The organism is Dyadobacter koreensis, assembly GCF_900108855.1.
Lineage (GTDB): Bacteria > Bacteroidota > Bacteroidia > Cytophagales > Spirosomataceae > Dyadobacter > Dyadobacter koreensis.
The window spans coordinates 382,403-440,073 of record NZ_FNXY01000005.1 but is presented as its reverse complement, the minus strand read 5'-3'; the positions used below and the strand labels follow the sequence as shown (position 1 = coordinate 440,073).

Genomic DNA, 57,671 nt, shown 5'->3' with positions numbered 1-57,671 from the left:
AAAAACGAGAAATCGCTAATCACTTTGGGCTTTCCGATTCTGTATTCGAAACTTGGTTACATAGCATTTTCTATCTAAGAAATATTTGTGCGCATCATACCAGACTATGGAATCGTTCATTGAGCATTCGACCGGAAATGCCACGATCTCCAAAGAAAACCTGGCTTGTCAACAAAAATATCCGGAACAGCAGAACCTATTTTATGTTGTCGATGGTAAGATTTTTATTGCAAACAGTAAATCCAACTTCACGATTTACCGAAAAATTAAAAGCGCTTTTAGACAAATATCCAAATGTCGATCCAAAGGCGATGGATTTCCCTATTGGTTGGGAGAATGAAAGTCTATGGGAAACACGAGAATAACAAAAGGTCTGCAAATCGATCGCAGACCTCAATAGTCCCAAATCAAACCTAACCTACTCCCTCAACAACCAAACATCCGAAATCTAAGAATTCTTCCGCCAGTTCAAATTAGATTCTTCCGGCCCATCGAAGGTTACAGAAATTTTGCCGTCTTGCATGACGGATAATGGGACGATCCATTCTTTGAAAACATTCGACTGCTCCCAAACTAAAAAAATTGCGTCACCCAAACCAACCGGCCAGGCAACGCAACCCTAATCAAATTCCCACAATAACTTCAACCCCAAACCCTCACTTAATCGCTGCAATCGCCGCAGTATAATCCGGCTCCGTCCCTATTTCCGGAACTTGTTGTTCGTATACGATTTTGCCTTCCGGATTTACCACGATTACGGCACGGCTTAGCAAACCTTTCATGGGTCCATCGGCGATTTGAACACCGTAGGATGTTCCAAAATCAGTCCTGAAATCAGAAAGCATCACGACGTTGTTAATTCCTTCGGCTCCGCAAAATGCCTTTTGTGCAAAGGGAAGATCTTTGGATATACAAAGCACGGTTGTGTTTTTCAGGCTGGCCGCATCTTCATTAAATTTCCTTACCGACTTCGAACATACGCCTGTGTTCACGCTCGGAAAAATATTCATGATCACGTATTTTCCTTTATAATCAGCCAGAGTTTTGTCTTTTAGATCAACGCCGGTTAGAGTGAAATTTTTTACTTCCGTTCCGACAGCAGGCAATTTCCCGACGGTGTGGACGGTATTACCTCCCAGCGTTATAGTCGTCTGAGCAAAAGAAGTAGTCGTAAAAAACAAGCTTGCAAGCCCCAGAATAAGGATTTTGAAAGCTGATGCCGATTTTTTAATGCTGGTCATTTGGGTTAATTTTAGATAAATGATGAATCTTCGAATGTACGAAGAAAACCGTAACGAAAATCAATTATGCAAATCGATATCAATCCAAAACTTCCCATGTTCGAAAAATCGGCTACGAGGAAATTTTGTTTGAACAAACCAGCCCCTCGGAAATTTGGCAACGCTGACTATAACGATATGTGATGGTGCAGAAAGACAATATCCTTTGCATTCAAAGCTCCTGATCAACTGGAAAATTATGGACAGGTTTACATCCGCACAGATGCTATTGAGGAATGGTACCAGCTGGCGCTGGATCAAAAAGCAGGGATACCACTGCTGACGAATTTGCAGAAAAACCCTGGAACAAAAGAATTTTCCATTCTTGACCCGGAGCACAATCTGCTGACTTTCGGGCAAAGTTTGTGAAGATCAGGAAGCTGGAGACTAGTAAAGTTATGAGTTACGATGTCAGACAGGGATTAACCGTCAGGGTATCCCCTATCTGGCATCGTATATATTACTTCTTCACGTAAATTTCAGCTAGAAAATCTGCCACGGTAGTTAATTTACGTCCTAATAAATCTTCCAGTTTTCCGTTTACAGCGTCAAATTCTCCATCGTTGATCGCCTGACTAAAACCAGCTGACATACCAACGATCTCAGCAGGAACGCCTGCACCGGTCAAAGCCGAAGTAAAGTCAACGACCGACGGGCTGATATATGAAATTGTCTCGCCAACATTTGAAGAAATGACAGTGGCAATATCGCTCCATGAAACTGTTTCAGAACCTGCCAGCTCAATCGTCTGATTATCAAATTTCCCTGCTTCATCCAGTAAAATAACGGCACCTCCCTCAGCCATATTTTCTCGTGTTGCAAAAGCCGTTTTTCCTTCTCCTGCAGGAAGAAAAATGGTTTTACTTTGAAGTAAATTTTCTCCAGCGAACATGGGGATAACTTCAGCATACAAACCGTGCTGTAAAATCGTGTAAGTTACACCCGACGCTTTCAGTACTTTCTCTGTATATAAATGTCCTTCCGCGATAAAAGCCAGCGCCGGGTGTCCGCCTTCTGTTTTATGCTGAAAGCTGGTGTAAATAATGTGCTTCACTCCCGCTTTTTTTGCCGTGTTAATTACATTTTCATGCTGGGCTCCACGATTAGCGTCCAATCCGGAAACCAGATATAATTTGTCGATACCAGTTAAAGCTTTCGTAAGCGCCTCTGTATTGTCGTAGTCACCGACTTCAACTTTCACACCTCTTTCCCCAAACTTTACTGCCTTGGCTGGATCACGAACCAGGATACTAATATTAGTAACGTCTGTTTTTTCAAGAAGGAAATTTGTTACTGCCGCGCCAAGATGGCCAGTAGCTCCGGTAACCAAAATCTTGCTCATATCTTGTCTTTTTAAAGTTTTTTGTCAATAGTTACTTTTGTATAGTTAAAGGTAAATAGTAACTTAGCATCACACAAGAACGCACGCCTAGATCAATTACTCACTTTCAAGTAACTATTGCTGACTATTAAAAGATTATGATAAAAGAAAATTTAAAAAAATTTGAGTTAATAGAAGATTGTCCTGTAAGAAGTGTACTCGATCGTGTTGGAGATAAATGGTCGATACTGGTGATCACGATTTTAGGTGAATGCGGAACTTTGCGTTTCAATGAACTCAACGCTGTCATTGGTACGATATCACAGAAAATGCTGACGGTAACCTTAAAAACGCTGGAAGCTGACGGATTGATTTCGCGAAAAATATATCCGCAGGTTCCGCCCCGCGTTGAATATTCTTTGACACCACTTGGCGAAAGTTTGCTGCCAGCCATGTCGCTGCTTGTAGACTGGGCGCTCAAAAATATGCCGGCGATCCAAGCTTCACGGAAGGAATATTCGCAGCGGAAAGTGCTGGTGTAAATGATGGTTTTTTATTTCAGCAAGCGGAAAGTTTTGATTTAGCGAAATCATCTGTTTCCTTTCATCCTCGCCTTGAAAAATCGCCATGGAGCAATCGCAAGAAGTACCAGGCCAAGCAAGATCAATCCTCCTTTCCAGTATCCCGAGATTCTTTTAAATTTGACGCTTCCATCCGGCAAAACTTCGTAAAAAAGCCCAAATCGCTGTGTTTCCACCATTTCTTCCCGAAATGGCTGGGCTTCGCTGAACCATTGCTTTGTGATAACTTTCCCACTTGTATCAATGTAGGCATATTTATTGTCCAGCTGTATCATCGCAACGCCATGCTTGAAATACGAAGCTGACTGATAGATAATTGGCGTTGTAACTCTTCCGGTTGTATCGATATGCCCAAACTTGCCGTTAAGTGAAACAGAAGCTCTGTTTTCATCCATAAATCGACCGGCATATTCATATAAAAATGGAATAACAGTCTCTCCTTTCTTATTGATACAACCCCACTTTCCACCTTTTTTCACCCAGTAACGTCCCAGCGACGGTTTTTGGGTATCTTCATAAATAAACGGAATTACGACTTCACCTGTTTTTGAGCTGATATAGCCGAACTTGTCGCCATACCTCACCCTGGCAAGACCTCTTCCCGAATGTTTATAAATCAGGTCGATATCGTCCAGCGCAACTGGAACCCGTAAGATCAGGTTTTTATCAACAACGCCATATTTCCCTTTGTAGTAAAAGCGGAACGGCTCTTTGGCTTTTTTGATATCAGCCTCAGTATATTTTCCAAATTTCCAGTTGAGTGTTGTCACATTGTCATTGACATACCAGATAAAATCTTCCTGGCAGTCGTGGTAAGCAACATATGCCGCTTTTGCTTTATTGATCAAAAAATCATTTGGAAATAACTCGACCGGGACTTTATAAATTTCCTTCCCCAGCGTGTCCAGATAGGAAAGTCCCATCTGTTTGCCTTTTGGATAAATCACATAGGTGATCCCATTCTGAAAATCACCTGCTCCGCGGTAAATTGGAGGAATGATGATCCTGCCGTTTTTATTCAGGTATCCGTGCATACCCAGCGCGCCCTTATGGTTTTCAAAGGTGACAAATTCTGCGAGACCGTTGGAGAATTTGCCAATGTCCCGATAAGCAGGCGTGAGTTTTTTGCCATTTTTATCCACCAGAAAACTGCTGTAAGTGCCGTTAGTATTGTTGATCTTTTTAACAACGTAAATGTCTTTGTAAGCCTGATGTTCATTGTATTCTTCAAGCCAGGCAGGCCTCTGAGCCATCGCCAGATTTAATCCTGAAAAAATTGAAAGAATAGTTAAAAATGTTTTGAATGATTTATTATCAAAAATCATAACGTGCGTTTTTGTGAGATGTATAGATCATTTTTTGATAGCAAAGAGCTCTCATTTTTCTTTCAGCCACTTTATCAGATCATTGATTTCCTGTTCATTGATAGAATGCGGCATACCCTGGTAAGTATGTAAAACGGCTGGTATTTGCTTTTCTTTTAAAATTGAAACAGCTTCGGTGGCATAATGATAAAGCACTTTTTCGTCGGTTGTTCCGTGACCAATGAATATTTTAAAATTTTTGAAAGCACTTGATGGTTTTATATTCGGCCTCAGCGACTCAAAAATTCGTCCGCTTAAAGGCGCAATTCCTCTTAACAGTTCAGGCGATGTCAGCCCTACTTCGAAACTCATCATTGCTCCCTGACTGAAACCGATCAGATAAACCTGCGAAGGATCGGCCTTATATTTTTTCACAGCGCCTTTTATGAAAGCCTTGATCAGATCAGAATTTGTTTCAAGATCCTTTAAATTTCCACCTTTCACACCTTTTATCGTTTCGCTTCTAAACCATTGATAAGCATTCGGAGCAAGCGCCGTCGGAGCCCTGACCGACATAATGAAAAAATCGGACGGCAGCATTTCTCTCAATGAAAACAAATCTGCTTCATTACTTCCATATCCGTGAAGCAAAATAAGCAAACCCGGTTTGGAAGTTTTTGTCTTAGGCTGACTGACCAGATAAGACAGTGGCAGATCTTTTTGTAAAGGGAATTGGGCAAATATAGGGAGTGATAATAGCCAGAGAAAAACGGTAAGAAATAATTTATTCATTATACAAAAGCGAGAATAAGTTTGGGTTTGGCGTGGTGCAAGCATCATGTAAATATAACAGACCCGACTTAAATCAACCCGAACGTTTCCAATTGATTTCGTATCGGCTTTTTATAATTATACTTATCAACCAATAAATATCAGTTTAAGAATATCCTTTAAAAGTTTTAGATACCAGATTTAACAGGAGACGAAAAGTTGATTACATTTAATAAAATAATTTAAAATGTTTCCTAGACCAAATTTTATATATGAAACTTAAACTTTGCCTGGCTGCTTTATTTTCTTTGCTTTTATCGCAGACTTTTGCGCAGAAGGCTTTACCCCGCGTGGGAATTACCGGATTAGCTATTGAGTCAAGTACGTTTTCTCCTGCCAGAACCCATGAAGAAGCTTTTCATGCTAAGTATGGTGCGGAAATTTTCACTTCTTATCCATTCTTTTCGCCTGATTCAACCATTCCGAAACGTGCAAACTGGCTTCCGGCAATGGTTGGTCGTTCGCTTCCGGGCGGAACGGTAACCAAAGAAGCTTACGAGTCGATGGTCAAACAGGCTTTAGATTTATTGAAGAAGAATTTGCCTTACGATGGCTTGTTTTATGATATCCATGGTGCCATGAGTGTGGTTGGTATGGATGACCCTGAGGGAGATTTTCTGATTCGTATTCGGGAAGTAGTAGGCAAGAAAACGCTTATTTCTACCTCCATGGATTTGCATGGAAATGTCTCTTGGCGACTGGCGAAAAATACCGATATAATCACTTGTTATCGTATGGCGCCGCACGAAGATGCGATGGCAACGAAAAGACGCGCGGTAAATAATTTACTGACCCGTCTTGAAAATGGTAAAGGAAAACCGGCCTACAAAGCCTGGATACCTGTTCCGATCTTATTGCCGGGAGAAAAAACGAGTACGAGAATTGAGCCCGGAAAAACGTTATACTCGGCAGTATCTCCTGCTTCTCTGCAAAAGGGAATAGTTGATGCGGCAATTTGGATCGGGTATGCCTGGGCCGACGAGCCGCGAAACCACGCTGTTGTGATGGTGACGGGTGATGATAAAGAACTGGTTACGAAAACAGCCGAAGATTTGGCTGATAAATTCTGGAAAGTACGGAAAGAATTCGAGTTTGTGGCGCCAACCGCTTCGTTAAAAGAAGCATTAGATAAAGCAGTTAAAAGTCAGAAACATCCATTTTTCATCAGCGATTCGGGCGATAACCCGACGGCGGGTGGAGCTGGTGATGTCACGTGGACATTAACTGAAATTCTGGCTCGCCCTGAATTCAAATCTGAAAATGGCCCTTCTTTAATTTATGCCTCTATCCCAGGTCCTGAATTCGTAAAAGCTGCTATCGCCGCTGGTGTTGGTGGAAAAGTAGATGCATTGGCCGGTGCTGCCGTCGATGCTCGTTTTGCGCCTCCGGTTCGTCTGGCCGGAACTGTGGAATCGATTGAATATGGAGATAGAAATGCAGAAACCGAGGTTGTCGTAAAAGTCGGCAGCGTGCATGTAATCGTTACACAAAAACGCAAACCATATCATAAAGAAGCTGATTTTACCAGACTTGGTCTTAACCCAAGGAAATCTGATATTGTGGTTGTAAAAATCGGTTACCTGGAACCTGAACTTTACAATATGCGCGCGGATTGGCTGTTGGCTTTAACGCCAGGCGGTGTTGATCAGGATTTGGAAAGACTTGGTTATAAAAGAATTAAACATCCGATGTTCCCATTGGATAAGGACATGAAAGACCCGGATTTGAAAGCACAGCTTGTGCCTTTATCTGATAAATAAAAAATCGTCTCAGATTTTTATTCTTTTATAATTCCTGATGCAGAAAAGATAGATGTAAAAACACATCTATCTTTTCTGCATTTTTTATATTATGATAGTAAATTTGAACCGTCCTAAACCTGCGCGCACCACTGGCTTAACTGAGAAATTATACTTTTCTCATATTTCCAATCTAATTTTTTAACTGAAATACCGTTAGTGGTATAGTATTTTTGCAAAAAACGACGTAAACCAAGATCTGTGTTTATTGTTTTATAAAAACCAGATTCACTTCCGAAGCATGCATATTTTAATAACAAGAGTAGACGCGATCGGCGATGTTGTCTTAACCCTTCCCTTATGCGGTTATTTGAAACAAATCAGGCCGGACACACATATCACTATTTTAGCAAGAAGTTATACAAAAGCAGTAGTAGACGCAAGTGATTCCGTTGATAGCTTTATCGATTATGACCAGATTTTTGCTTTACCGGAAAAGGAACAAATAGCACAAATCAAACAACACAAATTTGATGCAATTCTCCATTTAATTACACAAAAAGACATTAGTACGCTTGCTCGTCAGGCCGGCATTCCTGTCCGGGTGGGCACGATTAGCCGCCCGTACCACTGGCGCGACTGCAACCGACTGATCTGGTTACGCCGGAAAGTTTCTGACGAACATGAGGCTGTCCTTCATTTTCGTTTATTGAAACCGTTGGGAATAAACGATGTTCCGGAGAATTTATGGCATTATTATCAGATGAATAAACTTGCAACATTGCCTGTTGAATATTCTAATCTCCTCAACACGGATAAATTCACGATCATTCTGCACCCAAAATCTAATAAAAATGCCTTAGAGTGGGATCTCGAAAGATTTTCGCAGCTGATTAATTTACTGGATAAGGATCAGTATCAGATTTTTATAACTGGTTCAAAAAAAGAACAGGAGGAGCTGAAACCATGGATTGATACCTTGCCAGCGCATGTAATTGATCTTACAGGAAAACTTCCGCTGGATCAGCTTATAACCTTTATCAAACATACGGATGGTTTACTGGCAGCCAGTACTGGCCCGCTACATCTTGCTGCGGCATTAGGAATAAATGCTCTGGGATTATACCCGAATTTCAGGCCAAAACACGGCGGGAGATGGGGACCAATCGGAGCAAAAGCTGATTATATTGAAACGCAGACAGAAACTCTGGACAGTATTTCCGCAAAAGAGGTTTTTGATAAAATTAAAATCTGGAAAAAAAACTAGGGTTTTCAGATCAAGAAAAAAGCATGTCTCGGAACATGCTTTTTTCTTGATCTTTTATTAGCCTCATTGAGATACCAGAATCTTCTGATTGACGATTTTGTTTTCGCTCTGTAATCGGACGATATACATTCCTGATGCTGTTGTTTCCATCGGAATTGTGAAATTTCCGGTTTGACTGGATATGTCTTTTTTAAATAATATGCTGCCGTTCGTACTTACAAGTTCCAGGGAATGAAATGGTTCTTCCAGTAACACATTCAGCGTTTTGTTATCAATAAACGATGGCCTGATGAAATTGGCTGTTAATTCTTCTGTATTTTGCCCCAGGCTTATAATTTTGGAATATTTAAAAGTATTATCATCATCCACCATCTTCAACCGGTAGTATTTTGGCCCTTCCGAAGTTATTATATGAGAAAATTGATAGCTCGACCCAGTCGAATTTTTGCGTGATTCCACAGTTCCTATTTTATTAAAAACCTTAGCGTTGGAGCTATATTCTATGTCAAATTGCCGAAAATCTGTTTCTAAGGTAGTTTCCCAGGTCAGACGTACGGCCTCATAACTTTGGGTACCTGTAAAATTCATGAGCGTAACTGGCAAAGGCTCCGAATCTGACAATGCATATATAGTCCCTGTCGACAGCTGTACAGCAAACATTTCTCCGTTTTCTGATTCGCCAAAATCCGAGATAGAAGTATATGTCGACGAAAGAACGGAAGTTGTTGCCACGTCTTCCGGATCATTAAACGGGCCGATAATATGTAAATCTCCTGAATAGAAATCTGTACCGATGTAATATCCTCGTAGAAGTGGACTTTGGACACCTCTGTAGACAATCCCTCCAACGACCGATTGTCCGGCCGCTGACCCTGTTGGATAGGTATGTATCGGAAAATGAAATTGAGATTCATCAGCACATCCTCCCGTAATATGCGCTCCGTTCCCCTCGTAACACCTCCAGCCATAATTGGCTCCCAGTGTAGTCAACGCCGTACGGCGATTTATTTCTTCTTCTGCTCCCTGGCCGACATCTCCAATCCACATGTCATTCGTCTGTCTGTCAAAACTCCAGCGAAATGGATTGCGAAGGCCTACGGCGAAAACTTCATTTTTCTCACCATCTGTTCCGTTGAAGGGATTATCCGCGGGATTGGAATAATAGGGTGCAGTTAAAGAAGTGTTGACATTAATTCGCAGGATTTTCCCCAACAGAACGTTTGTATTTTGAGCATTATTATTGGGGTCGTCGCCGCCGCCGCCATCGCCAGTTGAAATATATAAATACCCATCGAGTCCGAAATGCATTTCACCTCCATTATGATTAGCCTGCCCTGGATGAGGTATTGTCAAAACAACAACTCCTGAAGACGGATCTGCAACATTCATATCGCTGCTGACCTTGAACCTTTTTACAACCAGATCTCCGGCAGTATTGGTATAATAAATGAAGAAAAAACCATTTGTCGCGTAATTTGGGTGAAAAGCCATGCTCAGCAATCCCTGTTCTCCAGACGACACCAAATCCGTTATCGTGAGGAATGTGCCTTTACTAATATACTGATCGTCATAAACTTCAATACTGCCGCCTTTTTGAACTATAAAAAGACGATCTGTACCATCACCTGCATGAACAATTTGCATTGGAGAACTCAAACCTGTAATAACAGGATCAAATTTCACCGTCGGTTGCGCTTTCGAAAAAATTGCAGAAAAGCTTAAACAAAAAAATAGCAGAGAAGTAAGATAAACCATTGTGCTTGTTGAGTCAATTTTTTTCATAGATCCTGAATTTTAGCGTTGAGAAGTAACAGAATTATAATAAAAGTTACATTTAAAATATTCATGCCAAAACTCACTCTCAAACACTCATATTCAAGTAATTACAGAACAACATTCCTTTAAAAGCTTTTTACTGGCAGGTATCCAGCAAAAGCAGGTGGCCGGTATGAATCAAAAAAATTTGATTCATACCGGCCACCTGCTTTATGAGTTCTTTTTTCTACGCAACAGTTGTGATACTATTCATACAAAAAAGTACCGGCCTCGCTTGAAATGGTAAGTTTTTTCACGGGTGAAGCTTCCACACGACCGATAATTTGCGCCTCTATGCCAAATGACTGTGACAATTCGATTACACGTGCTGCATGTTCCTCGGCTAAATAAATTTCCAGGCGATGGCCCATGTTAAAAACCTTATACATTTCCTGCCATGAAGTACCGCTTTCTTCCTGGATCAATTTGAATAGAGGAGGAACCGGCAGCAGATTATCTTTGATGATATGTAGGTTGTCAATAAAATGTAAAATCTTGGTCTGCGCTCCGCCGCTGCAATGAACCATTCCATGAATATGCGGACGAAGTTCGTCAAGTAATGCCTTGGCAACTGGCGCGTAGGTACGTGTTGGCGAAAGTATCAACTGGCCAACATTCAACGGCGTTCCTGCAACCGGATCCGTTAATTTTTTCGAGCCGCTGTAAATCAGATCACTGCTTACCTCCGGGTCAAAACTCTCACCATATTTCTCAGCAAGATATTTACCCAGAACATCATGACGGGCAGATGTCAATCCGTTGCTTCCCATTCCGCCGTTATATGAAGTTTCATACGTTGACTGTCCGTAAGATGCAAGTCCGACAATTACGTCACCTGCTTTAATATTGGCGTTATCGACAACTTCAGATCTTTTCATTCTGGCGATGACCGTGCTGTTAACCGTTACAGTTCTTACCAGATCACCCACGTCGGCCGTTTCGCCGCCCGTGCTATATATTTCCACGCCATAACTGCGCAGCATATCCAGGATTTCCTCCGCGCCGTTGATCACTTCCGCAATCACCTCACCCGGAATCCTGTTTTTATTTCTGTCGATCGTCGATGAATATAACATCGGACCGGTTGCGCCTACGCATAACAAATCGTCGGTATTCATCACAATCGCATCTTGAGCGATACCTTTCCAGACCGAAATATCTCCGGTTTCTTTCCAGTATAAATACGCCAGCGAAGTTTTTGTACCAGCGCCATCCGCGTGCATTATTGTACAATACTCAGGATCACCGGCCAGCGTATCAGGCACAATTTTGCAAAATGCTTTGGGATATAATCCTTTGTCAATTTTTTCAATTGCCTTATGTACGTCCTCTTTCGATGCAGATACGCCGCGTTGCAAATAACGGTCGGTGGTTTCCATGCAATAGGTATGGTTAATTCTTGAATAATCTTTTGAAGGGCACAAAAATAGCAAAAAAGATGGGTGGAATGAAGCTTCATCTCCGGATAACGTTGGAGATTACCGTAAGTACTGGACCTAAGTGAGTTAACAGCTAAAACAGAAAAATTTAACAAATTGATAAAAGTTAAAATTTTTTAAACCAAAAATGATCGTTAGCTTTACACTTCGAAGGTCAAATTTGAAAAGACAATATATTCTACTGATTAGGAGTTTAATACCCAGAACCTAAACCAAGCTGAATGTTTATTACGATTCAACGTACCGTTTTCCTAGGCTTACTTTTTTGCGCTGTTTTTTTCGGCAATCCTGCCAATGCCCAATCAAAAAATCCACAGAAGGTTGATGCAGATACGCTAAATGCGATCGAGTCACTGGTTTCTTTCGCAAACAAGCATTTACATATTCCTTACCGTTCCGGCGGTTCCTCAAAAAAAGGCTTTGACTGTTCCGGATTTGTCCGTTATTGTTTTAGCAAATGGGATATTTCCCTGCCTCATTCCAGCGCGGCACAATCAGAAAAGGGAGAAGAAATTGATCTTTCCAAAGCACGCAAAGGCGATCTTATTTTTTTTAAAGGACAGAGTTCAAAAGATTCCAGAATTGGTCATGTCGGGATCATTACCGAAACCGCTCCTGGTTATATCCGTTTTATACATTCTGCCTTTAACGGAGGCGTACGCTACGATCTGCTGAGTGCTGATTATTATCAAAAACGCTTTGTAGCGATTCGGCGAATGATTAACTGATTTTTTAGGTTACACAGAGAACCACAGAGAAAAAAGAGGGGCACAGAATTTTCTTTCCTGAATAACAATGCTGTGCTTGTCCATTAACTTAAATCAAAGCTCTGTGTACCTAACGCTGTGCCCCGCGCGCGGTGTCCGATCTGTGTAACCTGACACATTAGCAAAACAATTTCCTCTGAGTTTCCTCAATTGATTGTAAATTTGTAGCATTAAGCGCATGATTGACTGGAATTAACACCGATGTGTTTCACTTTCCTACCCTGCGCACCTCTGTGTAACCATAATTCGTCTACCGATTTTGAAACTCTGGCAAAAAGAAAATACTGTAACTTCTGAAAAAATTGAGCGCTTCACCGTTGGTCGTGATCGTGAAATGGATCTTTTCCTTGCTGAATTCGATGTGCTTGGAAATCTTGCGCATGCCACAATGCTGGAAACGATCGGTTTATTAACTGCTGACGACCTTTCTGCGCTGAAAGTTGAGCTGTTTTCAATTTACAAAGAAATTCAGTTAGGAAATTTTATCATTGAAGAGGGCGTTGAAGATGTTCATTCACAGGTGGAATTAATGCTGACGCGCAAACTGGGTGATGTCGGCAAGAAAATTCATAGCGGACGTTCGCGAAATGACCAGGTTTTAGTTGATATGAAACTATATACCCGCGACCGCCTTTTTCAGGTTGTTCGGGCAGCAGAAAAACTTTTCGATGTTTTGATCAGCCAGTCTGAAAAACATAAAAACGACTTATTGCCGGGTTACACACATTTGCAGATTGCCATGCCTTCTTCTTTCGGATTATGGTTTGGTGCTTATGCAGAAGCTTTGATTGACGACGTCATTCAATTAAATGCAGCTTATCGTCTGGCAAACAGAAACCCGCTTGGGTCTGGCGCTGGTTATGGCTCTTCTTTTCCATTAAACCGTACTTTGACAACTGAATTGTTAGGTTTTGAGGGAATGCACCATAATGTAGTATATGCGCAAATGAGCCGTGGACGTACGGAACAGGCAGCGCTCACAGCGATTGCTTCGCTTGCAGCAACCGTCTCAAGGCTTGCGATGGATGTTTGTCTGTACAACAGCCAGAATTTCAGTTTTATCGTTTTGCCGGATGACCTGACCACGGGAAGCAGTATTATGCCGCATAAGAAAAATCCGGATGTGGCTGAATTACTTCGCGCAAAAACAAACCGTATGAAAGCACTGCCGATGGAAGTTACGATGGTTTTGAGCAATCTTCCTTCCGGATATCATCGTGATATGCAGCTGCTGAAAGAAATCCTGATGCCGGCTTTTGATGAAATTCTGGATTGTCTGGATGTTGCCACGTTTATGCTGGAAAATATCAGGGTGAAGGAGAACTTACTGGCTGATACAAAATATGATCTTCTTTTTAGTGTAGAACGTGTCAATGAATTGGTCATAAATGGTGTTCCTTTCCGCGACGCTTACCGTCAGGTTGGTGCTGAAATCGGAGATGGAAGTTATACTGCTCCTCGTGATTTGAAACACACGCATGAAGGCAGCATAGGAAATTTACAGAACGATTTGATCAAAGCCCGGATGGATCAGGAGTTGGCCCGGTTCGGCTTTGAAAAGGTTGAAAAGGCTTTAAGCGATCTGATTGTTTCTTAACAAAGAAAATGATCAGTATGGATAAGAGAAGTCAACAAGTAGTTTCGTGTTGGCTTCTCTGTGTTTTAGGGTTATAAATTAACCAAATAAGTTTCAGGAATGCCTGTTTACAAATACGTAATTGTTACACTCCTTTCTCTTTGGATAACAGCTTTTGCTTTTATCGATACAAAAAATAATGACGTTTTAACTCCACTAAATTCAGTTTCGCTATCTGATTCCTTACCTACTGGCGAGCAATTAGCAGGACAATATTGCGCCACCTGCCACCTTTTTCCAAGTCCTTCCCTGTTAGATAAAAAAACCTGGACAACTTCGGTATTGCCGAATATGGGTTATCGTATGGGAATAAATCCATCCGGCAAAAATGTTTATGAAGACATGCTTGCCGAGGAAGAAAAGTTGGTTCGAGACTTGAATGTTTATCCCCGGACAGCTTCTATTTCCCGGAAGGATTGGAAAAAAATCGTTGAGTATTACGAAAAAGAAGCACCTGAAAAACCCATTCCTCAGAAGCCAGGACCAATTGTTACCAACCAGCTATCTTTTTTTCAAGCAAAAGCAGTTTTCGTTGGCAAAAAAATGTTTCCGCAAACGACACTCCTGAAATTTGATAAAAAATCCTCACAGCTTTATGTGGGCGATGCACAAAACACACTGTACATACTTGACGAAAAATTTCAGCAAAAGGATTCTATCTGGATCAGCACGCCAGCATCTGACATTGATTTTCCTGACAACGCCTCACCGAGATTATTGTCTGTCGGCTCACTGAAACCCTCCCAGCAAAAATTCGGAAGTCTTGAATCATTGGTAAAAGAGGGCAAAAAAGATCAGTTTAATATTAATATCCATTTACTGCACAGGCCGGTAAATTTTGTGGCGACTGATCTCAACATGGATGGGAAAGAGGATGTTATTATCTCCGAGTTTGGAAATCATACGGGGAGGCTGTTATGGCTGGACAATTTTGAATCTAAAAAGCAACACGTCCTTAAAGAATTGCCGGGAGCCAGAAAAGTCGAAATTGCCGATTTTAACAATGATAAAAAACCTGATATCATAGCATTAATGACACAGGCGAGAGAGGAAATTTCGATATTTTACAATTTGGGAAACGATGAATTCAGGGAAAAAGTGGTTCTGCAATTTCCTCCTGTTTTCGGCTCTATTTATTTTGAACTGGCCGATTTTAACAAGGATGGTTTTCAGGATATTATTCTGACCAATGGAGATAACTGGGATTATTCAGGGATTAAGAAAAACTACCACGGTATCCGCATTTATTTAAATGACGGTAAAGATAATTTTAAACGCGCCTGGTTTTATCCTTTATATGGGGCCAGTAAAGCGATGGCCCGGGATTTCGACGGTGACGGTGATATTGACATTGCTGCTACCTCTTTTTACACTGATCTTGATAATCCAGAGCAGGGTTTCATATACCTTTCTAATGAAGGCAATTTAAATTTCAAGCCATATTCTACGCCCGAAGGAGTTTCTGGAAAATGGATGATTATGGAGTCCGCGGATTATGACAAGGATGGCGATGAAGATATTATTCTAGGCTCCTATTTTCATAATATCTCAGAACTGACAGTCCTGATGTTTCAAGGTATTACAGTTTATCCGCAGCTTTTGGTTTTGGAGAATAAGACGAAGTGACTTCAAAAATCTCGTTTACTCTTTAAGTTTTTTTCTTAGGACTTTTATGGAGAGGTTTAAAGCGATTATTAATAGTATCAATACGTAAGCAACTACTCCGAGAAATATAAGATTAGCGCCTATTCCGATTAATTCGACTTTTTCAAAGGAGAAACAGATCATGATGGGTGTGTTTTATGTTTATGCAAAAGTATTATTCTTTCTGAATTAAAGTCATTGATATCAAAAAGGGTCAACTTTACAGCTGACCCTTTTTGATTATCTAAATAAGAACATAAAAGCAGAACTATTTTACGTCCCAGAAAAGCTTGGTTGTAAGCTTATCCTGATCTCTTACTGATGAGTAATTGTTAGCATTGTAAGAAATCTCATTACTTGGTATCGTCCATTTTACCGGAGGTAATGTCTGGTTATTTGCATTATCAACCTGGAAAGAGAACGTTGGAAGATCCAGTCTGCGCGTTTCTGCCCAGTTTTCGTAAGGCTGAACAAGGTTGAAATGAAGCCATTTTTGTGTAGCAATCAAAGCAAGTTTTGCTGTGCTTGAAGTTGCTTTATCCCAGTTTACTGCATCTGCTGCAATGTAGGCCGCAATTGAAGCATCAGTAGCAGGAGCCGGCGCAGCATTTACACCAGTTGCATTACTAACCGCCAAAATTCCGTTATAGAATTTTGTAGATTGGGATATTGCAGTTTCGTATGCCGTTTTTGCCGATGCATCATTTCCAGCTCTCAGATAATATTCTGCTTTGATCAGGTTAACCTCTGCCGTATTAATAATCACACCTGGAAAAAACTGGTTATGACTCGTTACGTAACGGTTGTAAATTGCAACCTGCCCTGCATTCGAAAGTGCAGTTTGTGTAGCAGCAGGTGCTGTTGGATCGATGCCTATATACTTTCCTGCCGCATTAGCACCTGGTTCAAAAAGAATTGGCAAACGAGGATCAGCGTTTGTATTCATGAAATCAATCATCTTTTTACCCGCCGTGTTGCCATACCAGCTTCCATTAGAAGCAATACCATCTTGAAATCCTTTTGAGTTAATATCCGTATTGATATTAAATACATTGATCTGAATATTTTGATCATTTGTCTCAACAATCGGATAGGTTGTTGTATTACCCAAAATCTCTGCCATTTCAGTAGCAGACCTTGACTTGAAAGTCTCGACTGCGGAAACGCGGTTCAACATTCTCAAACGAAGTGAATTGTTATAACGCTTCCACGCTGTCAGGTCACCCTTGTTTACAAAATCCTGAGTCTGGAAAGATTTAAGGTATCCTGCATTAATTGTCGTTGAATTCAACTCTGTCGAAATAGTTTTCAAATCGTCAAGCATCATGGTGTAAAGCGCTTGCGGATCGTCAAACTTTGCCAACGATCCTGCATAGTCACCTCCTTTAATACTCAACATACCAGCCTCTGTAAAAGGAATAGCACCAAAAAGGTCGATCATTCTTTCTGTCTGGTCATACAAATAAATGGTGGCGACAGTCATGAAGAACTTGCGGTCAGCTTGTTCGGTTGCTGTTTTAGAATTATATACTTTTTGAAGCTCGCGATACTGAGCAAGCATATTATAGTAATTAAACCAAACCGCTTCTGTTCCTGCTGACCCCGGAATATATTGTCCGGAATCATTGATCCATCCAGTAACCTGATTATAGTGGTTGATCGAAGTACGAAGTGCTACGAAATAATTGGTATAACCTGGAAGAATGTAGTCCTTTGTAGATTGTAGAAAACCTGTAAACTGTTTTTCAACCGTAGTTTCAGCAATCTTTGACGGATCGGCATACGAATCAGTAAAATCCGATTCCTTGCAGGACACTGCACTTAGCAAAAGCCCTGCTAATATTAATGATGATATTTTTTTCATTTTCATAATCGAATTAAAAATTAGAAGCTCGCTCTTAACATAACACCCATGGTACGGAAAGCTGGTGCATTACCTGCATTGTTCACGTTTTCATACCATCTTGTACTTGCGTTGGTTTGTTCTGCATCAAGATCCTTGATTGATCTGTATATGAAGAACAGGTTACGTCCGAAAACAGAAACTGTTACATTCTGCGTTCCGATTTTGTTCGCTATAAAAGCTGGCAATCTGTAAGCAAGAGAGATTTCTCTCATTTTAATAAAGTTGTTCTTCTTTACATACAATTCATACCGGGAGCTGCTGTATTGCGGCCCACCCCAGTTATAAGTGCTGTTGTAATATACGGCTTGTGAAATTACGTTCGTATTGGCTTCTCCGCTTGTAGTAACACCGTCCATCAACATACCATCGTGGTATACGGTTTGCCCAGCAGGACCTGCTGCGGCATTCGTCTGAACACCTTTACCGTTGGCATCCACATAATAAGACAAGCCGCCATGCTCCGCATCCATAGCATTCAAACTTTCTTCAGTCAGACCTCTTGAAGTCATCCAGTTGATACCTGTTGGCATAATCGAACCGCCCCATCTGAAATCTGCTACCACATCTAGGCTGAAATTTTTGTAGCTCAGATTGTTGATAAAACCACCTGTCAATTTAGGCATTGCATTACCCACTAGTTTAAATTCAGGATCAAGCTGATACAATCCGTTAGGTCCAACAACCTGCTGTCCCTGTGCGTTTTTCAGAATACCATGTGCAAAAATATCACCCATAGGACGGCCAACAACAGATCTTAGCTGTGCTGCGTTACCATCGTAATCAGCATGTAACAATTCTTTTGAGTTATTGGCAAGTTTTTCAACCTTGTTAGCATTTTGAGCAAGGTTGACGATCATATCCCAGTTAAAGTCATTAGCTCCTGTACCCTGGATCGGGGAGAAGTTTATCCCAACTTCTAAACCTTTATTTCTCAAAGTCCCAACGTTAGCAAGGATTGATCTTGCGCCAGAAGTTGCAGCGATTGACAAAGGCAAGATCTGATCAACAATCTGCGCATTGTAATAAGAGATATCTAGGCCAACACGGTTATTGAAAAACTTAGTCTCTAAACCGAATTCAAATTCACGTTTTTGTTCAGGGCGGATTTTATCGTTACCATAACTGGAATTCATATACGTATATAATACCGACTGCCCACCAGTCTGTTGCACCTGCAAGCTTCCCTGCTGATAAGCAACGTTTGCCTGATAAGTCTGAGGATAGTTACCCACAACACCAAAAGAACCTCTTATTTTACCATAACTTAAGAACCGAGGCATTGCAAACGCATCCGAGAAAACAAAACTGGTATTAACAGAAGGATAAACAAATGAATTGCTTCCCTTGGCCAAAGTTGAAGTACGGTCTCTTCTTATTGTTCCTTCAATAAAAAACAAGTTTTTGTAATCGAAGTTTGCAGTACCGATGTAAGCATCTCTTGTGAATCTGCTGCGGGTATTTGTTCCAAGCGTCTTAAGATTGTTTACAGAAGCAGACAAATCATAAAAGCTTTCTGTACTTAATCCGCCATCTGTCGTCACACCAAACATTGTGGTAAGCTCTTTGCGAGCATTATATCCACCGGTAAGCTGAACGGTCATATCTGCGTTTAACTTTTTGGTATATGTCATCAAGGCTTCGCCAAAGACATTGTTGTAAAGATTGTTACTCATACCGAACGAACCGGAGTAACCAAAAGCAAGCGGTTTTTCAGAAGCCTGTTTGTCTTCAATTCTTTCAGATGTAAAATCAGTCGCAATTCTACCTCTCAACTTCAACTCAGGAGTAATATCCCAGTGCTGCGTTAAACTTGCGATAATACGGTTGCTGTATTCGTCGTATGTATTTTTTCTTGTGCTCCATACATAGTCGGCAATGTCACTTTTGAAACCATTGTATTTAATGTTCTCGTCAGGTGTCAAGCTTGGGTTACCCGAAGCAGCTGTTACATATTTATAACCCTGGCTTGTCTGATACTTGTTAAAATACCATTCAGCATTTTCAAAACGGTTCATCATACCCGTGAAGTTGTTGATCATACGATCCACTTTGAAAGGTCTGTTGTGCGTATGCTGATTTACAAAGTTTACTGTAATGTCAGTCTTTAACTTTTTACCTGTGTTAAAGCTGGAATTAAGGTTCGCGATATTCTTGCTGTTTTTAGACTCATAACTGATCATTCCATTGTCCTGGCGAGTGAAAGAAAAACGAACATTGGCATTGTCAGTTACTTTTGAAACTGCAAGGTTGATATTTGAGCTGCTTGCATTCTGGAACAAATTTGCATAGCTGTTATTGGATGGAGAGTATGGTCTGATCACCCCATCAAAAGCCATCACTGGCTGTCCGTCAAATTTAGGTCCAAAGTTAACAGTGGCGTTAAGCAAACCTCTTGTTTCCTTAGTCCCGTCACCGTCAGTATCATAATAAATAAAGCCAGCTGCATCCTGTCCGCCATTGTTATAATTCAATGGATAACCAGGACCTCTTACATTCTGGTATCTTGGCAGATATGCTATTTTATCTACGTTATAACTTGCAGTAAAATCAACACCAAATCCTTTTTTACCTTTTCCACTTTTTGTCGTTACTAACATAACGCCATTCACTGCCTCTGAACCATACAGAGCCGCAGCCGATGCACCTTTCAAAACAGAGATACTTTCGATATCAGCAGGGTTCAAGTCTAACAGACCGTTTCCGCGTATACGTTGGTCACCCCAAAAATCTGTATTTCTAGATTCACCGTTACGGATTGGCACCCCATCCAATACAAGAAGCGGCTGCGTATTTCCAGAAATCGAACTAAAACCACGGATACTAACACTTACCCCACTGGTTGCACCACCCGGCGTAGCGTTAATAGTAACACCAGGAGCTTTTCCATACAATGCGGCTGCAAAGTTGGGAGATGCCGTTTTCACCAGAGATTCATTGTTGATTGTAGCCGTTGCATAACCTAAAGCGCGTTGTTCTTTTGGAATACCAAGGGCGGTAACAACAACTTCGTTCAGCTGAGAAGCATCTTCTTCCATTGTTACATCAACAACGGATTGCGTTCCCACAACTACCTCTTTCGTTTTGTAGCCAATGAAAGAGAAAACCAACGTGTTGCTTGCCTTAGCTGAAATACTGAATGCCCCGTCGGCATCTGAGGTAGTACCTGACGTGGTACCTTTCACAAGCACTGACACGCCTGGCAACGAAGAGCCGTCAGGGCTGCTTGTAATCTTTCCCGTTATCGTCTGAGCGAATACAGGTGCACTCATTACCATAAACATGACAATAAGCCTAAGTAAATTTTTTCCCATAGAGAGTTAAATGAATTTGGATGCCTGCTAATTTTTGAATTATTAAAAAGCTTAACACAAACTTAATAAGTTATTTTAATAATTACCTAAACAAATTAAAAATAAATTATGTTATTAGATATTATTAATAATATATATATTGAATAGAGTAAGAAGAACGAAGAAAATTTCGACGTTTAGAAAAAGTGCAGAATTAGCTGAATTGTTATCAAAGCATTAAGGAGACAACAAAAACATTAACGTGAAAAATAGCAGAAATCCTTCCGTCAAAAATGGGAAGCGTAAAACTTCGGAAGAAACTTTTATGTCTAATGCACACTATCCCAGATGTATAACCGTACCTGCCGCTCCTATTGCCGCTTCTCTTAACTCATCCGCGTGACAGATTGTAACTTTCGCTACTCCGGTATTTAATGCTGCAAACGCATTGTCTAATTTCGGGATCATGCCTTTATTAATGGCGCCTGAATCTTTAAAACCGATATACTGACCAGGTGTTAAAGATGAAATAACAGAATTATCATCTTCTGGGTCTGAAAGTACGCCCTTTTTTTCGAAGCAATAGATAAGATTTACATCATAGTGGCCTGCCATTGCCACAGCCATTGCCGAAGCCATAGTATCGGCATTGGTATTTAGCAATAACCCATCATTGCTATACGTCAGCGGTGCTATCACCGGAACCAGGCTGCTATGTAATAAAGCGTTGACCTGAATATCATTTACTTCCTCAATATCTCCCACAAAACCGTAGTCGATCGTTTTTACCGGTCTTTTCACAGAACGGATAATTCCTCCATCCGCCCCGGTCAGTCCGATCGCGTTACAGCCAGCCGCCTGCAACATGGCCACCAGATTTTTATTTACCAAACCTCCATATACCATCGTCACGACATCAAGCATCGGCTTATCCGTAATTCTCCGACCATCAACCATCTGGGTTTCGATCTGAAGTTTGGCCGCAATCTGAGTTGCCACTTTTCCTCCGCCATGAACCAGAATCTTCGTCCCTGATAATTTAGAGAAGGCTTCCAAAAAACGGGAACAAGCCTCCGGGTTATCAATTACATTTCCTCCGATTTTGACTACGTAAAGTGGCTGCGACATTGATCTGCTGTTTTACTGTGTTTTTTTGAGGTCGCAAAGTTAGCATAAAACGTTTAGCACAATTACAAATCCGACTTAAATCAGAAAGTTATTTCCTTCAAAATTAAAATTTAGCAAGAGTTTTTGATCAAACGCGAAAGTATTCTGCCCGACAATTTGCAGTTTTGTATTCTCAAAAGCGAAAACCGGCCAGTGAATTTTTTCAGTAAAAAAACGTTGAGTAAATAAGTCTCTGTAAACTCCACCAGTTTACTAGATAATCAATTAATAAAGACAGCTTGAATCTTCATAAATTCAGCTCCTACTATCAAAATATCCAATGAAACGAAGTCTTTTTCTATTCATTATCGTTTGCGCTTTTTTTGCAAAAACTATGGTATTCGCGCAAATCCAGAAACATGCGCACTGGTCTTATACATTTTCAAAAACCGATGTAAAAGCGGGTGAAACAATTGATCTGATCTTTACTGCCACACTGGATAAAGACTGGTACCTGTATTCTTCAGATTTCGATCCGGATCTGGGCCCGATGCTTACCTCTTTTACTTTAAAACCAGATAAGTCATTCGCGCTGGTGGGTAAATTAAAGCCGCAAAACCCGAAAACGAAATATGAAGAAATCTGGGGAGGAAATGTCAAATTCTTCGATGATAAAGCGGTTTTCAAACAATCTGTTAAAATCCTGACTGCAAATCCGGTTATAAAAGGAAGTTCGGAGTATCAGACATGCAGCCATACTTCGGGTCTTTGCGTTCCTGGAAACGATGATTTTGAATTCAAAGGGTTGAAGGTTGTTGCGGACGCAGGCGGTTCAGAAGAAACAAGTGTCGGCAGCACACCAGCGGAAGCAAATCAGCTAGCAACGTCATCGACAGATACGACAGCTCAGGAAACTGCCAATATATCAATCACAGCCGGTGATTCCTCTGAAGCAACGGTTAGTAAAGTTGCTCCAAAAATTGATTTGAGCAGTGAAGATCAGGGCGCAGATAAATCTTTATGGGGATTCGCTTTGGCCGCATTTTTATCAGGTTTGGTGGCTTTGTTAACGCCTTGCGTGTTTCCTATTATTCCAATGACCGTTAGTTATTTTACCAATCAGACAAACGGAAAGGTAAAAGCACTGCTTTACGGAATTTCGATTGTATTGATCTATACGTTAATCGGGACGGTTGTTTCCAGATTAAACGGACCCGCCTTTGCTAATTTTCTGAGTACCCACTGGATACCGAACGTACTTTTCTTCGCCATTTTCTTCGTCTTCGGATTATCGTTTCTGGGACTTTTTGAAATTGTTTTGCCGAGTGCTTTTGTAAATAAAATGGATGCAAAATCGGATCAGGGCGGGTATGCCGGGATTTTCTTTATGGCATTCACGCTTGTTTTGGTATCATTTTCATGCACGGGTCCAATCGTGGGAAGCCTTTTGGTGGCCTCAGCTGGCGGTGCTGTCGTGAAACCTATTATCGGTATGGCAGCATTCTCGTCTGCTTTTGCTATTCCCTTTACATTATTTGCTTTATTTCCGCAATGGCTTAAATCACTTCCGAAATCAGGCGGCTGGTTGAACACTGTAAAAGTCGTTTTAGGTTTCCTTGAACTTGCGTTAGCCTTAAAGTTCCTGAGTATCGCGGATCAGGTTTATCACTGGCACCTGCTTGACCGTGAAGTTTACCTTGCTTTCTGGATCGTAATATTCTCGATGTTAGGATTTTATCTTCTGGGAAAAATTCTTACACCGCATGATTCACCGATTGAACGTGTGAGCGTGCCAAGAATTTTACTTTCAATTATCACATTCACTTTCGTGATTTATATGCTTCCGGGCATGTGGGGCGCTCCTTTGAAAGCACTTGCCGGTTATCTGCCTCCACAGTCAACTATTGATTTTGATTTAAGTAAACGAGTAAACGCCACAGCCGCTGCCGGTTCAGCAGAAGTTTCTAAAAAGTATGCTGATTTGTTTCATCTGCCGCATGATCTGGACGGTTTTTTTGAAATCAAGGAAGCTCAGGCTTATGCAAAAAAAGTTAACAAGCCGGTATTTATTGACTTTACAGGACATGGCTGCGTGAATTGCCGTGAAATGGAAGCACGGGTCTGGTCGGATCCCGAAGTTTTGAAACGTCTTCAAAACGATTTTGTGATCGCTGCGCTTTATGTTGATGACAAAACAGAATTGCCCGAAGCAGATTGGTATACTTCAAAATATGACAATAAGGTTAAGAAAACCATTGGAGCACAAAATGCTGATTTACAAATTGTAAAATATAATAACAATGCCCAGCCTCATTATTGTATCGTTGATCAGAACGGAAACTTGCTGGTTGCTCCAAAAAATTATGATTTGAACCCGGCACATTTTGTCGATTTTCTTGAAAGTGCAAAAACGGCTTACAAGAAAATATAATAAAATAAGGCCTGATTTTATTAAATCCAGTTTGAGTGGTTCTGTTGTTTGAACAATAGAACCACTTTTATTTATGGAAATATGAAAAAAGTGATGAGATTTATAAACCATATGTCTTCATAGAAAACAGATCTTACTATATTTTTGCCCAAATCAATTGCTAAAACGTTTTAACCTAACAATTAATCACGCTAATGACTAAACGCTGGTCAATAATTTCCATTTTATTCTGCGGATTTAAGGCTTGTTTCGCGCAGACTTTTCATCCGCCTGCTGTGCCGCTTATCACTATCGATCCTTATACGAGCGTCTGGTCATTTGGAAATGAATTATCGGGTTCTTCAACCAAACACTGGACTGGTAAACCAAACCCGATCGAAGGATTAATTCGTGTAGATGGAAAAAGCTATCGCTTCATGGGCTCGCCAACGCCTGTTTTAAAAACGGCTGTCCCAACAGCAAAAACAGAATCTTACCAAGCAGTTTATGTAACAGAAAAACCAGCGGCGGATTGGTACAAAGAAAATTTCAAAACAGCCGGGTGGAAAACAGGAAACGCTCCTTTTGGAACAAAAGAACGAAATGATGCGATGTTAAAAACCGGGACAGTATTCCCGAAAGAGGTCTGGTATCGCCGCGAGTTCACCCTTGATGATGTCAATTTTGAAAATATTGGCTTGAATATTTTCCATGACGATGATGCGACAGTTTATATTAATGGCGTCTTAGCATATGAATGTTCAAATTGCTTTACCGGTGATTATGAAATTCGTAAAATCAGTGCCGCTGCAAAAAAAGCATTAAGAAAAGGTAAAAATACGATTGCGGCTTATTGTAAAAATGGAGCGGGTCCAGGTTACATTGATATTGGTTTGACAGATGAGCTGGCACCAAAAGGTTCAGAAATTATTATGAATGCAAAGCAATCGAACTTTATGATGAAAGCTACCCAAAGTATATACGAATTCGACGCTGGGCCGGTTCACCTGACTGCACGTTTTGTGTCTCCGCTTCTAATGGATAATCTTGCCTTGTTATCCAGACCGGTCAATTATATTATTTATGATGCCAGATCAAATGACGGTAAGTTGCATGATGTACAAATACTTACTTCTGTATCCGGATTGCTCGCCGTTCATGAGGGAAATCAGGAAGTAACAGAAAGAAAAGGGAAAGACGGTGATCTGGTAACACTTGCAATTGGAAGTGTGGATCAAAAAATCTTGCAGCGCAAAGGCGATGATGTAAGAATAGACTGGGGATACGCATATCTGGCTGCAAATGCAAAATCAGTCCACAGCGCAGGACTTGGAACTCCTGCCGGTTTGATAAAAAACTTTACTGAGAAAGGTGAACTTGACCAGATGAATATGGCTGTTATCGGCACAGGCGGGGATCGGGCAATGGCCATTGTTACAACACTGGGGAAAGTTAACAAGGGTAGTTCAGAACATGTAATGATTGGGTATGACGACGAATTTTCTGTTCAGTATTTCGGGAAAAATTTGCTGCCGTGGTGGAATAAAAATGGTGATAAAACTATTCAGGGAGAATTAAAGGACGCCGAAACTAATTTCAATTCGATTCTTGCGTCTTGTAATTCGGTAGACGTAAAAATCTTTAATGATGCTGTCAAAGCTGGTGGAAAAATGTATGCAGATCTGTGCGTAATGGCCTATCGCCAGGCAATTGCTGCCCATAAATTAGTAGCAGGACCAAATGAAACTCCTTTATTTTTATCGAAGGAAAATTTCAGCAATGGTTCGATTGGAACCGTAGACGTGACCTACCCATCTGCTCCGCTTTTTCTGGTATATAATCCAACACTCCTGAAAGGAATGATGGAACCAATATTCTATTATTCGGAAAGCGGAAAATGGACCAAACCTTTTGCAGCGCACGATATCGGCACATATCCGCTTGGAAACGGACAAACTTACGGCGAAGATATGCCTGTGGAGGAATCGGGTAACATGCTGATTTTAACTTATGCCATTTGCAAAACAGAAAAGAGTACTGACTTCGCAAAAAAGCATTGGAAAACTTTGTCCGTTTGGGCTAACTATTTAAAGAGAGAAGGTTTTGACCCGGCTAATCAGCTTTGTACAGATGATTTCGCAGGACACCTCGCGCGAAATACCAACTTGTCCATTAAAGCCATTATGGGCCTGGCCTCCTATGCGAAACTAGCCGAACAGCTTGGCGAAACGAAAGAAGCAGCAGAAGTTAATGCGTTAGTAAAAGAGTTTGCTCAAAAATGGATACAGATGGCAAACGATGGAGATCACTATGCACTAACTTTTGATAAAAAAGGCACGTGGAGCCAAAAATACAATCTGGTTTGGGATGAACTTCTGGACCTGAATGTGTTCCCAAAAGAAGTTGCAAAAAAGGAAATCAATTATTATTTGAAAAAACAATTAGCTTTTGGCTTACCGCTGGACAGCAGAAAAACTTACACAAAATCAGACTGGATTATCTGGACAGCAACCTTGGCGGACAATCAAAAAGATTTTGAGGCATTTATCCAGCCGGTATATCATTATGCGACTAAAACTCCGGATCGTATTCCGCTCTCGGACTGGCATGAAACAAAAGATGGAAAGTCAGTAGGTTTCCGGGCGCGCTCGGTAGTTGGAGGTTACTATATGAAGGTGTTGGAAGCGAAGTTGAAATAATCAAATTAGTGCAAGATGAGTACCAAGTTTATTCATCTTGCACTAATTTTTGCGAATGTCTTCCTTAATCTCCTCTACAAATGATTCCGAACAGTTAGCAAGAACAGCGATCTTGGAACTATCGAAATTTGTGTTAAGCAACATATTTCTGGCAATCTCGTGCGTTTTGCTTCGCTCACCTCGCTCGATACCTTTTTCAATCCCCTCCTCCATGGTGATCATCTTAATGGCTTCTATAATTCCCATAGATGTCTCATTTCCAGTAACATATTTACCTCATTACCAATTTTCTATTTATTTCAGCATTTTCATCAAGGATAAAAGTCTTAATCTGGAAAAAGCTCTGCAAGTTCCTTATTCATAAATTCGAAGCCGCGTTCGAGATCAAATAGCTCATCACCGTTTCAGAAAAGAAGTAGATCTGAGAAAGCCTCTGCAAAAGTGCTTTTCAATAAAATGTCATTTTTTCTTCGCATAGCTACCGGCTGACTAATGGCAAAAAGACCACCTGCAAAACTGAAAATTCAGTAATACAAGTGGTCTTTGTGTCAGTCTTAGGACATAGTCGCAGCCGACATGTCTCGAAAATTATTTACCCAGAGTTTTAAAAAGCATTCCTTTGGTAACTTTATCCGTCAGTGCCATACCGTTGAGGATAGCAAGGTCTTCCAGTTTGCTGTCTGGCATGTTAGCACTTTTCAAAGCATCCCTAAGCGTCCCATCATTTTGAGCCGTTTTGATACGAATACGATCCGGCTCCCTGTTCAGTTTAGAAGCATCGGTCAACGATTTAAAACCTTGTGCAACTGATTTGAACTTATTCAAATTTGCTCCAAAGTCAGTACTTGCAGCAACTCCGTGGATGACATAAATAGAACCGTTATACTGAATAAGCCAGCTTGCAATTTGTGCAGCATTAGCAGCGGCGGCAGTTTGTCCCTGTGCTACCTGTTTTGCAATCATCGCAATCGCAGGATTACCGTTGATCGTCGTTTTGTTATTCTCCGAAACCTGCAAACCATAATTTTTGATTATGGTCTGAGCCGCTTCATCCAGCGTTTTTCCTTCAGCAATTGTGAAAAGCATCATCGCTTTACCATCTTTCGAAGCCATCTGAAACTGAGCCGGAGTATTTTCCGTCTGCCAATCAGATGGGACAGGGAACTGGAATTTCAGGCCTGGATGATAAAACTGACCACCTTCCACAAATCCTTGTTTTGGGTCAACACCGTAAATTAAACCCTCAATTCTACGGAGATACACATCACGGTTTACATCATATTTTGCCTGATGTGATGACTGGTAGGAAGTTGCAAGCTGCTTAACCTTAACCTGCCTGTTTCCCGGATCCGGGTGAGTAGACTGGAAGGTTGGAATCGTTTGTCCGGATTTTTCACTGATTCTTTTCAGTGTCCCAAAGAAATCTGCCATTTCGTTGGCGTCGTATCCAATTTTACTTGAATACTCAACACCCAACTCATCAGATTGGGTTTCATGATCCCGACCGTATTTTAGCAATAATAATCCCAAACCTTGCGAAGCCTGTTCTGACACACTTCTGAAAGTTGGAGAAAGAACAGATCCTGCCAACAGAACGCCTTGGGTAAATACCTGTTTCGTTTGCTGACTAGCCGAATGACGTGCTGCAATGTGCCCGATCTCGTGTCCTAAAACCCCTGCGAATTCTGCTTCATTATTGAAATGCGCCATGATTCCGCGCGTAAAATATACATAACCACCCGGAACAGCAAACGCATTCACAACCGGAGAGTCAACAATAAAAAACTGGTAATTTACATCAGGACGATGAGAAATTTTTCCCATTGCCTTTCCCTTTTCGTTAATAAAAGCAGTAAGATTTTTATCGTCGTACAACCCCATCGAAGCGACTACTGACGGATGCGACTCTGCACCTAGCGCCTTTTCCTTTTCAGGCGACATGAAAATAATTTCATTTTTCCCAGTTACAGGATTTTTCGAACAACCAGAAAAAACTCCAGCCGCCAAAACGCAGGCAAGTATGTGTGATTGATACTTTATAGTCATATTATTTTTGGGTATTTTTTGTTAGTGAGCTGGTCAAAATTAACTAAGTATTAATCGGTAATCAAAGAATCATGCCAATAGTTCTGATTATATATTTGACTGGAAAATAACGTTTTGGTTACGCCTGACTTGTGGCGTAGTTTTTATTAAATCAAAGAATCTCTTTATATATTACCTTCGTTAACAAATTTTTAAAATATTGTTGATCCAAACTCAACATGACAACTAACTTTGAGCCGCTTTATTGAACCATACTTTCTAAATGAATTCAAAAAAAAGTATATTCAGTGCACTTCCGCCGTGGCTTGCACGATTTGATTTTCTGGGACTGTTCGAAAAAGATCCTTTCGGCAATTTCCTGAGCATTAAACGCTTTTTCATTTTCGTGATCGGCTGGTTTACCTATTATCGCTATACGGCGGTAAATAAAATAAAAATTACAGGCAGCGAACAACTTGTAGATCTGCCCGATCACGGAGTTATCTTCCTGTCAAACCATCAGACCTACTTCGCCGACGTAATCGCATTTTATCATATTTTCTGTGCAACCAAATGGGGATATAAAGATACCATTTCACCACCATTTTATCTGTTTTCACCCAGAGCCCGCTGTTATTATGTAGCCGCTTCTGAAACAATGAAAGAAGGAATTCTGCCGAAATTATTTAGTATAGGCGGCGCAATAACCATCGACAGGTCCTGGCGTGCAAACGGCGAAAATGTTAAACGCGAACTTGACAATTCTGCACAGGACAAAATAGGAATGGGCTTGAAACATGGCTGGGTAGTGAGTTTTCCACAAGGCACTACAAAGCCTTTTGCACCGGTTAGAAAAGGAACTGCATATTTAATTAAAGAACACCAACCGATCGTGATTCCTGTTGTCATTAATGGTTTCAGAAGAGCATTTGATAAAAAAGGACTGCGTTTCAAAAAGCGAAATACCACGCTGACCGTTCATTTCAAGCCTCCCATGCACTTTTTGCCGGAGGAATCCATCGACAGCATCATTGAACGGGTCACCAAAGCAATCGAGCAGGAGCCGCCGAAGGAAGTAAATACAATTATTGATTAATGCGGCACCATTTTTGTACCTCTCCTTTTTAGCATCTTATGAAAGAATTTATGGCACAAAAAGTTTTGATTACCGGAGGTACAGGTCTGATCGGAAAAAAACTTACGACTTTCCTTCTTAAAAAAGGCTATGAAGTCGCGTACTTGACCCGAAAAAAAGTAAACATTCCTTCTGTTACAGTCTATGAATGGGATGTGAAAAATAATTACATCGAAGCGGGTGCACTCGAAAATACAGACTATCTGATTCACCTTGCCGGTGCCGGAGTAGCGGATGAACGCTGGACGGAAGAGCGAAAAAAAGAAATATTCAGCAGCCGTACGGACAGTATAGAACTCATTGCAAGAAAATTCAAAGAATTAAATATAAAACCTAAATCATTCGTCTCCGCATCCGGAAGCAGTTTTTATGGGGAAGATACAGGAGATCTTCAACATACCGAGCACTCGCCACCAGGAAAGGATTTCCTATCTAAGGTAACGATTGAATGGGAAAAGGCCGCAGATCAAATTGCTGCATTAGGTGTGAGAACCGTGAAATTGAGAACCGGGATTGTATTGAGCAATGACGGCGGAGCGGTACCAAAAATGGCTCAACCTGCAAAATTTGGCTTTGGTGCACCGTTGGGTTCAGGAAAACAATGGCTTTCGTGGATTCATATCGATGATCTTTGTGCGCTATATATCCAATGCATGGAAAATGAATCCTGGGATGGTGCATATAATGCTGTTGCGACACCGCCTGCAACAAATGAATATTTCACCAAATTAATTTGCAAAGCTCTTGATAAACCTCAGTGGCTCCCAAATGTTCCTGCATTTGCGCTCCGGCTAACTTTCGGTGAAATGGCAAATGTAGTTTTGGGAAGTAATTACGTCATCAATCAGCGTATCCAGGACGAAACCGATTTTCAATACCAGTTCCCGGATTTATTGGATGCTTTGAAGGATGTGTTAAAAAATTGACTTCGGCTGTCAGCTTTCAGCAGTGTACTTTAAGATCAGGTTAAATATAAACTCAAATTCACGTTTAAAACTGATAAGTGTTTATATTCAAAAAATTTGAAAGCCGATTGCCAACCCTATTCCTCTTCTTCATCCGACAATATTTGCCGTGTTTCAAGCCATTTGTCGCGTTGAATTTTCGCCTTAAAATCGTCCTGGACATTCAGCTGAATGTTTCCGTTACTAAACGTTGTCATTTGTAGCCCGACAAAACTTAGTGCTTCATTCAATCTTGTTTCCAGAGGTTCGTTGGTGAAAATACAATCCTGCCAGTACCAATCCAGTTTTTCATCAGCCACCTCTTCCACAATATTCTGGTAATCTTCGATGGTATATCCTATAAAAGGTTTGCCAAAACGCTGCCAAAGAATCTGCATAACGGTGTCCAGAGAAACCTCATGGTTGGATTTTTTTCTTAAGTATAAATCCAATATCATCGCAACCAACGCACCTTTGTGATACACAGAAACCTTTCTGTGCGGAATTCCTTTTTCATATCCATCCAGCCAAAGATCGAAAGAAGATTGCGCCAGTGACTGCGCCGCAGACGCACTGTTTTCAAAATGCCGTTTCATGTAAACCTGTAATTCCTTCACATAAGCTTCATCGTTGAAAACGCCTGCACGTTTCAAAAATAAATCACCATAATAAGTAGTACAGCCTTCCGCGACGAAACAGGTTTCAAAATAATTTTCCTTTGTAAAATCGTAAGGCAAAAGTTCGACTGGACGAATCCGGATGATGTTCCACGCATGAAAGAGTTCATGCGAACTTACGCCCAGCAAATCAGTATACAATCCTTCTCCCTCATCATCGGGCCCTAAAACGATCATCGTAGAATTATGATGTTCAACACCGTGATAAAACGCATGTGGCAGGATCAGGTTCAGGAAATGGTATTCTTCTTCCGGAAAATCTCCCATTGTAGCGATCTGCTCTCTCGAAAATCTTCTGAAATCACGCTGAATCCGTTTCCAGTTTGGCTTCAGGCGGCCATGCATCCAGATATGAAACTGAACCCCGCGAACAGTATAGTCTGACTTTTGTAAAGTTTCTGAAGCCAAAAGAGGACTGTCAACCAGCTGGTAAAAATCTCTGGCAATTAATTTATTTAGTCCGTCAGACGCCAGGCCAGAAGCAATTTTAAAAGTTTCCGGCAATGCAAGCGTTATGCGATATTCGTCGTTGATGCGACCTTCTGTATAAAAACAAAAATTAATAAAATTGAGATACCAGAGCTCTTCGTCGACATAACTGCTCCCTGCATTTTGAATGGCTGCGTAGTAAGAATAGCGTATCTGAACTTCCTTTTCATTATTTGTATTAATCTCCCAACGATCCTTTGTGATTTTGCGTATTGGCAGTTTATCACCACTTATTGAAATTGCTTCAATAAATTGAATATTTTTGGCGAAATTTTGAATTTCATAACGCCCCGGGCGCCACGCAGGCAACTGAATTTCAATCCGATCCGTCGTTATTTCAGGAATTGTATAGGTAATTATTAAGAAATGAGAAGCAGGGTCTGTTACAGAAATGTGATAATGCATAGGCAGTCAAACAGTGAATGAGGCAGAATTGATGAGGGCTTAATCAATAATAAACCAAAAGTTAAGAATTTTGCGTTAGTATTAACAATATTAAAATAAACCATTTAAAAATGAAAAGGAAAATCCTCCTATCCTGCTTATTTATCATCACACTATCATTTAATTCAGTAGTATTTGCCCAAACCGACGAATATTACCGTCCGGATACTGTGAAGAAAGAAAGGCCGATCAGAAACGAAGTGCCGCCGGTTGAAAAAAAGGCACCGGTTGAAAAACAAAAACTTGAAAGTGACTTAAAAAATCTTGCGTTTAAGGAAAGAATAAGATTGGGAGGAAGTTTTGGTTTGAGCTTCGGGACATTTACAAACGTTAATGTTTCTCCTATGGCTGGCTACCAGATTACCGACAAACTGGTGGGTGGCGTTGGTGCCACTTTAATGTGGTTCAAATCAAGTTACTACAATTATAATACGATCAATTACGGCGGACGTGCTTTTTTGATGTACCAGATTGTTCCGGTCGTGAATATCATCGCGGAATATGAAACTTTAAATGTACCCATGTCATATCAGAAAAGAACCTGGTTAAGTTCTCCGATGTTTGGCGCTTCATATAGCCAGCCGACTGGAGGAAAACTGATCCGGGCAGTACATTTCACGGCACTTTATAATGTTAACTATAACAATCAGATAGATCCTTATAATCTGGAAAATCTGTCGCCTTACGGAAGCCCGTTTGTATTTCGTGTAACGTTCCTGTAAAATCCGTACTTTTGTAAAAAAAACAACATTCTGCAAGTTTTGAAATATCAGTTGGGGATATAAAAACCTGGAACCTGATAAGAAATTCCACCCAGATTTATTAACAATACAATTACCTCTTTCATCGGACCCTGTTTGTCTTGATGAAATTTTAATCAATTATGGAAAATCCGGTTTTAATTTTTGGTGCAGGTTCATTAGGAATGCAGGCACTTGATATTTTTAGAAGAAATAATGTGCTCGTCTACGGTATACTGGACGACAACAAGGAATTGCATGGAAAAGAGTTTGGCGATGTAAGCGTTTTGGGCGCGACAGACGACGAAGCTTTTATCAATATTATTGGCGAAAAATGCGAAACATTTGTTGCCGTTGGCGAACGTTCTGTCCGGAAACAATTAACGGAAGGATTAAACGAACGTTTTAAAAGCATGCCCGTTAACGCTATTCACGAAAGCGCAATTATTTCCGATATGGCCGCAGTTGGTCATGGCAACTTATTTGGAGCTCGCGTCATAGTAGGACCGCTTTCAACATTGGGAAGCCATTCCTTATTTCAGACTTCCTCTGTTATTGAAACTTCCGCAAAAATTGGTGACTATGTTACCGTTGGTGCAGGAGCTGTAATCAACGACCGCGTGACGATCGGCGATGGCGTATTTATTGGATCAGGAGCCATTATTGTTGCCGGTATTGAAATTGGAAAAAATGCAAGAATCGGCGCAGGATCTGTGGTTGTAGAGAATGTACCTGCAAATACAACGTTTTTCGGAAATCCTGCACGCAAGATCTAGGTCATAACGCAGTAAAAAGTCGTCTTGTATTGGGAAACAGCATGTTCAATGTTAAATCCCTCAGTTCAAATCAATAAAAATTGTAGATAGTTTTTTTATTAACACGAAAAGACACTACCTTTGCAGTCCTTTTGACAGAAATAGTGAAAGAGCTAAGTAAATACAACATAGACATTTACGGTTTGGAAGACAAACAGTATGACTATGATATGGAGTCGGGAGACGCGTTTTTCGAAGAATTAGAGCAGGATTTAATTGAACATGGTCATTTTAAAACACATGTTGTGTTGACAAAATCGGCTACGATGATCCAGCTTCATTTTCATACTGAAGGATCGGTTGAATTACTTTGCGACAGGACTTTGGAACCGTTTGAAGAGCCGATTGATTCGGATGAACGAATCATTTTAAAATTCGGAGATCGCAATGAAGAACTGACCGACGAGATTGAAATTATAAACAGAAATACGAACCGTATCAATGTTGCGAAATATATTTTCGAATTCATCGCACTTTCGCTGCCTGTAAAAAAATTACATCCTAGTCTTCGTGACGAAGAATTCGATGATGATGATTTGGACGACGACGAAGTAATTCTTGTCTATTCTTCAGAAGAAGAGGACGAAAGTGAAGAAGGCGACGAATCTGAAGAAAAAATTGACCCACGTTGGGAAGCATTAAAAAAATTAAAAGGCAACCAGGATTAATTCCGGGCTGCGATATAAAAGTTTTTCAAACCGAATATTAACATACAGAACATAAAGCATCATGGCACATCCTAAGCGGAAAATTTCCAAAACCCGTCGCGATACACGCAGAGCACATGACTTCCTGACAGGCAAGCAATTGTCAGTTGATTCTTCAACAGGGGAAATTCATCAGTTCCACCGTGCGCACGTACACGAAGGAAATCTAGTTTATAGAGGCAAAGTTGTTGTTGAAAATTATGCCAAAACGGTTTAATTTTTGATGATAAGAATGCCAATTTCGCAACAGCCGTATAAAAGTTGTTGCGAAATTCTTTTTTACTAAGGCACAACTGCTAAATTTACACCTTCGATTTCTAACTTTTAGTACAAAATAACAGCGTGTAAATGAAAATTGCGGTAGATGCTATGGGGGGAGATTTAGCTCCACAAGCAATAGTTGAAGGGGTTATGCAAGCCACTTCCGAACTGCCATCGGATGCCCGAATCGTGTTAATTGGCCGGGAAGATGCTATTTTGGAGATTTTTCGCCAGAATAATTTCTCATCGTCAGTCGTTGACATCATTCATGCTGAAGATGTTATTGAGATGGGTGAGCACCCTACAAAAGCTCTTTCTCAAAAGCCCAACTCAAGTATAGGAATTGGATTTAAGCTTCTGAAAGAAAAAGAAATTGACATCTTTTGCAGCGCAGGGAACACTGGCGCAATGCACGTAGGTGCTCTTTTTAGCATAAAAGCTATCGAGGGAGTTTTAAGACCAGCTATTGCAGGTTATGTACCTCAGGTTGGAGGCGGATACGCCATCATGGTGGATATTGGTGCCAATGCAGACTGCAAACCGGAAGTTCTGGCGCAGTTTGGCGAAATCGGCTCTTTATTTGTTCAACACACATTCCAGATTGAACGTCCTCGTGTAGCATTAATGAATATTGGAGAAGAAGAACAGAAGGGTTCATTGACTGCTCAGGCGACCTATCCGCTGCTTAAGGATAATAAAAAAATCAATTTTATTGGAAATATTGAAGGGAAAGATCTCTTCACTAACAAGGCAGATGTGATCGTTACAGACGGTTTCACAGGAAATGTATTATTTAAATTAGGAGAGTCGTTTTACGAAATTGCCAAACAAAAAGGGATTCAGGATGATTTCATCGATCAGACAAATTATGAATCCATCGGCGGAAGTTCAATTATCGGAGTAAATGGTAATGTAATGATTGCCCATGGTATTTCTTCGCCGCTGGCAATTAAGAACATGCTTGGATGGGCATATAAACAAGTCAAATCAAAAGCATATCTGCATATTGCAAATGCGTTGAACTGATTTATGATCGATAAAGCTATATTTGCGAAAACTCTGATACTATTTTTTACCAGAATTCACTTGAATTTTGAATGCTAGAAATTAACCATGACCCAACCAAGAGCCTCTATAACAGGAATACACGGGTATGTGCCTGACTATATTCTAACAAATGCTGAATTGGAAACGATGGTGGCGACAAACGATGAATGGATCGTTAGCCGCACCGGCATTAAAGAACGTCGCATACTTAAAGGAGAAGGTTTAGGAAGCTCACATATGGGCGCTGAGGCTGTAAAAGGGTTACTTGCCAAAACCAATACGTCTCCGGAAGACATTGATTTATTAATTTGCGCTACTACAACCCCCGATTTTATTTTTCCTGGTACTGCCAATCTGATATGCGATATGACGGGAATCAGAAACGTAGGAAGTTTTGATATTCAGGCTGCTTGTTCCGGATTTGTTTACGCACTGACAATAGGTTCTCAGTTTATCGAGACTGGAAAATATAAAAAAATAATCGTCGTTGGCGCAGATAAAATGTCTGCCATTGTAGATTACACGGACAGAAAAACCTGTATCCTTTTTGGAGACGGCGCAGGAGCTGTTCTTTTGGAACCAAACACAGAAGGCTATGGGATTGTAGATTCCATCATTCGGTCAGATGGGGCAGGATATCCTTATCTGCATCAAAAAGCAGGAGGAAGCCGCTTTCCGCCTACATACGAGACGATTGACAACAAATGGCATTCAGTATTCCAGGATGGCGCACAGGTGTTTAAATTTGCCGTGAAAAACATGGCTGATATTTCTGCCGAGATCATGGAGAAAAATAATCTGGCAAGTGAAGATGTTGCTTGGCTTGTACCGCATCAGGCAAACAGAAGGATTATTGAAGCGACTGCCAACCGAATGGGCGTTGGAATGGATAAGGTAATGGTGAATATCCAGAAATATGGAAATACCACTTCCGCTACCATACCACTTTGTTTGTGGGATTATGAATCACAACTTAAGAAAGGCGATAATCTTGTACTTGCGGCCTTTGGAGGAGGATTCACCTGGGGAGCGCTGTATTTGAAATGGGCCTACGATAAAAAGAATGACTAATGAAAAATGAATAATGATCGTGTTTCATTATTCATTTTTTCATTTAAGATTTTATACATTTTTTATTAATTAAACATGGCAACGACTGCAGATTTACGTAACGGACTAGTGATACATTTTAACCATGACCTTTTTCAGGTTATTGAGTTTCAACATGTAAAACCTGGTAAAGGAAACGCTTTTGTTCGTACTAAAATTAAAAGCCTGACTTCCGGAAAAGTGCTGGATAATACTTTTTCTTCCGGTGCTACTATTATTCCGGTTCGCGTAGAAAGACATAAATTCCAGTTTTTATACAAAGATGAAGTTGGTTATAACTTCATGAACTCAGAAACATTCGATCAGGTTCTGATCGATGAAAAACTTGTAACAGCCGCTGATTTGATGAAGGAAGGACAGGAGGTTGAAATCCTGATCAACACAGAAACAGATGCTGCTTTACTTTGTGAATTGCCTCCATTTGTAGAATTAGAAGTGACCTATGCTGAACCAGGCTTGAAAGGAGATACTGCAAACTCTCCGAAAAAAGCGATCGAGGTAGAAACAGGTGCACGTATCATGGTACCTTTATTTATCGAAGAAGGTCAGAAAATCAAAGTAGATACCCGCACCTACGACTACGTAGAAAGAGTAAAATCATAGGCTTACAATTCCTGCAACTGTATAAACTTGACTAAATGGAAACTAACGAAATTCAGAAACTAATTGACTTCATCGCCCAGTCTGGCCTTGATGAAGTAAACATTGAAACAACTGATCTTAAAATTAAAGTAAAAAGATACGGTTCCGCTCCGGTCGCATCTGTTGCTCCGGCACAAATTTCTGCCCCGGCTCCTGTCCAAAGCAACACGGCTTCCTCTTCCGCGGCTCAGTCGTCAGTTTCGACACCTGCTGCACCGGCAGAAGCAGCATCTGCAAATTTGATTACAATCAAATCACCGATGATCGGTACCTTCTACCGCGCTTCAAGCCCTGAAACCCCAGCGTTTGCGAGTGTTGGAGATGAAATCGCACCGGGAAAAACAGTTTGCGTGATTGAAGCGATGAAGTTGTTCAATGAAATTGAATCTGAAATTTCAGGAAGAATTGTGAAAGTTTTGGTTGAAAATGCCACTCCGGTAGAATTTGACCAGCCTTTGTTTCTTGTTGAACCTATTTAACGGCAATGACCGGTCTTCAAAAACTTAATTAAATTTCATGTTTAAAAAGATTCTCATTGCCAACAGAGGTGAAATCGCATTACGTGTGATCAGAACCTGCCGTGAAATGGGCATTAAAACGGTTGCAGTGTATTCAACTGCCGACCGTGACAGCCTTCACGTGCGTTTTGCTGACGAAGCAGTTTGTATCGGACCACCGCCAAGCCGTCAGTCTTACCTAAGCATTCAAAATATTATTTCTGCTGCCGAAGTTACCGGCGCAGACGCCATACATCCGGGATACGGTTTCTTGTCTGAAAACGCTGAATTTTCTCAGATTTGTGCCGATTATGGTATCAAATTTATCGGTGCAACTGCTGCTCAGATTAATGGAATGGGCGACAAGGCTACGGCCAAAGCGACTATGATCAAAGCTGGCGTTCCTGTTGTTCCTGGTTCAGAAGGTTTGCTAGAATCGATTGAACAAGGGAAGGAACTTGCTATCGGCATTGGCTATCCTGTTATTGTGAAAGCGACAGCAGGAGGTGGTGGACGTGGTATGCGTATCATCAACAAGCCTGAAGAATTTGAAAAGGCATGGAATGATGCCCGTACAGAATCTGCTGCGGCTTTCGGAAACGATGGTTTGTATCTGGAAAAATTTGTTGAAGAGCCACGCCATATTGAAATCCAGATTATCGGTGATCAGTTTGGTAAAGTTTGCCACTTGTCTGAACGTGATTGCTCGATTCAGCGTCGTCACCAGAAATTAGTTGAAGAAACGCCATCACCGGTTGTAACTCCTGAACTTCGCGAAAGAATGGGTGCCGCTGCTATCAAAGGTGCGCAGGCTATCGGATATGAGGGTGCTGGAACGGTTGAATTCCTGGTTGACAAGTACGGTGAGTTTTTCTTTATGGAAATGAACACCCGTATCCAGGTTGAACACCCGATTACAGAAGAGGTTACTGATTTCGATTTGATCAAAGAACAGATCAAAGTAGCCGCCGGAGAACCAATTAAAGGTATCAATTATACCCCTAAATTGTATGCAATGGAGTGCCGTATCAATGCGGAAGATCCTGCAAATGGTTTCCGTCCCTCTCCTGGAAAAATCACGAATTTGCATTTCCCTGGTGGTCATGGCATTCGCATTGACTCACATGTTTATAGCGGATATACCATTCCGCCAAACTATGACTCGATGATTGCGAAATTGATCGTTAGCGGTCAGTCGCGTGAGGAAGTGATCACAAGAATGAAACGTGCTCTGCAGGAATTTGTAATTGAAGGTATTAAAACTACAATTCCATTCCATATCAAGTTAATGGATGATCCGGGTTTTCAATCTGGTAATTTCACTACGAAGTTTTTGGAATCATTTGATTTCTCTACACTTTAAACGCAAAGCTATTGAATTTTTTGCGCTGAGTTAGGGAAGTTTATTTAATATAATATTTGAAAAGGTGTTTGGTTTTTAACCGGGCACCTTTTCTGTTTTTAAGGTTTTTAATAAATTAAATAGCTTCAAATCATTAATTTACAGGATACACCTACTATCTTAATGGATGTTATCAGCTGGATATGAATGGGCTTCTACCTATGCAGATTGTTTATTATAGAAGAACGTCCGGAATTAATTAAGAGCAGAATTTTCAAGATGTAGACAAAAATCAAAGATACTTTCTCCGGGCAACTCTAAGAAATACCTTTGTCATAAAAACAGCCCGAATCAAACCGATCCGGGCTTTTCTATCTATAAACACACGCTAACTATCTATCAGACGATTTCCGGAACCGTATAAGGTGCCCGATATTTTCTAGTCAAATAAGTATTTGCATCTTCATCACCCACAAATTTTTCTGACTTGGGATCAAAGGTTAATGCACGGCCTGTGCGATATGCAATATTTCCTAAATGCGCCAATCCGGATGATAAGTGAGCGGTTTCGACCGGTGCATTTAATATTTTGGAATCACGTGCGATCACGGCGTCGATGAAATTTTTATAATGATCTCCCCCAGCCTTTCTCGTTGGCCCCGGTTTTTTATCTTTCCCCAGGAAGGTTTCATAAAAATCATATCCTTTTACAACCAGATATCCTTCGCTTCCGTAAAATATATTACCAATACCAACTCCACCTTCGTCATTTGTCATCCAGGGTCGCACTTCAAATTCTATAATTTTCTTTTCTTTTGGATATATAAAAGAGGAAGTCAGAAGTTCAGGCGTCTCTTTGGCATCGTCCCACAGAAATTTTCCTCCCGCAGATGTTATTTTTTCAGGGAAAGTATCAACACCTAGTCCCCACATACACATGTCAGTTTCATGGATCCCCTGATTTCCAACGTCCCCGTTTCCATAATTCCAGTGCCAGTGCCAGTTGTAATGCACATAATTTTTTGAAAATGGTTTCATCTCCGCAGGTCCTGTCCAAAGGTCATAATTCAGGCCCGCAGGAATGGGTTCCGTCCCTTTATTTCCAATATCCGGTCGCCACTTGTAAACTAGACCGCGGGCCATGTACACATTTCCTATCAACCCATCGCGCATATGTTTTACAGCCTCCTGCAGTGCCTCTGAGCTTCTCAACTGCACGCCATGCTGCACAATACGCTTATACTTCCGCGCAGCTTCGACCATTTTTCTTCCTTCGTGAAGATTATGCGAGCCAGGTTTTTCAACATAAACATCCTTTCCAGCCTGACAAGCCCAAATTGCAGCTAAGGAATGCCAGTGATTTGGTGTAGCGATACTGACTGCATCAATCGATTTATCGTCATATACTTTCCTAAGATCATTCTCCGTCTTAACTTTCTTCCCCGGATTTTTTTCAGAAAATTCTTTTGCGCGTGTCTGTAAAATTACATCGTCCGGATCACATAAAGTCGCAACTTCAACATTGGCCAGTTTTGAATAACCTTTGATATGGTCCTGCCCGCGGCCATTTACACCAATAACAGCTACGCGAACTCTGTCATTGGCGCCAAAAGCACTAGCCGGAATAATAGAAGGAATTGAAAATGCGACGGCGACGCCCGCAGTATTCTTGATGAAATTGCGGCGGGAAACTTCGTTTTCTTTTTTCATGAGTCGTTGATTTAGGAATATGAAATTTTATCAGGCACAAAAAGGAAAACTTTGGTATCGCGTTGGTAACTAATATTTTAGACGAGTAAATATATTGTTACCCCGAAAAAGAAAAACTTTAAAATACAATTTATTTATTCTTTAATACTAAAAACAAAATTTTCTACTCCTGCAAACTCAAATTATTTCCTGATTTTCTTAACGTTCATTTCAATCTTCCCACAACAAAAAAAGAGCACTAAAAGCGCTCTTAATTTCCTTTATATTACACCTTAAAATTCTCTCTTATAAATTTCCCACAACCTGATGAATTGACTTCACCGCATTTATACTATTATCCTCATTTGGCAAACCGAATAATGATTTCTCCTTGATAATATTAGCAACATTTTCAGGAACAAGTTTTTCCCATCCCGGTTCTCCGCGTTTAATTTTTTCAAGCACACTATCCGTCGTAATATGCATGTGTTCTTTGTTGTAATTGATAATATCTTCAATCTTGTTATTGATAATAAGATATTGAAACAAAGGACGCAAGTGGTCTGGAACGATAAAGTTTTCGCAACTGTAAACGGAGCCGTCCGGTTGCAATGTCGGGTAAATAAACAGTTTTACCTTCCGGCTGAATAAGGTCGCAAAGGATTCAAGAATACCTCCTGGCAGGAATTCATAATGTTTTTCTTCAAAAATATCCTGCAAACTCGGACTTCCCAGCAATAACCCTGCTTTTAACTTCGAAAGTCTCGAAAGATAGGCCACCAATCGGAAATATTCGTGATGGTTGGAGATCATTACCATATGTCCCAAAGAACACAAGATATCTACCCGGTCCAGAAAATCTTTTTCATCAATATCTTTATCAGATCCTTTCAGATTGTGCAGTGTAAGCTCCGAAACCAGTACCACCTTCGATTCATCAACATCGGGTTCAGCCAAAAACTGTTTTTGTCCATTGCTGATCAGGTCAATATGGACATTCGTAATCGGGCGCAAACGTCCGCGCATCATCAAAATATGTTTTTTGTAAAGCGCTTCGGAAGGTTGCAAAACGCCTCCGTCAGAACCAAACAAGGCAGCATCCGTGAAACCATTTTTCACAAGACGAAGACTCATTAAACGGTTATCCACTTTGACAAAATCCGGTCCGCTGAAACGTACCATATCTATTTCTATCCTGTCTGGCGTAAGGTCGTCCATCAGCGACAACAGGAGTATTTCCGGAGATTTATGGTAGAAGAAGCAGCCATACATCAGGTTCACACCAATAATTCCGAGTGCCTGTTGCTGGAGAAGGTTTTCGTCGTCACGCATACGAACGTGAATGACTACATAATTTGTAGGCCCGAGTGGCGTCAGCTGGAACTGTAAGCCAATCCAGCCATGAGATTCATTTGTTTTTTGAAAATTAAGCGCAACTACGGTATTCGCAAAAGAAAAAAACTGGCTCTCCTCGCCTCTTTTTTCCTGAAGACGTTTTTCAACCAGGTTATATTCCCGGTTCAACATCTTCATCAACCTCGATTCCACTACATATCGTCCGCCTTCTTCTGTTCCATATATTGCATCACTGAAGGTCATATCATAGGCCGACATCGTCTTCGCGATTGTACCCGATGCACCGCCTGATTTGAAAAAGAACGCAGCCGTCTCCTGTCCCGCACCGATTTCAGCAAATGAGCCATAAATCCGGCGATCAAGATTAATTCGTAACGCCTTTTGTTTCGTACCGAGATTTTTTTCGTACATATCAATTCTGGGTTAGATGAAGAGCTCTACTCGTAAATATAAGAAAAATCCCATTCCTAATAGTTATTAACAATTACGGATTATATATTAGAACCGAAAAATTCTATATAATATTATTTTTACCAGATAGATTTAAATTATTTAATTCATATGCCTGCTAATACCGAATTCTTGTTTACCTATGGTACATTGATGCGTGGATTTGAGAATCCTTTCGCCCGGCGTTTGCATAGTTTATCAACATTCGAAGGCCGAGGAACATTCCCGGGAGCGCTATATAAAATCAGTTGGTATCCTGGTGCTATTTATAAGGAAAAATCTGACAATCAAGTACATGGAGAAGTTTACCGACTCAGAGAGAAGGAAACTTTATTGAAAGAACTGGATGACTATGAAGATGTTTTTGAAGATGAAACTAAAAGCTTGTACCTACGAAAAATAATTTCCATCCACATGCAGGACGGAACGCAGCTTCTGTGCTGGGTTTATCATTATAATCAAGATGTGAAAAGTTTAGAAAAAATTGAAAGTGGAAATTTTAAAGATATTATAACTGAAAATTAGGTTAGCGGTCCTCCGTTATCTTTTCTCCGATAATTCTCAATCCATCCAAGGTAAGTTTCCTGTCTATTTCAATAAATTCATCGCGAAGCGTGTCAATAATCGAAGATAAACCGCCTGTCGCCACAGCAATACATTCTCCCCCCATTTCAGAGCGGATCCGATGAATCAATGATTTCACCAAACCTTCATAACCGAGTAAAATCCCCGCTTGTATGGACTGGACAGTATTTTTTCCAATCGCTGATTCCGGAAGTTTCAGAGGTACTTCGGGAAGCTGTGCAGTGTTCGCAAACAATGCTTTCACCGCAGTTACTAATCCTGGTAAAATTGCAACTCCGAGGATCTCTCCTTTTTTAGAAACCGTTGTAAAAGTCAGTGCGGTACCAAAATCTACGACCACGCAATTTTGCTTGTAACGCGTGATCACGGCAACGGCGTTGGCGATCAGATCAGCTCCTAATTCGTGAGGATGATCAATGGCAATACTTAATCCTGGAAAAGTATTTGGTCCCACCGTGATCGTTTCAACCTGAAAAAGGGAGCGCAACATTTTTTGAATAACCGGCGTAAGATCCGGAACGACGCTGCTTAAAACTACAGTATTGACCGCCTCAAACGATATGCCAGCTTCCAGAAAATGAAGCATCAGCTTTGATGCATAGTGAGATTCGCTTTCCTGACTAAGGGAACGCTCACGCCAGATGTGCGACCAGGCGCCTGTTTGATATAGTCCAAAAACAGTATCCGTATTACCAACATCGACAGCAAGCAGCATATTCAGATTTTTATATTAAGAGGACAAATAAAAGCATTATCGAAATAAAACCGCAATACATGCAATTTTTAGGCTTAGTTTCTTTTTTGTTTGCTACTACATTTAATACTTTTACAACAGCCAAAACTTCTCTTTCCTGTTACTTTTGTAATAAGAAAATTTCATCCCGATTTAGTAAAAAACATGTATTACCTGAATGACTGCCGGTTTCTAACATTCTCTATACTGCTCTTTTTAAATATTTTATCAACCTCTGCACAAAATGTTCCGGAATGGAAAGATCCTGAAATCATCAGCGTCAATACAGAAAAAGGACGTGCAGATTTTGTGCCTTATGCGAATGAAAAAAGCGCACTTCAACTTGATAAAAAATCTCCTTTTGTCCGTTCATTAAATGGCAGCTGGAAGTTCAAATGGGCTTCCCATCCTTCCCAGGCTCCCTCTGATTTTTTCAAACCTGCGTTTTCTACATCCAACTGGGATAATATTCCTGTACCTTCCAACTGGCAGGTTATAGGCGCAAGAGAGGGCAGAGTGTATGACAGACCGGTTTTTACTAATATCAAACATCCGTTCAAAGCAAATCCCCCAAGCATTGATGCCGACACAAATGCAACGGGACTATACCGCACAACGTTTAATGTATCCGAAAGCGACAAAGGCAAAACGTTTTTCCTTCAGTTCCAGGGTGTCCAGTCAGCTTGTTATGTATGGCTGAACGGTGTGGCAATAGGTTATCATGAAGACAGCATGACACCTTTTGAATTTAATGTTACCGAAGATATCAAATCTGGGACCAACGATCTCGCTGTTGAAGTCGTGAACTGGTCAGATGGAAGTTATCTTGAAGATCAGGATTTCTGGCGGTTATCCGGAATTTTTCGTGACGTCAATCTGATTATGGTTCCTGATATACATATCAATGATTTTTCTGTTCGAACTGATCTTGATGCCGATTACCAGAATGCCACGTTGAAAGTCAGCACGTTTGTAAAGAATTTTTCAAAACAGGCAGCCGCAGGAAATCAGCTGGTATTGACTTTATATGATGACAAAAAATCGGTCATCGTTTCTCCAATAAATCATCTTATTGGCAATCTGGAATCAGACGGCGAACTTCCGGTCCGTATTGATATTCCCGTCAGTAATCCTAAAAAATGGAGCGCAGAAGATCCGAATCTTTACACGCTGACGATTCAGATTCTTAATTCAAATGGCCAAACAATTGAAGCGGTCAGTCAGCGCGTAGGATTCAGAGAAATAAAGATTTCCGGTGGACAACTGTTGGTGAATGGAAAAGCGATCACGATTAAAGGCGTTAACCGTCACGAGTTTGATCCTGAAACTGGCCGTGTGATAAGCCGGGAGTCGATGATCAAGGATATCACCCTGATGAAACAGCATAATATCAACGCCGTCAGAACTTCTCATTATCCAAATGTTCCGGAATGGTATGATCTGTGCGACGAATATGGATTGTATGTGATGGATGAAGCTAATATCGAAAGTCATGAGCTGTGGGGAAAAAATATAATTCTGGCAGATAAACCACAGTGGAAAGCTGCATTTCTGGCAAGAGGAACTGCGATGCTGGAACGTGATAAAAACCATCCATCCATTATCATCTGGTCCTTGGGCAATGAATCAGGCATGGGTGCTAATTTCACCGCAATGGCTGATTATATCCGTTTATCTGATCCTACACGCCCGATTCATTATGAAGGAAGAAGCAATTATAAACCGACGACATTAAGCAGTTTTGATATAATTTCGGTAATGTATCCGTCGGTCAACGACATGATCGAGTTGGTAAAAAAAGATAAAAACCGCCCATTAATCGTATGTGAATATGCTCACGGTATGGGAAACAGCATTGGAAATTTTAAGGAGTATTGGGACGTCATTGAGAAATATCCCACTATGCAGGGCGGCATTATCTGGGATTGGGTTGATCAGGGTTTACAGCTTAAAACACAGGATGGGACACCTTACTGGGATTATTTTAATTATATCGACGGTGCAAATGCGGGTGATGGTCTTGTGAATCCAGACCGCGTTCCGCAACCGGAAATCAATGAAGTAAAAAAGGTTTATCAGTATGTAAAATTCGAAACGCCCGACACGCTTAGAGCCGGCCAGCAGCAAATTACGGTAAAAAATAATTACGATTTCATATCCCTGAAAGATGTTGAACTGGTCTGGTCATTGCAGCAAAATGGCAAAACTGTTGACGACGGCAAGATAGCGGCTCTTTCTGCCCTGCCAAAGCAATCGCAGCAGCTTACCATTCCATATCAAATACCGGCAAGCAAAAAATCAGCTTCTACTGGTGGTTATGAATATTTCCTGAATCTTAGTGTACGCCTTAAAAGACAGACAGCCTGGGCAGCCGAAGGTCACGAAGTTGCTGCTTATCAAGTTCCGGTACAAGTTGAAACGGACGAGCGGAAAGATGTTCCCTACACCCGCAGTCCTGCTTTACGATTATCGCTCGTTCGGGGAAAAGGAGTGACTGTCAGCGGACAGAATTTTTCCGTCAGTTTCAACAAGAAAAGCGGAACAATTTCTTCATTTATTTACAAAAAAGAAGAAATGCTGGAATCAGGATTAAATGCCAATTTCTGGCGTGTACCGACTGATAATGATGAAGGCGGCGGAAAACAAAGCTTCGCTGCACAATGGCGAAAAGCGAACCTGGATTCTTTAAAATTGACCGGAACGGATTTGCGTGTGGAAAAACTGAATCCGCATGTTTATAAAGTTACTTTGAAGAAAAGCCTGAGAAGCAGAGCAGGCGCCATGATTGTCAGTTCTGTTTACACGATTTATGCTTCCGGTGATATTCATGTGCAAAATACATTTACTCCAACCGGCGAATGGCCTTCTCTGGCAAAAGTCGGTATGCAGTTCCAAATGCCGGTAAGCTACAATCAAGTGGAATGGTACGGAAACGGTCCGTTTGAAACCTATGCAGATCGCAAAACGAGCGGACAGATTGGATTGTATGCAGGAAGTGTGGCTGACCAGCACTTTTCATATATCAGTCCACAGGAAAACGGAAATAAAACCGACGTTCGCTGGGCACGTGTTACCAATGAAGACGGCCTCGGTTTGATCGCCATCAGTGATTCTGTTTTTAATTTTAATGTTCATGATTACACGGACAAGGAGTTATTGGATGCCCAAAAACGCGCATCTGTTTTTTCAAGAGGAAATACAACACTTGTCAACATAGACCTTGCTCAAATGGGACTCGGGGGTGATGACAGCTGGTCGCCGCGTGTGCACGAGCAATACCGCCTGCCAGCAAAACCTTACTCCTATTCATTCAGATTGAAAGGAATTGATAATGCTTCCAATATCGATCAGATCACACATTCAAAACTACCCGCTATCGCTCCGAAAGTCATCGAGCCTGTTGCAGCACAAGGTGACGAACAAGTGGAAGAAGGCGAGGCCGATGCTGCGGATGAAGAAGAAGTTATAAAACCGACGGTAAGAAAATATTCTTCAAAATATTCCAAAATAAAAAAGAAGAAACCGACCCGTAAGAAGAGATCGGTTTCCAGAAAAAAATCTAAAAAGAAATCTGCTTCCAAAAAGAAAAGAAGAAGAAGAAGATAAATCCAGGATATGCCCTTTCCTACTTTTTATAAGGTGAGAGGGTATATTCTATCTTCACTTTTATGGATTGGGCAATTTTTACAAAGACGATCTGCGGCACATCGATTTTATGGTCCACCAAAGCCACTTCAAAATCGGAAGTCAGGCTTATTTTCCCTCCTTCTACTTTCAGCTTTCCTTTGATAGTTCTGTTTTTGGATATACCGTGCACCGTAAAACTTCCGGTTGCCGAAGCATCATAAGAACCATCTTTGGAAAAATCAATGGCTTGGTCCAGTTTCCCGCTGAACGTTCCATTAGGATATTTATCCGACTCCATATAGTTCTCGTTGAAATGTTCCTGCATCAGTTTGTTTGGAAAAACAAAATCCCTCATGTTCATTCGGATAGCAATCTCATTTGTTGCCGTATTTAACAAAACCTGCGTTTTTTTGTTTTCAGCATTGATGTTCTCCATCGGTGTTTCGGATGAAAATTTTGTGTTTCCTGCCGCAGTTGCAAACATGCCGCCCTGGGCAAAAGTTATCCGTGATACTCCCGAAAGCGCGAAGAAAAAGATCACGCTCAGGACTATATGATGTTTCATAAATCAGTCTGGTTAGTTATTTCGCTTGTTTACTTTTCTTGTCAAAACTGAAAGTTCTGGAAATATTAAATCCATAATGAACATCCCCTCTCCCCCAGCTCCCGGTTGTTTCTCCGATAAATTGCTTTTCAATCATCCCAAGCGAATTGGTAAAATGCAGCTGAAATACGTGTCCGCCAGTATCAATATCAACGCCAAGTGCCATTGAATCGTAATAGGGAAGCGTAGAGTTCTTATCCCGGGCCGTCCAGAAATATTCCGCATTGACGGAGACACGTTTGCTCAGTTTAAGCCGGCCGCCTAAACCAAGGGAGAAAAGCCCCCGCTTATCTCCCTCTAATTCAGGCAGGTTTCGATATAGATAGGTTGGTGTAATTTGCAACGACAGCCTCTCGCTGAATTTGCGCGCGATCAGCGCCTGATACACATACGTAAGTTTGTTTTGAAAACTACGGGTCAATTCTTCTTCGGTCACCGGGCGAACCGTCCGGATGGCAGCGCTTCCAAAAAGTGTTACCGAAACCGGGATTTCTTTAGCTCCGGCCGATTGTTTGATAAGTCTGTATTTTCCAAAAAAATCAAATGCTTTCTGTTCCGTGCTGCGTCCAACGCCGATCATAAGATCGTCGGTCAGACCATATTCGAAACCTAATCTCAATGTCGCCTGATCTAATCCGTATAGTTCATAAGATCCGGAATTCAACCTACCAAAACGGTGAGAAATACGAAAATCCAAATGATTTCTCTTCACGGTTTCAACTGAATGCCCGTTGATTATCCGCGTGGATTTAAAGGTAGCTTGTACCGGTGCACTGCTGTTGCTGTCGAGTTTGGTTAATTCTCCGAGCAGGTCGTTCTGGGCATGCAGCTGTGTTGTTGCGATAAGTAAAATGATTGCGAGGCGGAGTGCTTTCATAGTTTTTCGAGTTTACGCTGTAACTGTTAATGTATTTCCGTCTGCTGAGATTACGGCTTTGTATGCTTTGAGTGCTGCCACCGCCGGCCCCTTATCAACTGTTCCGGTCAAAGTGAATTCTGATCCATGGTTTGCACAATAGATATCATTTTCCCCAGAACGGTACTGAACAGTTGTTCCCTCATGTGTACAAACTTTCGAAAGTGCTACATAGGCAGAAGCTGTCGAATAGGCCACGATCAGATCGCCAATGATTGCAAATGAACCGGCAGTTTTTAATTTGGCATACGTAGCATTGGTTAGATCAACAGTAAAATTGATAGCACCTGCTGAGGTCGTCGCATTGCCGGTCAGCCCGGTTGTCGATCCTGGTGTGGTCGGTGTGGTCGGCGTCGACGAGATCGGATCCATGTCTCCCGTGCTGCATGAGGTCACTGAACCAAGGCAGTAAATGGCCATTAATGTCGATGTTCCGAGACTGAGACTTCTTAGAAATTCTCCCCTCTTCATTGTTTCTTTTTGCTTAACGTTCATGATGAATTAATTTGAAATGAAAAAAATTGACACAAAGAGTTCCTGTTCCCGGATTTTCAGGGAATTACTATGACGACAAAAATTATATTACTTATTTAAAATGAGGGGTATATCTTATTGAAAACCAGACACCGGTCGTGAACAAATTAACTTTTCCATAACCAACTCTCTTAATCGGAACTCTGACATAAGGTTCTGCCAAAAGGGAGATTTTTTTTGAAAACCGGTATTCGTATCCAGCCGAGGCATTCAAGTGGCTAAGCCAGTACCAGCCCGTCGCTGCATTTTTTTCGTAATATTTTGCATTGTAGGTATGTGGCGCATAATTGTATTCATACTTTTCATCTTGCATGTAATAAGAAGATGCTCCAGCACCAACAAACCATCTGGATCGATCATTCTGAGATAAGTCATACCGTAAATTCAAAGGAACTTCAATAACCTTACAAATCGCATCTACACTCGTTGGCCGCGCTTTTTGATCGTTCCAGTAACTTGGCCATTCATATTCTCCCGGCTTCGCATTATACCCTTTCGAACTTCTGATCAATCCTGTTTGAAAATATAATTTAGGTAGAAACGAATACTCTATCAATAGCGAAACCGCCGTTCCGGGTTTTGTAAAGTTTTTCAGACCCACTGAACTCAGATCCGGAGAAAAACCAAAACGGACTGCTAATTTTGGAGTTACATCTTTTGCATCGGCCTGCTTTACAGGTTCGGCAATTTGCGGCGTATCCGTTTTTTGTATTTCCGGCAATTTGTTTGACTTGTCAGAAACAAAAGATCTTGATTTTAGCAGATCTGCATCAATTGATAATCTGTTTTGCTCAACCTCTGACTTTAAATCGGCAGTTGAAACCGAGTTACCCTGATCGCCAGCCGTTGACGATCCGGCTAATTTATTTTCTCCTCTTAATTGATTATCAGCATTTTCCGAATGCATTACAGCGTTTGATTTTTCTATTCCGGTTACCGTTTTTTCTTCTTTTAAAGAACTACCTTTTTCACTCCGCGAAAACTCCGAAGTTTCGTTTTTAGAATAAAATGCCCCGTCAACCCTTCTCCCAATAGAACGGTCAGGTTCTAAGTACACTCCGCCTGTCTTAGACCAGCGACGGGGCAGTATCTTCTTGCTCTCAGCTTTACTAATTAATTTCTTCTCAGAAGGTTTAGTGTTTAAAATCTCTTCCTTTTGCTGTTGCCGGCTATTTCCAGGTACCAAAATTTTCTCGTCGATTACCTCGTTTTCAGCTCCTGACTTCGTTTCCGAGCCTGATTCATTTAAAACAGTTTCTTTCGAACTTTGGGCAACCTGTTTATTACCAAGCTGTCCGGTTTTTTCTGATACCCTTTTCTCCCCAGGAGTAAGGCTGGCATTCACTTTTCCGGCTCTTTCGTCTCTTGTCAACATGTAGGTCGTAATACCTGCAATAAAAAGCAAAGCCAGCAAACCGATCGGCCACCATTTTTTAAATAAAGTACCAGGCGTTTTTCCATCATGTTCATCTAACTTTCTCTTCAACGCATTCCAGTCGTCGGGGTCGAAAGTAGAATCAAGCTCTTCGGAAGACTTTCTGAAGAGCTTGTCCAGTTCGTCATCTGGAAACTCTTTCATAATTGTCTATATTTATCTTGGATAGCATAATTCTTAATTTCTCCCGTGCCCGCGACAAGTTTGACTTTGAAGCTCCTACGGAAATATTCAATTGTTCGGCAATTTCTTCGTGTGTGTATCCATCAATTACAGCCAGACTGAATACCAGCCGGTAAGCCGGCGTCAGATCCTGGATAAGACTGATAATCTCCTCATGTGCCATTTTGTTGATAACCGTTTCATCTACAAATACCTGATCCGCAGCTTCCACATCATCCAAAACATCATGACGGATTTCATGCCGATAATGATCCAGTGCGGTGTTGATCATTATTCTGCTCAACCAGTTTTTAAAAGAACGGCTCTGATCAAAACTATCCAGCTTTGTGAAAATCTTCAGAAAGCCATCATTCAGTATTTCTTTTGCTTCTTCCCGGCTTCGTGTATAGCGCAAACAAATGCTCATAGCATAGCCATAAAACTGTTTATACAACAGCTCCTGACTACGGCGGTTCTTTTTCAAACAGCCGTCGAGTAGTTCTTGAAGAACGGCGGAGTTATACTCGGGCATGTCTTTGTTTTTTTAGCACTTACGAGCGAAGTGACAAAACAGTTGCGTGAGCCGAAATCTTTTTTCAAATATTTTTTTATTATGCAGTTTTTGGCGAACAGTCCCGGCCGTTCTGTTTTCCCGGATGAAAAATTTGCCTGGTTGGTTTCACAAAATTTTAACTATTTTCAAATGAAAATAAGTGAATAAAAATTAAGTTAAGTATCTGATTTAAAATTATGTAGCAGAATGTTTAGTGGATTCAAAGATTTCAAAATTTAATAAAGCATTTTCAAAACTTGCAAGGGATCCCGAAGCGTAACCCAAGAAGCTTTCAAAAAAGGGCTGGTTATTGACGGAGAAAACTGGATGTGATCAATAGCCGGAATTTGACAACGCATATCTACAATGAAGAAGTTGTTGATGAAATAACGAAGAAGATAATTGCTTTATATTATCCTGCCTTTAAAGAATTTCAAACTAAAATGACACAGTTTCTAATTTAATATGGAATACGGTTTAAAAGAAAATGTTACATCTTTATTTTACGAAAAGTAGATGAACAGCTCGACGATCTGTTACTACCCTACACTTCGACCAATCCATTTATCATTAAATAAACAGCCCGGAGTTGCTGGACCACATGAACAGAGCCGGCAAGGTATTTTCCAGTAAAAAACCTCACAACTAATTTTTTCCCGAACCATGACAAATCTCAATTGTCTGACTTCTGATTCTTGCCACTTAATTATCAATTATTCCGTACTTTTGCCGTTCTGAATATAGATATATGGTAATCAGCACTTTGAGATGAAAAAATTTTAAGCTGCATATATTCAGGAGTAAATTAAGTAAACGCTTGTCGAATATCTTTTTGTAATGGCCAAAAGAAGAAATAGTGATGAGGGAGATGGAGAATCTCCTTTTGCAGTGAGAAAAATAAGTTGGGAAGGACTCAAAAAAACATTTGCCCTCTTTCGTTACATACTTCCATATAAATGGATTTTAATTGTTGGAATGATATTCCTGGTTCTTTCAACTTTCACCTCGCTTGCCTTTCCGAAATTAGTAGGGAGCATTGTTGAAGTTATTGAAGGAAAATCAAAATATACAATCAACCAGATTTCAGGCTTTCTGATCTTTGTTCTTGTTTTTCAGTCTATATTTTCCTTTTTCAGAATCTTCCTTTTCACGCGGGTCAGTGAAAGGGCAATGGCCGATTTGCGCCGTGACACGTATAGCAAAATTATCACACTGCCGATTGGATTTCTCGAACAACGTCGTGTTGGAGAATTGACAAGTCGCGTAACCTCTGATGTTTCTCAACTGGAAGGTGTCTTATCTTTTACTATTGCCGAGTTTTTCCGTCAGGTCGCCACACTCTTCGTTGGTATAGCGATAATATCCTACACTTCCTGGAAGCTGACATTATTCATGATGGGGACATTCCCGATTTTGGTCATTGCAGCCATGTTTTTTGGAAGATATATACGTCGATTGTCTAAAAAAGCGCAGGACGAACTGGCTGCTGCAAACGTTATTGTTGAAGAAACACTTCAATCGGTAAATGTTGTAAAAGCATTTACGAACGAACATCTGGAAGTCAACCGTTATGAAACCGCATTGGGGCGGGTAGTGAAGCTAGCTTTGCATGCAGCCACTTTCCGCGGAGGGTTTGTTTCGTTTATTATTTTTGGTATTTCAGGAGGAATCGTCGGTGTGATTTGGTTTGGAGCCGGTTTGGTTCAATCGGGAGATATGTCATTATCCGACTTGTTCACATTTATTTTATATACCACCTTTATTGGTGCTTCCATTGGAGGAATGGGCGACCTTTATGCACAAATCAATAAAACGGTAGGTGCCTCAGAAAGAATTTTTGAATTGCTCGAAGAAACTTCGGAAGTGTCAGTTGAAGATTCTGCAAAAACTTCGGCAGTTCATATCGCCGGAAATATCTCCTATCAAAATGTACAATTTTCATATCCGTCGAGAGCTGACCTGCCTGTTTTAAAAGGTATTTCTTTTCACGTGAAGGCAGGAGAGAAAATTGCTTTGGTTGGATATAGCGGTGCAGGAAAATCGACGATTATTCAACTGCTTATGCGGTTTTATGATCATCAGTCAGGAGAAATCCTAATTGATGGGAAACCGATAAATACTTATGGAATTTCTGAGTTAAGGAAAAACATTGCTATTGTTCCGCAGGAGGTTATGCTTTTTGGAGGAACGATTTACGAAAATATCGCTTACGGGAAACCATCCGCTACAAGGGAAGAAATCCTGGAAGCTGCCACAAAAGCATATGCCACTGAATTCATCGATACTTTCCCTGAAAAATTTGAAACCGTTGTTGGTGAGCGGGGTATAAAATTATCGGGTGGACAGCGTCAGAGAATTGCGATCGCCAGAGCAATACTAAAAAATCCGAAAATTTTAGTCCTGGATGAGGCAACAAGTTCATTGGATGCAGAGTCAGAAAAACTGGTTCAGATTGCACTAAACGATCTGATGAAAAACCGTACAACGATTGTCATCGCGCACCGGCTGGCAACCATTCGGATGGTTGATTCCATTTATGTGATAAAAGAAGGCCAAATTGCCGAATCGGGTACACACCAGGAATTATCGCTACTGGACAACGGCTTATATGCGAGCTTGATAAAATTACAATTTGAAACTGCTGAGAGCCATTGATGGATAATCAAAAGGAAATTCAAAACCCGCACACTTTTTTTGAAAACGAATTTCAAAAAGCGAAACTCACCGAATCCATTGCACAGAAACGCTTTAATATGCTTGCAATCGGCCGGATCATTGCTTTTCTAAGTATTTTCGGAACGGCGTGGTTATGGAATGATACCGGTCAATCAAGCTGGGGAATTGGCACAGCCATCGCATTGGTTTTTTTTCTGGGACTGATGCGTCTTCAGCAGGCAGCTAAAAGAACCCGGAATTTCCAGCGCAATCTTCAGGCGATCAATGAAGATGAAATAGAAAGGCTATCATTTCGCTTTAAGAGAAAAGATACCGGAATTCACTTTCAGGAAAAAAATCATTCGTTTGCTACTGACCTCGATATTTTCGGCGACTATTCCTTATACCGTTTACTGAACCGGACAAGAACTGCCGAAGGAGCCAGAAGGCTTGCAAAATGGCTCAAACATCATGCGTCATTGGAAGAAATTCTGATGCGCCAGGAAGCTGTTGAAGAATTTAAAACGAATCCGAAGCTCAGACAATCCTGGGAAGCGACGGCTCTTTTACATGAACACGCAGCCCATCAGGTTACAGCTTTTCGGGATTGGGCAACCGAAACATTGCCGGATTCTTTGAAATCATCCTTGCGCTGGCGATTTTTTCCACTTGTAACACTGGTCGTTGGAAGCCTGGTCTACATAGGTTTAATTCCCGCATGGACTCTCATTCTAAGCTTAGTCTGGCACCTTGTTATCCTGCGACGTTACCAGGAAACTTTGCAAGGTCTTGTCAACCGCACAACAGCATTAGGTTTTACACTCGCAGCTTATGCAGATTTACTTGACATTGCTGACGCTGCGCCCTATCGTTCACGGTGGTGGAAACAACGCCAGACTTTGATTCGTGGCTCTGCCCATTTGTTGAGAAAAGCAGGTGTTTTATTTGAAAGACTTGATTATCGAAACCATCCATTCTTTGCTCTTTTCATTGGTATTACCACGCTCTGGGATATGCATTGTCTTGCAGGTCTGGAGAAATGGAAAGAGGCAAATAAAGAACAGCTTAACAGTTGGCTGGACGTGCTTGCCGATACGGAAGCAATGAACAGTCTGGCAGGAAATGCCTTTGCCTATCCGGAACATACCGTACCGCAGGTTACCTGGCAAAAAGATGTTTACATTGAAACAACACAAATGGGACACCCGCTTATTCCGAAAGAAAAAAGGATAAGCAATAATTTTAACATGAATGGATTAGGCCATACCATTCTGGTGACCGGCTCCAACATGTCCGGAAAAAGTACGTTTTTAAGAACCATCGGCCTGAATCTCGTTCTTGCGCAAATGGGCGCCGTTGTTTCTGCTGCTAAGTTTGCCTGCGCACCTGTCCGTGTGTTTAGCAGCATGCGTACTCAGGATTCCCTTGAAGAAAGTACTTCGTCGTTTTATGCTGAACTGAAACGATTGCGACAATTACTAGAATTGTCAGATGAAAAGAATGAGTCTCCTGTATTTTATCTTTTAGACGAAATTTTAAAAGGAACAAATTCCGCTGACCGTCACAAAGGTGCAGAAGCGTTAATTCGTCAATTGCATACCAAAAATTCGGCAGGCCTGGTTTCAACCCACGATCTTGAACTTGGCGAATGGGGAGCGAATGAGTCATACGTCCATAATTTCCATTTCCGGTCAGATGTCGAAAACGGACAGCTCAAATTTGATTACCAACTGCACGACGGAATTTGTAAATCCTTCAATGCCTCTGAATTGATGCGGATGATGGGTATCGATATTGAAGTATAACATCAGGCCAAAGTACCGTTCGTAAAAGGTTTTTACACGAAATTGTGCCTTTTGCGTAACTTTACTGTTTGAGATTACGTTTATTTGTATTAGCAAGAAAAGTAAAAGTTTAATCTTTGAAATTAAAAGTTGTTACTCGCATAGCGAAAGCAGTTTCTTTTTTCAATTTTCCATTATCAATTTTCAATTATTTCAAAGACCTGAATGGAAATCTTAATTATGGCCGGACAACTCATTTTGGGTTTGTCTATTTTGGTGGGATTGCATGAATGGGGGCATATGTTTGCCGCCAAGATGTTTGGTATGCGTGTAGAGAAATACTTTATCGGATTCCCTCCGAAAATATGGAGTATACAAAAAGGTGAAACTGAATATGGAATTGGCGCTATTCCACTGGGTGGATTTGTGAAAATATCAGGTATGATTGATGAATCGATGGACACCGAGGCGATGAACAAAGAGCCTCAGCCATGGGAGTTCCGTTCGAAACCAGCGTGGCAGCGTTTAATCGTAATGCTAGGCGGAATTATCGTGAATGTTATTGTCGGTGTATTCATCTTTATTGTTATTGCGTACAAGGACGGCGAAAAGATTCTTTCGAAAGAAGAAGTGAATAAATATGGAATTGTGGCGGGTGATCTTGCGCAACAAATTGG

Annotated in this window: 45 protein-coding genes and 1 pseudogene (2 of these 46 running past the window's edge); 26 read left to right on the top strand and 20 right to left on the bottom strand. The window is 41.0% G+C overall.

Going from position 1 to position 57,671, the window contains the following annotated elements; all coding sequences use genetic code 11:
* Window positions 1-365: pseudogene (locus BMY70_RS17500) on the top strand (Abi family protein); its annotated part reaches 355 nt to the left of the window's first position; the annotation flags it as partial.
* A gap of 291 nt (window positions 366-656) precedes the next feature.
* Here BMY70_RS17500 and tpx read toward each other — a convergent pair.
* A complete protein-coding gene (tpx, locus tag BMY70_RS17495) occupies window positions 657-1,241 on the bottom strand; it encodes a thiol peroxidase (protein WP_090337401.1) in 585 nt (194 codons plus the stop codon).
* A gap of 499 nt (window positions 1,242-1,740) precedes the next feature.
* Window positions 1,741-2,622, bottom strand: a complete 882-nt coding sequence (locus BMY70_RS17485) for an SDR family oxidoreductase (RefSeq protein ID WP_090337399.1) — start codon at window positions 2,620-2,622, stop codon at window positions 1,741-1,743.
* Between the two features lie 137 nt (window positions 2,623-2,759).
* Here BMY70_RS17485 and BMY70_RS17480 point away from each other — a divergent pair, with 137 nt between their 5' ends.
* Window positions 2,760-3,143, top strand: a complete 384-nt coding sequence (locus tag BMY70_RS17480; RefSeq protein ID WP_090337396.1) for a winged helix-turn-helix transcriptional regulator — start codon at window positions 2,760-2,762, stop codon at window positions 3,141-3,143.
* A gap of 47 nt (window positions 3,144-3,190) precedes the next feature.
* On the opposite strand, the gene BMY70_RS17475 is transcribed toward BMY70_RS17480, so the two are convergent.
* A complete protein-coding gene (locus BMY70_RS17475) occupies window positions 3,191-4,507 on the bottom strand; it encodes a WG repeat-containing protein (RefSeq protein ID WP_090337394.1) in 1,317 nt (438 codons plus the stop codon).
* A gap of 51 nt (window positions 4,508-4,558) precedes the next feature.
* Window positions 4,559-5,278 carry an alpha/beta hydrolase gene (locus BMY70_RS17470; protein ID WP_177197055.1) on the bottom strand — a complete coding sequence of 240 codons (720 nt, stop codon included), beginning with the start codon at window positions 5,276-5,278 and terminating at the stop codon, window positions 4,559-4,561.
* A 251-nt stretch (window positions 5,279-5,529) separates the two neighbouring features.
* On the opposite strand from BMY70_RS17470, the gene BMY70_RS17465 reads away from it, so the two are divergent.
* A complete protein-coding gene (locus BMY70_RS17465; protein ID WP_090337391.1) occupies window positions 5,530-7,077 on the top strand; it encodes a M81 family metallopeptidase in 1,548 nt (515 codons plus the stop codon).
* A 280-nt stretch (window positions 7,078-7,357) separates the two neighbouring features.
* The gene (locus tag BMY70_RS17460) at window positions 7,358-8,323 is read left to right on the top strand and encodes a glycosyltransferase family 9 protein (RefSeq protein ID WP_090337389.1); all 966 of its coding nucleotides are present in this window, start codon (window positions 7,358-7,360) and stop codon (window positions 8,321-8,323) included.
* Between the two features lie 63 nt (window positions 8,324-8,386).
* Here BMY70_RS17460 and BMY70_RS17455 read toward each other — a convergent pair whose 3' ends face one another.
* Both BMY70_RS17455 and BMY70_RS17450 read right to left on the bottom strand, forming a co-directional pair.
* A complete protein-coding gene (locus tag BMY70_RS17455) occupies window positions 8,387-10,105 on the bottom strand; it encodes a PQQ-dependent sugar dehydrogenase (protein WP_090337387.1) in 1,719 nt (572 codons plus the stop codon).
* 239 nt (window positions 10,106-10,344) lie between these two features.
* Window positions 10,345-11,517 carry an AIR synthase related protein gene (locus BMY70_RS17450; RefSeq protein ID WP_090337385.1) on the bottom strand — a complete coding sequence of 391 codons (1,173 nt, stop codon included), beginning with the start codon at window positions 11,515-11,517 and terminating at the stop codon, window positions 10,345-10,347.
* 281 nt (window positions 11,518-11,798) lie between these two features.
* Here BMY70_RS17450 and BMY70_RS17445 point away from each other — a divergent pair, with 281 nt between their 5' ends.
* The 3 genes from BMY70_RS17445 (at window position 11,799) to BMY70_RS17435 (ending at window position 15,606) form a co-directional block, all read left to right on the top strand.
* Window positions 11,799-12,305, top strand: a complete 507-nt coding sequence (locus tag BMY70_RS17445; RefSeq protein WP_090337383.1) for a C40 family peptidase — start codon at window positions 11,799-11,801, stop codon at window positions 12,303-12,305.
* Window positions 12,306-12,603: 298 nt separating this feature from the next.
* Window positions 12,604-13,941, top strand: a complete 1,338-nt coding sequence (argH, locus tag BMY70_RS17440) for an argininosuccinate lyase (RefSeq protein ID WP_090337380.1) — start codon at window positions 12,604-12,606, stop codon at window positions 13,939-13,941.
* A gap of 99 nt (window positions 13,942-14,040) precedes the next feature.
* Window positions 14,041-15,606 carry an FG-GAP repeat domain-containing protein gene (locus BMY70_RS17435; protein ID WP_090337377.1) on the top strand — a complete coding sequence of 522 codons (1,566 nt, stop codon included), beginning with the start codon at window positions 14,041-14,043 and terminating at the stop codon, window positions 15,604-15,606.
* A 286-nt stretch (window positions 15,607-15,892) separates the two neighbouring features.
* Here the strand turns inward: BMY70_RS17435 and BMY70_RS17430 are convergent, their stop codons facing one another.
* From BMY70_RS17430 to argB, 3 genes are all read right to left on the bottom strand, one after another.
* Window positions 15,893-17,488 (bottom strand): SusD/RagB family nutrient-binding outer membrane lipoprotein, encoded by a 1,596-nt coding sequence (locus BMY70_RS17430; RefSeq protein ID WP_310590645.1) that lies wholly within the window; start codon window positions 17,486-17,488, stop codon window positions 15,893-15,895.
* Window positions 17,489-17,508: 20 nt separating this feature from the next.
* Window positions 17,509-20,841 (bottom strand): SusC/RagA family TonB-linked outer membrane protein, encoded by a 3,333-nt coding sequence (locus tag BMY70_RS17425; RefSeq protein WP_090337372.1) that lies wholly within the window; start codon window positions 20,839-20,841, stop codon window positions 17,509-17,511.
* Window positions 20,842-21,159: 318 nt separating this feature from the next.
* Window positions 21,160-21,948: an acetylglutamate kinase gene (gene argB / locus BMY70_RS17420; RefSeq protein ID WP_090337370.1), complete on the bottom strand. Its 789-nt coding sequence runs from the start codon at window positions 21,946-21,948 to the stop codon at window positions 21,160-21,162.
* Between the two features lie 319 nt (window positions 21,949-22,267).
* Here argB and BMY70_RS17415 point away from each other — a divergent pair, with 319 nt between their 5' ends.
* Together BMY70_RS17415 and BMY70_RS17410 are read left to right on the top strand one after the other, a co-directional pair.
* Window positions 22,268-24,358, top strand: coding sequence for a protein-disulfide reductase DsbD family protein (locus BMY70_RS17415; RefSeq protein WP_090337368.1), 2,091 nt, complete (start codon window positions 22,268-22,270; stop codon window positions 24,356-24,358).
* A gap of 194 nt (window positions 24,359-24,552) precedes the next feature.
* Window positions 24,553-27,036: a glutaminase family protein gene (locus BMY70_RS17410; RefSeq protein WP_090337366.1), complete on the top strand. Its 2,484-nt coding sequence runs from the start codon at window positions 24,553-24,555 to the stop codon at window positions 27,034-27,036.
* 42 nt (window positions 27,037-27,078) lie between these two features.
* Here the strand turns inward: BMY70_RS17410 and BMY70_RS17405 are convergent, their stop codons facing one another.
* Together BMY70_RS17405 and BMY70_RS17400 are read right to left on the bottom strand one after the other, a co-directional pair.
* Complete coding sequence (locus tag BMY70_RS17405; RefSeq protein ID WP_090337364.1) at window positions 27,079-27,282, bottom strand: RpnC/YadD family protein; 204 nt, start codon at window positions 27,280-27,282, stop codon at window positions 27,079-27,081.
* Window positions 27,283-27,624: 342 nt separating this feature from the next.
* Window positions 27,625-29,082 carry a M48 family metalloprotease gene (locus BMY70_RS17400; protein ID WP_090337362.1) on the bottom strand — a complete coding sequence of 486 codons (1,458 nt, stop codon included), beginning with the start codon at window positions 29,080-29,082 and terminating at the stop codon, window positions 27,625-27,627.
* Between the two features lie 262 nt (window positions 29,083-29,344).
* On the opposite strand from BMY70_RS17400, the gene BMY70_RS17395 reads away from it, so the two are divergent.
* Together BMY70_RS17395 and BMY70_RS17390 are read left to right on the top strand one after the other, a co-directional pair.
* The gene (locus tag BMY70_RS17395) at window positions 29,345-30,157 is read left to right on the top strand and encodes a lysophospholipid acyltransferase family protein (RefSeq protein WP_090337360.1); all 813 of its coding nucleotides are present in this window, start codon (window positions 29,345-29,347) and stop codon (window positions 30,155-30,157) included.
* 50 nt (window positions 30,158-30,207) lie between these two features.
* The gene (locus BMY70_RS17390; RefSeq protein WP_090337359.1) at window positions 30,208-31,122 is read left to right on the top strand and encodes a TIGR01777 family oxidoreductase; all 915 of its coding nucleotides are present in this window, start codon (window positions 30,208-30,210) and stop codon (window positions 31,120-31,122) included.
* Window positions 31,123-31,238: 116 nt separating this feature from the next.
* On the opposite strand, the gene BMY70_RS17385 is transcribed toward BMY70_RS17390, so the two are convergent.
* Window positions 31,239-32,711 carry a M61 family metallopeptidase gene (locus BMY70_RS17385; protein ID WP_090337358.1) on the bottom strand — a complete coding sequence of 491 codons (1,473 nt, stop codon included), beginning with the start codon at window positions 32,709-32,711 and terminating at the stop codon, window positions 31,239-31,241.
* Window positions 32,712-32,821: 110 nt separating this feature from the next.
* On the opposite strand from BMY70_RS17385, the gene BMY70_RS17380 reads away from it, so the two are divergent.
* The 9 genes from BMY70_RS17380 to accC all read left to right on the top strand — a co-directional run bounded on the left by BMY70_RS17380 (window position 32,822) and on the right by accC (window position 39,932).
* Window positions 32,822-33,472, top strand: coding sequence for a hypothetical protein (locus BMY70_RS17380; protein WP_090337356.1), 651 nt, complete (start codon window positions 32,822-32,824; stop codon window positions 33,470-33,472).
* Between the two features lie 161 nt (window positions 33,473-33,633).
* Window positions 33,634-34,266, top strand: coding sequence for an acetyltransferase (locus BMY70_RS17375; RefSeq protein WP_090337354.1), 633 nt, complete (start codon window positions 33,634-33,636; stop codon window positions 34,264-34,266).
* 143 nt (window positions 34,267-34,409) lie between these two features.
* On the top strand, window positions 34,410-34,973 hold the full coding sequence (locus tag BMY70_RS17370; protein WP_374754714.1) for a YceD family protein: 564 nt from the start codon (window positions 34,410-34,412) through the stop codon (window positions 34,971-34,973).
* A gap of 61 nt (window positions 34,974-35,034) precedes the next feature.
* On the top strand, window positions 35,035-35,229 hold the full coding sequence (gene rpmF, locus BMY70_RS17365; RefSeq protein ID WP_090337350.1) for a 50S ribosomal protein L32: 195 nt from the start codon (window positions 35,035-35,037) through the stop codon (window positions 35,227-35,229).
* 131 nt (window positions 35,230-35,360) lie between these two features.
* A complete protein-coding gene (gene plsX, locus BMY70_RS17360) occupies window positions 35,361-36,299 on the top strand; it encodes a phosphate acyltransferase PlsX (RefSeq protein ID WP_090337348.1) in 939 nt (312 codons plus the stop codon).
* An 87-nt stretch (window positions 36,300-36,386) separates the two neighbouring features.
* A complete protein-coding gene (locus BMY70_RS17355) occupies window positions 36,387-37,391 on the top strand; it encodes a beta-ketoacyl-ACP synthase III (RefSeq protein ID WP_090337345.1) in 1,005 nt (334 codons plus the stop codon).
* A gap of 75 nt (window positions 37,392-37,466) precedes the next feature.
* A complete protein-coding gene (efp, locus tag BMY70_RS17350; RefSeq protein ID WP_090337344.1) occupies window positions 37,467-38,033 on the top strand; it encodes an elongation factor P in 567 nt (188 codons plus the stop codon).
* Window positions 38,034-38,068: 35 nt separating this feature from the next.
* The gene (gene accB / locus BMY70_RS17345) at window positions 38,069-38,551 is read left to right on the top strand and encodes an acetyl-CoA carboxylase biotin carboxyl carrier protein (RefSeq protein WP_090337342.1); all 483 of its coding nucleotides are present in this window, start codon (window positions 38,069-38,071) and stop codon (window positions 38,549-38,551) included.
* A 37-nt stretch (window positions 38,552-38,588) separates the two neighbouring features.
* Window positions 38,589-39,932 (top strand): acetyl-CoA carboxylase biotin carboxylase subunit, encoded by a 1,344-nt coding sequence (gene accC / locus BMY70_RS17340; protein WP_090337340.1) that lies wholly within the window; start codon window positions 38,589-38,591, stop codon window positions 39,930-39,932.
* A 378-nt stretch (window positions 39,933-40,310) separates the two neighbouring features.
* Here accC and BMY70_RS17335 read toward each other — a convergent pair whose 3' ends face one another.
* Together BMY70_RS17335 and BMY70_RS17330 are read right to left on the bottom strand one after the other, a co-directional pair.
* A complete protein-coding gene (locus BMY70_RS17335) occupies window positions 40,311-41,621 on the bottom strand; it encodes a Gfo/Idh/MocA family protein (RefSeq protein WP_090337338.1) in 1,311 nt (436 codons plus the stop codon).
* Window positions 41,622-41,906: 285 nt separating this feature from the next.
* Window positions 41,907-43,367 (bottom strand): nicotinate-nucleotide adenylyltransferase, encoded by a 1,461-nt coding sequence (locus BMY70_RS17330; protein WP_090337335.1) that lies wholly within the window; start codon window positions 43,365-43,367, stop codon window positions 41,907-41,909.
* A 150-nt stretch (window positions 43,368-43,517) separates the two neighbouring features.
* Here BMY70_RS17330 and BMY70_RS17325 point away from each other — a divergent pair, with 150 nt between their 5' ends.
* A complete protein-coding gene (locus BMY70_RS17325) occupies window positions 43,518-43,931 on the top strand; it encodes a gamma-glutamylcyclotransferase family protein (RefSeq protein ID WP_090337333.1) in 414 nt (137 codons plus the stop codon).
* Window position 43,932: 1 nt separating this feature from the next.
* Here the strand turns inward: BMY70_RS17325 and BMY70_RS17320 are convergent, their stop codons facing one another.
* On the bottom strand, window positions 43,933-44,706 hold the full coding sequence (locus tag BMY70_RS17320; protein WP_090337329.1) for a type III pantothenate kinase: 774 nt from the start codon (window positions 44,704-44,706) through the stop codon (window positions 43,933-43,935).
* 183 nt (window positions 44,707-44,889) lie between these two features.
* Between BMY70_RS17320 and lacZ the strand changes: the two genes are divergently transcribed.
* Window positions 44,890-48,330 (top strand): beta-galactosidase, LacZ type, encoded by a 3,441-nt coding sequence (gene lacZ, locus BMY70_RS17315; RefSeq protein ID WP_090337327.1) that lies wholly within the window; start codon window positions 44,890-44,892, stop codon window positions 48,328-48,330.
* 19 nt (window positions 48,331-48,349) lie between these two features.
* Here the strand turns inward: lacZ and BMY70_RS17310 are convergent, their stop codons facing one another.
* The 5 genes from BMY70_RS17310 to BMY70_RS17290 all read right to left on the bottom strand — a co-directional run bounded on the left by BMY70_RS17310 (window position 48,350) and on the right by BMY70_RS17290 (window position 52,534).
* Window positions 48,350-48,916 (bottom strand): YceI family protein, encoded by a 567-nt coding sequence (locus tag BMY70_RS17310; RefSeq protein ID WP_090337326.1) that lies wholly within the window; start codon window positions 48,914-48,916, stop codon window positions 48,350-48,352.
* A gap of 16 nt (window positions 48,917-48,932) precedes the next feature.
* Complete coding sequence (locus BMY70_RS17305; RefSeq protein WP_090337324.1) at window positions 48,933-49,832, bottom strand: DUF5777 family beta-barrel protein; 900 nt, start codon at window positions 49,830-49,832, stop codon at window positions 48,933-48,935.
* A 12-nt stretch (window positions 49,833-49,844) separates the two neighbouring features.
* On the bottom strand, window positions 49,845-50,366 hold the full coding sequence (locus tag BMY70_RS17300; RefSeq protein ID WP_090337322.1) for a QcrA and Rieske domain-containing protein: 522 nt from the start codon (window positions 50,364-50,366) through the stop codon (window positions 49,845-49,847).
* Between the two features lie 91 nt (window positions 50,367-50,457).
* A complete protein-coding gene (locus BMY70_RS17295) occupies window positions 50,458-51,984 on the bottom strand; it encodes a porin family protein (protein WP_090337320.1) in 1,527 nt (508 codons plus the stop codon).
* Entirely contained in the window at window positions 51,965-52,534 is a 570-nt protein-coding gene (locus BMY70_RS17290) for an RNA polymerase sigma factor (RefSeq protein ID WP_090337318.1), read from the bottom strand. Before BMY70_RS17290 ends, BMY70_RS17295 begins: the two co-directional genes overlap by 20 nt.
* 350 nt (window positions 52,535-52,884) lie before the next feature.
* Between BMY70_RS17290 and BMY70_RS31695 the strand changes: the two genes are divergently transcribed.
* The 4 genes from BMY70_RS31695 to rseP all read left to right on the top strand — a co-directional run.
* Entirely contained in the window at window positions 52,885-53,019 is a 135-nt protein-coding gene (locus BMY70_RS31695; protein WP_374754713.1) for a nucleotidyltransferase substrate binding protein, read from the top strand.
* A 373-nt stretch (window positions 53,020-53,392) separates the two neighbouring features.
* The gene (locus tag BMY70_RS17280) at window positions 53,393-55,210 is read left to right on the top strand and encodes an ABC transporter ATP-binding protein (RefSeq protein WP_090337314.1); all 1,818 of its coding nucleotides are present in this window, start codon (window positions 53,393-53,395) and stop codon (window positions 55,208-55,210) included.
* A complete protein-coding gene (locus tag BMY70_RS17275) occupies window positions 55,210-57,015 on the top strand; it encodes a MutS family DNA mismatch repair protein (protein WP_090337312.1) in 1,806 nt (601 codons plus the stop codon). Before BMY70_RS17280 ends, BMY70_RS17275 begins: the two co-directional genes overlap by 1 nt.
* A 204-nt stretch (window positions 57,016-57,219) precedes the next feature.
* Window positions 57,220-57,671, top strand: partial view of an RIP metalloprotease RseP gene (gene rseP, locus BMY70_RS17270; protein WP_090337309.1) — the 5' portion only. The gene runs 865 nt beyond the window's last position; the window shows 452 of its 1,317 coding nt (coding positions 1-452); it begins with the start codon at window positions 57,220-57,222; the stop codon falls past the right edge of the window.

Bases quoted from the DNA above. Each gene is read 5' to 3' on its own strand.
- tpx (WP_090337401.1), bottom strand. From the start codon at position 1,241: ATGACCAGCATTAAAAAATCGGCATCAGCTTTCAAAATCCTTATTCTG.
- BMY70_RS17485 (WP_090337399.1), bottom strand. From the start codon at position 2,622: ATGAGCAAGATTTTGGTTACCGGAGCTACTGGCCATCTTGGCGCGGCA.
- BMY70_RS17480 (WP_090337396.1), top strand. From the start codon at position 2,760: ATGATAAAAGAAAATTTAAAAAAATTTGAGTTAATAGAAGATTGTCCT.
- BMY70_RS17475 (WP_090337394.1), bottom strand. From the start codon at position 4,507: ATGATTTTTGATAATAAATCATTCAAAACATTTTTAACTATTCTTTCA.
- BMY70_RS17470 (WP_177197055.1), bottom strand. From the start codon at position 5,278: ATGAATAAATTATTTCTTACCGTTTTTCTCTGGCTATTATCACTCCCT.
- BMY70_RS17465 (WP_090337391.1), top strand. From the start codon at position 5,530: ATGAAACTTAAACTTTGCCTGGCTGCTTTATTTTCTTTGCTTTTATCG.
- BMY70_RS17460 (WP_090337389.1), top strand. From the start codon at position 7,358: ATGCATATTTTAATAACAAGAGTAGACGCGATCGGCGATGTTGTCTTA.
- BMY70_RS17455 (WP_090337387.1), bottom strand. From the start codon at position 10,105: ATGAAAAAAATTGACTCAACAAGCACAATGGTTTATCTTACTTCTCTG.
- BMY70_RS17450 (WP_090337385.1), bottom strand. From the start codon at position 11,517: ATGGAAACCACCGACCGTTATTTGCAACGCGGCGTATCTGCATCGAAA.
- BMY70_RS17445 (WP_090337383.1), top strand. From the start codon at position 11,799: ATGTTTATTACGATTCAACGTACCGTTTTCCTAGGCTTACTTTTTTGC.
- BMY70_RS17435 (WP_090337377.1), top strand. From the start codon at position 14,041: ATGCCTGTTTACAAATACGTAATTGTTACACTCCTTTCTCTTTGGATA.
- BMY70_RS17430 (WP_310590645.1), bottom strand. From the start codon at position 17,488: ATGAAAAAAATATCATCATTAATATTAGCAGGGCTTTTGCTAAGTGCA.
- BMY70_RS17425 (WP_090337372.1), bottom strand. From the start codon at position 20,841: ATGGGAAAAAATTTACTTAGGCTTATTGTCATGTTTATGGTAATGAGT.
- argB (WP_090337370.1), bottom strand. From the start codon at position 21,948: ATGTCGCAGCCACTTTACGTAGTCAAAATCGGAGGAAATGTAATTGAT.
- BMY70_RS17415 (WP_090337368.1), top strand. From the start codon at position 22,268: ATGAAACGAAGTCTTTTTCTATTCATTATCGTTTGCGCTTTTTTTGCA.
- BMY70_RS17410 (WP_090337366.1), top strand. From the start codon at position 24,553: ATGACTAAACGCTGGTCAATAATTTCCATTTTATTCTGCGGATTTAAG.
- BMY70_RS17405 (WP_090337364.1), bottom strand. From the start codon at position 27,282: ATGGGAATTATAGAAGCCATTAAGATGATCACCATGGAGGAGGGGATT.
- BMY70_RS17400 (WP_090337362.1), bottom strand. From the start codon at position 29,082: ATGACTATAAAGTATCAATCACACATACTTGCCTGCGTTTTGGCGGCT.
- BMY70_RS17395 (WP_090337360.1), top strand. From the start codon at position 29,345: ATGAATTCAAAAAAAAGTATATTCAGTGCACTTCCGCCGTGGCTTGCA.
- BMY70_RS17390 (WP_090337359.1), top strand. From the start codon at position 30,208: ATGGCACAAAAAGTTTTGATTACCGGAGGTACAGGTCTGATCGGAAAA.
- BMY70_RS17385 (WP_090337358.1), bottom strand. From the start codon at position 32,711: ATGCATTATCACATTTCTGTAACAGACCCTGCTTCTCATTTCTTAATA.
- BMY70_RS17380 (WP_090337356.1), top strand. From the start codon at position 32,822: ATGAAAAGGAAAATCCTCCTATCCTGCTTATTTATCATCACACTATCA.
- BMY70_RS17375 (WP_090337354.1), top strand. From the start codon at position 33,634: ATGGAAAATCCGGTTTTAATTTTTGGTGCAGGTTCATTAGGAATGCAG.
- rpmF (WP_090337350.1), top strand. From the start codon at position 35,035: ATGGCACATCCTAAGCGGAAAATTTCCAAAACCCGTCGCGATACACGC.
- plsX (WP_090337348.1), top strand. From the start codon at position 35,361: ATGAAAATTGCGGTAGATGCTATGGGGGGAGATTTAGCTCCACAAGCA.
- BMY70_RS17355 (WP_090337345.1), top strand. From the start codon at position 36,387: ATGACCCAACCAAGAGCCTCTATAACAGGAATACACGGGTATGTGCCT.
- efp (WP_090337344.1), top strand. From the start codon at position 37,467: ATGGCAACGACTGCAGATTTACGTAACGGACTAGTGATACATTTTAAC.
- accB (WP_090337342.1), top strand. From the start codon at position 38,069: ATGGAAACTAACGAAATTCAGAAACTAATTGACTTCATCGCCCAGTCT.
- accC (WP_090337340.1), top strand. From the start codon at position 38,589: ATGTTTAAAAAGATTCTCATTGCCAACAGAGGTGAAATCGCATTACGT.
- BMY70_RS17335 (WP_090337338.1), bottom strand. From the start codon at position 41,621: ATGAAAAAAGAAAACGAAGTTTCCCGCCGCAATTTCATCAAGAATACT.
- BMY70_RS17330 (WP_090337335.1), bottom strand. From the start codon at position 43,367: ATGTACGAAAAAAATCTCGGTACGAAACAAAAGGCGTTACGAATTAAT.
- BMY70_RS17325 (WP_090337333.1), top strand. From the start codon at position 43,518: ATGCCTGCTAATACCGAATTCTTGTTTACCTATGGTACATTGATGCGT.
- BMY70_RS17320 (WP_090337329.1), bottom strand. From the start codon at position 44,706: ATGCTGCTTGCTGTCGATGTTGGTAATACGGATACTGTTTTTGGACTA.
- lacZ (WP_090337327.1), top strand. From the start codon at position 44,890: ATGTATTACCTGAATGACTGCCGGTTTCTAACATTCTCTATACTGCTC.
- BMY70_RS17310 (WP_090337326.1), bottom strand. From the start codon at position 48,916: ATGAAACATCATATAGTCCTGAGCGTGATCTTTTTCTTCGCGCTTTCG.
- BMY70_RS17305 (WP_090337324.1), bottom strand. From the start codon at position 49,832: ATGAAAGCACTCCGCCTCGCAATCATTTTACTTATCGCAACAACACAG.
- BMY70_RS17300 (WP_090337322.1), bottom strand. From the start codon at position 50,366: ATGAACGTTAAGCAAAAAGAAACAATGAAGAGGGGAGAATTTCTAAGA.
- BMY70_RS17295 (WP_090337320.1), bottom strand. From the start codon at position 51,984: ATGAAAGAGTTTCCAGATGACGAACTGGACAAGCTCTTCAGAAAGTCT.
- BMY70_RS17290 (WP_090337318.1), bottom strand. From the start codon at position 52,534: ATGCCCGAGTATAACTCCGCCGTTCTTCAAGAACTACTCGACGGCTGT.
- BMY70_RS17280 (WP_090337314.1), top strand. From the start codon at position 53,393: ATGGCCAAAAGAAGAAATAGTGATGAGGGAGATGGAGAATCTCCTTTT.
- BMY70_RS17275 (WP_090337312.1), top strand. From the start codon at position 55,210: ATGGATAATCAAAAGGAAATTCAAAACCCGCACACTTTTTTTGAAAAC.